Source organism: Pseudomonas sp. B6002 (assembly GCF_013385985.1).
GTDB lineage: Bacteria > Pseudomonadota > Gammaproteobacteria > Pseudomonadales > Pseudomonadaceae > Aquipseudomonas.
Window position 1 is genome coordinate 228138 of sequence record NZ_JACAOY010000010.1, and the last position, 56241, is coordinate 284378.

General features: G+C 62.3%; 54 protein-coding genes (1 of these 54 cut by a window edge). 30 read left to right on the forward strand and 24 right to left on the reverse strand.

Features of this window, described 5'->3' with window-relative positions; genetic code table 11:
- The 6 genes from HX792_RS14570 to pilG all read right to left on the reverse strand — a co-directional run.
- Positions 1 to 383 carry the 5' portion of a chemotaxis protein CheW gene (locus HX792_RS14570; protein ID WP_176996755.1) on the reverse strand. 73 nt of this gene lie to the left of the window's left edge, so the window shows 383 of its 456 coding nt (coding positions 1-383); the start codon lies at positions 381 to 383; the stop codon falls past the left edge of the window.
- On the reverse strand, positions 376 to 6195 hold the full coding sequence (locus HX792_RS14575; protein WP_176996756.1) for an Hpt domain-containing protein: 5820 nt from the start codon (positions 6193 to 6195) through the stop codon (positions 376 to 378). Before HX792_RS14575 ends, HX792_RS14570 begins: the two co-directional genes overlap by 8 nt.
- A gap of 185 nt (positions 6196 to 6380) precedes the next feature.
- Entirely contained in the window at positions 6381 to 8432 is a 2052-nt protein-coding gene (locus tag HX792_RS14580; protein WP_176996757.1) for a methyl-accepting chemotaxis protein, read from the reverse strand.
- A complete protein-coding gene (locus HX792_RS14585) occupies positions 8429 to 8953 on the reverse strand; it encodes a chemotaxis protein CheW (RefSeq protein ID WP_176996758.1) in 525 nt (174 codons plus the stop codon). Before HX792_RS14585 ends, HX792_RS14580 begins: the two co-directional genes overlap by 4 nt.
- Before the next feature lie 12 nt (positions 8954 to 8965).
- Positions 8966 to 9331, reverse strand: coding sequence for a twitching motility response regulator PilH (gene pilH, locus HX792_RS14590; protein WP_016976047.1), 366 nt, complete (start codon positions 9329 to 9331; stop codon positions 8966 to 8968).
- A 46-nt stretch (positions 9332 to 9377) separates the two neighbouring features.
- A complete protein-coding gene (gene pilG, locus HX792_RS14595; RefSeq protein WP_016972942.1) occupies positions 9378 to 9785 on the reverse strand; it encodes a twitching motility response regulator PilG in 408 nt (135 codons plus the stop codon).
- Between the two features lie 239 nt (positions 9786 to 10024).
- On the opposite strand from pilG, the gene gshB reads away from it, so the two are divergent.
- From gshB to HX792_RS14630, 7 genes are all read left to right on the forward strand, one after another.
- Complete coding sequence (gshB, locus tag HX792_RS14600; protein WP_159960633.1) at positions 10025 to 10978, forward strand: glutathione synthase; 954 nt, start codon at positions 10025 to 10027, stop codon at positions 10976 to 10978.
- Positions 10979 to 11055: 77 nt separating this feature from the next.
- On the forward strand, positions 11056 to 11961 hold the full coding sequence (locus tag HX792_RS14605; RefSeq protein ID WP_176996759.1) for an energy transducer TonB: 906 nt from the start codon (positions 11056 to 11058) through the stop codon (positions 11959 to 11961).
- 176 nt (positions 11962 to 12137) lie between these two features.
- Positions 12138 to 12707 carry a YqgE/AlgH family protein gene (locus tag HX792_RS14610; protein ID WP_176996760.1) on the forward strand — a complete coding sequence of 190 codons (570 nt, stop codon included), beginning with the start codon at positions 12138 to 12140 and terminating at the stop codon, positions 12705 to 12707.
- Positions 12707 to 13144 (forward strand): Holliday junction resolvase RuvX, encoded by a 438-nt coding sequence (gene ruvX, locus HX792_RS14615; RefSeq protein WP_003195067.1) that lies wholly within the window; start codon positions 12707 to 12709, stop codon positions 13142 to 13144. The genes HX792_RS14610 and ruvX overlap by 1 nt, the downstream gene beginning before the upstream one ends.
- A gap of 73 nt (positions 13145 to 13217) precedes the next feature.
- On the forward strand, positions 13218 to 13724 hold the full coding sequence (gene pyrR / locus HX792_RS14620; protein WP_176996761.1) for a bifunctional pyr operon transcriptional regulator/uracil phosphoribosyltransferase PyrR: 507 nt from the start codon (positions 13218 to 13220) through the stop codon (positions 13722 to 13724).
- A 24-nt stretch (positions 13725 to 13748) separates the two neighbouring features.
- On the forward strand, positions 13749 to 14753 hold the full coding sequence (locus HX792_RS14625; protein ID WP_176996762.1) for an aspartate carbamoyltransferase catalytic subunit: 1005 nt from the start codon (positions 13749 to 13751) through the stop codon (positions 14751 to 14753).
- Entirely contained in the window at positions 14750 to 16021 is a 1272-nt protein-coding gene (locus HX792_RS14630) for a dihydroorotase (protein WP_176996763.1), read from the forward strand. The genes HX792_RS14625 and HX792_RS14630 overlap by 4 nt, the downstream gene beginning before the upstream one ends.
- A gap of 148 nt (positions 16022 to 16169) precedes the next feature.
- Here the strand turns inward: HX792_RS14630 and HX792_RS14635 are convergent, their stop codons facing one another.
- Positions 16170 to 16598 (reverse strand): TM2 domain-containing protein, encoded by a 429-nt coding sequence (locus HX792_RS14635; protein ID WP_176996764.1) that lies wholly within the window; start codon positions 16596 to 16598, stop codon positions 16170 to 16172.
- Between the two features lie 250 nt (positions 16599 to 16848).
- Between HX792_RS14635 and HX792_RS14640 the strand changes: the two genes are divergently transcribed.
- Positions 16849 to 17487, forward strand: coding sequence for a C40 family peptidase (locus tag HX792_RS14640; RefSeq protein ID WP_176996765.1), 639 nt, complete (start codon positions 16849 to 16851; stop codon positions 17485 to 17487).
- A gap of 137 nt (positions 17488 to 17624) precedes the next feature.
- Here the strand turns inward: HX792_RS14640 and HX792_RS14645 are convergent, their stop codons facing one another.
- Entirely contained in the window at positions 17625 to 18659 is a 1035-nt protein-coding gene (locus HX792_RS14645) for a type IV pilus twitching motility protein PilT (RefSeq protein ID WP_176996766.1), read from the reverse strand.
- Between the two features lie 57 nt (positions 18660 to 18716).
- Between HX792_RS14645 and HX792_RS14650 the strand changes: the two genes are divergently transcribed.
- From HX792_RS14650 to HX792_RS14690, 9 genes are all read left to right on the forward strand, one after another.
- Positions 18717 to 19403, forward strand: a complete 687-nt coding sequence (locus HX792_RS14650; protein WP_176996767.1) for a YggS family pyridoxal phosphate-dependent enzyme — start codon at positions 18717 to 18719, stop codon at positions 19401 to 19403.
- 33 nt (positions 19404 to 19436) lie between these two features.
- Positions 19437 to 20255, forward strand: coding sequence for a pyrroline-5-carboxylate reductase (proC, locus tag HX792_RS14655; RefSeq protein WP_176996768.1), 819 nt, complete (start codon positions 19437 to 19439; stop codon positions 20253 to 20255).
- A 23-nt stretch (positions 20256 to 20278) separates the two neighbouring features.
- Positions 20279 to 20866, forward strand: coding sequence for a YggT family protein (locus HX792_RS14660; RefSeq protein WP_176996769.1), 588 nt, complete (start codon positions 20279 to 20281; stop codon positions 20864 to 20866).
- A gap of 160 nt (positions 20867 to 21026) precedes the next feature.
- The gene (locus HX792_RS14665) at positions 21027 to 22166 is read left to right on the forward strand and encodes a homoserine O-acetyltransferase (RefSeq protein WP_176996770.1); all 1140 of its coding nucleotides are present in this window, start codon (positions 21027 to 21029) and stop codon (positions 22164 to 22166) included.
- A gap of 7 nt (positions 22167 to 22173) precedes the next feature.
- Positions 22174 to 22794: a methionine biosynthesis protein MetW gene (metW, locus tag HX792_RS14670; RefSeq protein ID WP_016972957.1), complete on the forward strand. Its 621-nt coding sequence runs from the start codon at positions 22174 to 22176 to the stop codon at positions 22792 to 22794.
- 21 nt (positions 22795 to 22815) lie between these two features.
- On the forward strand, positions 22816 to 23250 hold the full coding sequence (locus tag HX792_RS14675; protein WP_159960660.1) for a DUF4426 domain-containing protein: 435 nt from the start codon (positions 22816 to 22818) through the stop codon (positions 23248 to 23250).
- Complete coding sequence (rdgB, locus tag HX792_RS14680; protein ID WP_176996771.1) at positions 23247 to 23843, forward strand: RdgB/HAM1 family non-canonical purine NTP pyrophosphatase; 597 nt, start codon at positions 23247 to 23249, stop codon at positions 23841 to 23843. Before HX792_RS14675 ends, rdgB begins: the two co-directional genes overlap by 4 nt.
- Positions 23840 to 25042 carry a radical SAM family heme chaperone HemW gene (gene hemW / locus HX792_RS14685; protein WP_256349845.1) on the forward strand — a complete coding sequence of 401 codons (1203 nt, stop codon included), beginning with the start codon at positions 23840 to 23842 and terminating at the stop codon, positions 25040 to 25042. Before rdgB ends, hemW begins: the two co-directional genes overlap by 4 nt.
- Before the next feature lie 18 nt (positions 25043 to 25060).
- Positions 25061 to 25384, forward strand: a complete 324-nt coding sequence (locus HX792_RS14690) for a DUF3392 domain-containing protein (protein WP_010207241.1) — start codon at positions 25061 to 25063, stop codon at positions 25382 to 25384.
- A gap of 187 nt (positions 25385 to 25571) precedes the next feature.
- Here the strand turns inward: HX792_RS14690 and HX792_RS14695 are convergent, their stop codons facing one another.
- The 5 genes from HX792_RS14695 to HX792_RS14715 form a co-directional block, all read right to left on the reverse strand.
- Positions 25572 to 26384, reverse strand: coding sequence for a hypothetical protein (locus HX792_RS14695; protein ID WP_176996772.1), 813 nt, complete (start codon positions 26382 to 26384; stop codon positions 25572 to 25574).
- Between the two features lie 78 nt (positions 26385 to 26462).
- On the reverse strand, positions 26463 to 27188 hold the full coding sequence (gene trmB / locus HX792_RS14700) for a tRNA (guanosine(46)-N7)-methyltransferase TrmB (RefSeq protein WP_176996773.1): 726 nt from the start codon (positions 27186 to 27188) through the stop codon (positions 26463 to 26465).
- 9 nt (positions 27189 to 27197) lie between these two features.
- Entirely contained in the window at positions 27198 to 27992 is a 795-nt protein-coding gene (locus tag HX792_RS14705) for a thiazole synthase (RefSeq protein WP_105521099.1), read from the reverse strand.
- Between the two features lie 52 nt (positions 27993 to 28044).
- Positions 28045 to 28245, reverse strand: coding sequence for a sulfur carrier protein ThiS (thiS, locus tag HX792_RS14710; protein WP_025859525.1), 201 nt, complete (start codon positions 28243 to 28245; stop codon positions 28045 to 28047).
- Positions 28246 to 28316: 71 nt separating this feature from the next.
- Positions 28317 to 28694, reverse strand: a complete 378-nt coding sequence (locus tag HX792_RS14715; protein ID WP_176996774.1) for a DUF423 domain-containing protein — start codon at positions 28692 to 28694, stop codon at positions 28317 to 28319.
- A 74-nt stretch (positions 28695 to 28768) separates the two neighbouring features.
- Between HX792_RS14715 and mtgA the strand changes: the two genes are divergently transcribed.
- The gene (gene mtgA, locus HX792_RS14720) at positions 28769 to 29491 is read left to right on the forward strand and encodes a monofunctional biosynthetic peptidoglycan transglycosylase (RefSeq protein WP_176996775.1); all 723 of its coding nucleotides are present in this window, start codon (positions 28769 to 28771) and stop codon (positions 29489 to 29491) included.
- 188 nt (positions 29492 to 29679) lie between these two features.
- On the opposite strand, the gene rpoH is transcribed toward mtgA, so the two are convergent.
- The 4 genes from rpoH to ftsY all read right to left on the reverse strand — a co-directional run bounded on the left by rpoH (position 29680) and on the right by ftsY (position 33709).
- Entirely contained in the window at positions 29680 to 30534 is an 855-nt protein-coding gene (gene rpoH / locus HX792_RS14725) for an RNA polymerase sigma factor RpoH (RefSeq protein ID WP_016972967.1), read from the reverse strand.
- A gap of 129 nt (positions 30535 to 30663) precedes the next feature.
- Positions 30664 to 31689: a permease-like cell division protein FtsX gene (gene ftsX / locus HX792_RS14730; RefSeq protein ID WP_176996776.1), complete on the reverse strand. Its 1026-nt coding sequence runs from the start codon at positions 31687 to 31689 to the stop codon at positions 30664 to 30666.
- Complete coding sequence (ftsE, locus tag HX792_RS14735) at positions 31686 to 32357, reverse strand: cell division ATP-binding protein FtsE (RefSeq protein ID WP_003234627.1); 672 nt, start codon at positions 32355 to 32357, stop codon at positions 31686 to 31688. Before ftsE ends, ftsX begins: the two co-directional genes overlap by 4 nt.
- Positions 32354 to 33709 carry a signal recognition particle-docking protein FtsY gene (gene ftsY / locus HX792_RS14740; protein ID WP_176996777.1) on the reverse strand — a complete coding sequence of 452 codons (1356 nt, stop codon included), beginning with the start codon at positions 33707 to 33709 and terminating at the stop codon, positions 32354 to 32356. The genes ftsE and ftsY overlap by 4 nt, the downstream gene beginning before the upstream one ends.
- Positions 33710 to 33941: 232 nt before the next feature.
- Here ftsY and HX792_RS14745 point away from each other — a divergent pair, with 232 nt between their 5' ends.
- The 4 genes from HX792_RS14745 to HX792_RS14760 all read left to right on the forward strand — a co-directional run bounded on the left by HX792_RS14745 (position 33942) and on the right by HX792_RS14760 (position 38529).
- Entirely contained in the window at positions 33942 to 35297 is a 1356-nt protein-coding gene (locus HX792_RS14745) for a pitrilysin family protein (protein WP_176996778.1), read from the forward strand.
- Positions 35290 to 36780, forward strand: a complete 1491-nt coding sequence (locus tag HX792_RS14750) for a pitrilysin family protein (protein WP_176996779.1) — start codon at positions 35290 to 35292, stop codon at positions 36778 to 36780. Before HX792_RS14745 ends, HX792_RS14750 begins: the two co-directional genes overlap by 8 nt.
- On the forward strand, positions 36780 to 37388 hold the full coding sequence (gene rsmD, locus HX792_RS14755; RefSeq protein WP_176996780.1) for a 16S rRNA (guanine(966)-N(2))-methyltransferase RsmD: 609 nt from the start codon (positions 36780 to 36782) through the stop codon (positions 37386 to 37388). Before HX792_RS14750 ends, rsmD begins: the two co-directional genes overlap by 1 nt.
- A gap of 136 nt (positions 37389 to 37524) precedes the next feature.
- Positions 37525 to 38529 carry a hydrolase gene (locus HX792_RS14760; RefSeq protein WP_176996781.1) on the forward strand — a complete coding sequence of 335 codons (1005 nt, stop codon included), beginning with the start codon at positions 37525 to 37527 and terminating at the stop codon, positions 38527 to 38529.
- A gap of 72 nt (positions 38530 to 38601) precedes the next feature.
- Here HX792_RS14760 and HX792_RS14765 read toward each other — a convergent pair whose 3' ends face one another.
- Positions 38602 to 39456, reverse strand: a complete 855-nt coding sequence (locus HX792_RS14765) for a sulfurtransferase (RefSeq protein ID WP_176996782.1) — start codon at positions 39454 to 39456, stop codon at positions 38602 to 38604.
- 33 nt (positions 39457 to 39489) lie between these two features.
- Positions 39490 to 40161: a TetR/AcrR family transcriptional regulator gene (locus HX792_RS14770; RefSeq protein ID WP_176996783.1), complete on the reverse strand. Its 672-nt coding sequence runs from the start codon at positions 40159 to 40161 to the stop codon at positions 39490 to 39492.
- Positions 40162 to 40307: 146 nt separating this feature from the next.
- Between HX792_RS14770 and HX792_RS14775 the strand changes: the two genes are divergently transcribed.
- From HX792_RS14775 to HX792_RS14795, 5 genes are all read left to right on the forward strand, one after another.
- Entirely contained in the window at positions 40308 to 41735 is a 1428-nt protein-coding gene (locus HX792_RS14775; RefSeq protein ID WP_176996784.1) for a coniferyl aldehyde dehydrogenase, read from the forward strand.
- 28 nt (positions 41736 to 41763) lie between these two features.
- A complete protein-coding gene (locus HX792_RS14780) occupies positions 41764 to 42309 on the forward strand; it encodes a twin-arginine translocation pathway signal protein (RefSeq protein ID WP_176996785.1) in 546 nt (181 codons plus the stop codon).
- Positions 42310 to 42456: 147 nt separating this feature from the next.
- Positions 42457 to 44052: a GMC family oxidoreductase gene (locus HX792_RS14785; protein WP_176996786.1), complete on the forward strand. Its 1596-nt coding sequence runs from the start codon at positions 42457 to 42459 to the stop codon at positions 44050 to 44052.
- Between the two features lie 103 nt (positions 44053 to 44155).
- Positions 44156 to 44635: a pantetheine-phosphate adenylyltransferase gene (coaD, locus tag HX792_RS14790; RefSeq protein WP_003176711.1), complete on the forward strand. Its 480-nt coding sequence runs from the start codon at positions 44156 to 44158 to the stop codon at positions 44633 to 44635.
- 103 nt (positions 44636 to 44738) lie between these two features.
- Positions 44739 to 44990 carry a YfhL family 4Fe-4S dicluster ferredoxin gene (locus HX792_RS14795; protein ID WP_003195146.1) on the forward strand — a complete coding sequence of 84 codons (252 nt, stop codon included), beginning with the start codon at positions 44739 to 44741 and terminating at the stop codon, positions 44988 to 44990.
- A 113-nt stretch (positions 44991 to 45103) separates the two neighbouring features.
- On the opposite strand, the gene mutM is transcribed toward HX792_RS14795, so the two are convergent.
- Complete coding sequence (mutM, locus tag HX792_RS14800) at positions 45104 to 45916, reverse strand: bifunctional DNA-formamidopyrimidine glycosylase/DNA-(apurinic or apyrimidinic site) lyase (protein ID WP_176996787.1); 813 nt, start codon at positions 45914 to 45916, stop codon at positions 45104 to 45106.
- Between the two features lie 21 nt (positions 45917 to 45937).
- Positions 45938 to 46750 carry an HDOD domain-containing protein gene (locus HX792_RS14805; RefSeq protein ID WP_176996901.1) on the reverse strand — a complete coding sequence of 271 codons (813 nt, stop codon included), beginning with the start codon at positions 46748 to 46750 and terminating at the stop codon, positions 45938 to 45940.
- A gap of 279 nt (positions 46751 to 47029) precedes the next feature.
- Here HX792_RS14805 and HX792_RS14810 point away from each other — a divergent pair, with 279 nt between their 5' ends.
- From HX792_RS14810 to ilvD, 3 genes are all read left to right on the forward strand, one after another.
- Positions 47030 to 48226 (forward strand): class I SAM-dependent rRNA methyltransferase, encoded by a 1197-nt coding sequence (locus HX792_RS14810; RefSeq protein WP_168233497.1) that lies wholly within the window; start codon positions 47030 to 47032, stop codon positions 48224 to 48226.
- Between the two features lie 209 nt (positions 48227 to 48435).
- Positions 48436 to 49623: a Bcr/CflA family efflux MFS transporter gene (locus HX792_RS14815; RefSeq protein ID WP_176996788.1), complete on the forward strand. Its 1188-nt coding sequence runs from the start codon at positions 48436 to 48438 to the stop codon at positions 49621 to 49623.
- A 226-nt stretch (positions 49624 to 49849) separates the two neighbouring features.
- Positions 49850 to 51691: a dihydroxy-acid dehydratase gene (gene ilvD, locus HX792_RS14820; protein ID WP_176996789.1), complete on the forward strand. Its 1842-nt coding sequence runs from the start codon at positions 49850 to 49852 to the stop codon at positions 51689 to 51691.
- Positions 51692 to 51864: 173 nt separating this feature from the next.
- Here the strand turns inward: ilvD and HX792_RS14825 are convergent, their stop codons facing one another.
- From HX792_RS14825 to HX792_RS14835, 3 genes are all read right to left on the reverse strand, one after another.
- On the reverse strand, positions 51865 to 54324 hold the full coding sequence (locus HX792_RS14825) for a TonB-dependent siderophore receptor (RefSeq protein ID WP_176996790.1): 2460 nt from the start codon (positions 54322 to 54324) through the stop codon (positions 51865 to 51867).
- A 131-nt stretch (positions 54325 to 54455) separates the two neighbouring features.
- The gene (locus HX792_RS14830) at positions 54456 to 55403 is read right to left on the reverse strand and encodes a FecR family protein (RefSeq protein WP_176996791.1); all 948 of its coding nucleotides are present in this window, start codon (positions 55401 to 55403) and stop codon (positions 54456 to 54458) included.
- Positions 55400 to 55933, reverse strand: a complete 534-nt coding sequence (locus HX792_RS14835; RefSeq protein ID WP_176996792.1) for an RNA polymerase sigma factor — start codon at positions 55931 to 55933, stop codon at positions 55400 to 55402. Before HX792_RS14835 ends, HX792_RS14830 begins: the two co-directional genes overlap by 4 nt.
- Between the last annotated feature and the right edge of the window lie 308 nt (positions 55934 to 56241).

Consider the following 56241-nt stretch of genomic DNA (forward strand, 5'->3'; position numbering starts at 1 on the left):
ACCTGCACTGCCGCCCGTTCCAACGGGCACAGCGGCACGTCCACGTAGCTGAGTTGGCTGTCGAGCTTGTACGAGCGGGGGATCCCCTGGATCACCAGCGCAATGAATTTCAACGTCGGCCGCCCGCCCAGGGCGTTGAGCACCACGATGCGTGAGCGTTCGCCGGCGACGATGGCTTCGCCGCACGCGGCTTCAAAGCTGATCAGCGGCAGTTGCTGATCGCGCCACGTCACTTGCCGCAGGTACCACGGCGGCGCGTCGCTGGCGGGTTCGCCGCGCTGGAAGTCGATCAGCTCGGCAACCGCGACGTTGGGCAACACCAGGTGGCGGTCGGCCAGGGGCAGCAGCAGGCCGGTGAGTTGGCTGGTGCGGTGGTCAAGCATGGGACTTGCTCCAGTAGGCGATGCTTTCCAGCAGCACCGACTCTTGGTACGGCTTGCCGAGGTAGTCATTCACGCCAATGGCCATGGCGCGGTCGCGGTGTTTCTGGCCGGTGCGGGAGGTGATCATGATGATCGGCAGGCGCATCAGCCGAGGATCGTTGCGCACTTGGGTGGCCACTTCGAAGCCGTCCATGCGCGGCATTTCGATGTCCAGCAGCATCAGGTCCGGCGTGTGTTCTTCCAGCACCGCGATGGCGTCGATGCCGTCCTTGGCGGTGAGCACGTTCATGCCGTTGCGTTCCAGCAGGCGGCTGGTGACTTTGCGCACGGTGACCGAGTCGTCCACCACCAGCACCAGCAATGGGCGCTTTTTCAGCGGGTCATTGAGGACCAGCGGCGCGTCGAATGTCTGGGCCGGCAAGACCGGCTGCCGAGCGCGGATATGCGCGAGCAAGTCGATGATCAGCACCACACGGCCGTCGCCCAGGATGGTCGCGCCGGACAAGCCCTGCACCCCCGCAAACTGCGGCCCCAGCCCCTTGACCACGATCTCCCGCGTACCCGCCATGGCGTCCACTTGCACCGCCACGCGCCGCTCGTTGCACTGCACCAGCAGCACCGGCACGGGCTGGTACTGGCCCAGCAGTTTCGGACGGCTGACGGTGTGCAACAGGTCGCCAAGGTAGAACAGTTCGTAGCGCTGGCCGGCGTATTCATAACGTGGCGGGTCCTGCTGATAATGCCCCGCCAGCTCATGGGGCAGCACGCTCACCAGGCCTTCGATGGTGTTGAGCGGGATTGCGTATTGGTCGTCCGCGCACTGCACCATCAACGCCCGGTTGACCGACACCGTAAACGGCAAGCGAATACGAAAGTGCACGCCCACCCCAGGCGTCGACTCAATGAACATCGAGCCGCCCAGCTGGCGCACCTCTTCGTGCACCACGTCCATGCCCACGCCACGCCCCGAGATCTGCGTGATTTTCTCGGCCGTGGAAAAACCCGGCTGCAGGATGAACTGCAACACGTCGCGGTCGCTGATCTCCTGATTCGGGTCGAGCAAGCCGCGCTTGATCGCCTTACGCCGCACGGCCTCCAGCGGTACGCCGGCGCCATCGTCACGCATATCGAAAACGATATCGCCGCCTTCGTGAGTCAGGTCCAGGGTGATCCGACCCTTCTCCGGCTTGCCGGCCAGCAGCCGCGCATCGCGGGATTCCAGGCCATGGTCCACTGCATTGCGCAACATGTGTTCCAGGGGCGCCGCCATGCGCTCAAGCACGTTGCGGTCCATCTCGCCCTCGGCGTTGCCGACCACAAACTCCACGTCCTTGCCCAACTCGCCCGCCACTTGCCGCACGATGCGCTTGAGGCGCGGCAGCATGCGCTCGAACGGCACCATACGCGTGCGCATCAGGCCTTCCTGCAATTCGGTGTTGATGCGCGCCTGTTGCTGCAACAGGTCATGGGCGTCCTGATTGCGACGGTCGAGCGTGTCCTTGAGGTCGAGCAGGTCGGAGGCAGATTCGGACAACGCGCGCGACAGTTGCTGCAACTGGGAGTGGCGGTCCATTTCCAGCGGATCGAATTCTTCATAACCCAGGCGTTCGGCCTCGGCCTGCTGGCGACTGAGGATGCGGCCCTGGGTCTCAGTGTCGAGCCGGCGCAGTTGGTCGCGCATGCGCTCAATCGTCGTTTCTACCTCGGTCAGGGCGATGCGTGCGTCGTTGACTTGTTGCTCGATGCGGCCACGGAAGATCGAGGTTTCACCGGCCAGGTTAACCAGGTCGTCCAGCAGCTCGGCGGAGATCTTCACCATGTCGGCCGTCGGGTCGACCGCCGCCTCGGCCTTGCCAGTCGGCAATGCTACCGGTACTACCGGCTCATCGCTGGGGTGTACCAGGCTTTTGATACGCTGGATCAGCTTGTCCACCGAACCCACCGGCAAGCCATCGGCCACCGCGTCGATCATCTGGGCCAGGCGGTCATGGCAGCCTTGCAGCAGCGCAAACAGTTCTGCCGACGGCGCCAGCAACCCGGCCGAGAGCCCTTCGTAGAGGGTCTCCAGTTCATGGGCCAGATCGCCAATCGGCCCGATCTCGACCATGCGCGCACCGCCCTTGAGGGTGTGCAGGTCGCGCAGCAGGGTTTCCACTTCCTGGCGATTGCCCGGCTCGGCTTGCCAGCGCACCAGGGCGCTGCTGGAGCTGTCGAGAATATCCGCGGCTTCTTCGAGGAAGATATCCAGCAATTCAGGGTCGGCGCCCGACGCTGGCGCCACCACCGCGGGTGCCGTCGGTGGGTTGCCCTGGCGCACCGCGCGCAGCTTGTCGACCAGCTCACGGCTGTCGCTCAAAGGTTGATGGCCTTGCAGCTCTTCCAACTGCAAGGCCAGGTGTTCATGGCTGGCCATCAGCACCTGGGACAGCTCGGCGCTGTAGCTGTAACGACGATCTACCAGGCCTTCGTACAGGCATTCCAGCTCATGGGCCAGGTCGCCGATCGGGCCGATTTCGGCCATGCGTGCGCCGCCCTTGAGGGTGTGCAGGTCACGTTGCAACGACGACAACGGCGCGGCGTTTTCAGGCTCCAGGAGCCAACGCTTGAGCGACTGCCCGGCACTGTCGAGGATGTCCACGGCCTCTTCGAGGAATATCTCGACGATCTCGTCGTCCATGGCCGTTTCATGCTCCAACTGCTGGGTCGCGGCACCCAGCTCGGCAATGCTCAGCGCTCGGCTGCCATCGCTTTTGATCAGGCCAGTGGCAGATGGATCCAACGCCTCATCCAGCAGCTCACGCAGCGCCTCGACCCGTGCAGGGGCCGGGCTGATTTCCTGGCCGGCCGCCAGTTGGTCGAGCATGTTGATCAGCGCTTCATGGGCCTGTTCGGCCTCATGGAAAAACCGCTCGCTCACCGCCAGGCTGCTCTCTTCCACGGCGCCGTACAGGTCGAGCAACGCTTCGCACAGGGCGTCGATGGCATGCAGGTCGGCGATGTGCGCGCCCTCCCCCAGTGTGGTCAGCTCATCCAGCAGCGCTGTCAGTTCCTGGCGCTCGCCCGGGTGCTGTTGCCAGCGGCGCAGCAGGTTTTCGGCGTCGAGCAGGATGTCCATGCCCTGGGCCAGGAAGTTGGCGATCAACTGCGGGTCGCGCTTGATGCGCAGGCCCGTGTGCGGGGCGTCGAGCAGCGCGGTCAGTTGGCTGTCGAGCAGGCTTTGGGTGCGACTGATCAAGTCTTCGGCGCCCTTGATCGGCGCCAGCGGGTCACGATCCAGCTGGCGCACCCCACGCTGGAACAGGCCTTCGGCCTCCAGCAGCAACTCCACTTCGTCCAGGTCCAGCGGCAGGCGGTGAGCCTTGTACTCGCGGGTCAGGTGATCGAGCGGGCGGGCCAGTTCGGCAATGGGCAACACACCGGCCATATAGGCACTGCCCTTGAGGGTGTGCAGGGCGCGTTGCAGTTCATCGCTGACTTGCAGCGGCACATGTTCAGCGGCCTGTTGCAGGAAGTGGTTGAGGCTGTCCAGATGGCTCTGGGCTTCGTTGCGGAAGATCTCCAGCAGCATCGGGTCATGGGCTTCAGCCGCTGGCTCGGGCGTGCCGCTGGCCAAGGCATGGGCGCGGGCGGCCAGGGCGTCGACTTCATCACGCTGGTGTTGATCGTCGGTGGCGAAATCGGCGATCAGCTCCGGCAGCAAAGCCACCGTTTCATCCAACACTTCTTGTACTTCGGGGCCCAGGGCCACGCTGCGTTCCAGCACGCGGTTGAGCAGGTTTTCCACGGCCCAGGCCAGCTCGGCCAGCACCAGGGCGCGCACCATGCGGCCGCTGCCTTTCAAGGTGTGGAAGGCGCGGCGCATTTCGCCCTGGGCGGTTTTGTCGGCACTGTTGGGCAGGTAGCGGTGCAGCACCTCGAGGACTTCGTCGGTTTCCTCGAGGAAGACTTCGCGCAGTTCGTCATCGATGGGTTCTTCATCGTCCGGGGGTGGCAACAGGCTGCCCGGGCGTTGCAGGGCCGGCGGGTTCAGGCGCGACGTCGGGCTGGCCAGCGCATCGAACTGGGACTGGCTGGGGGTGGCCTCGGTGGTCAGCGCGCCCTCCGGCGCAACCAGCGCCTGGCGCCACGGTTTTTCAGCCGGCAGGTAACCGAGTGCCGCAAGGCCTTCGGTGGCCAACTCCAGCACCCGCTCGCCTGCGGCATCCGGGTCCTGAAGCATGCGTTCCAGGTAGTACTCAAGGCTGCTGATCACATCGGCAAAATGCCCCAGTTGCACCTCGGACGGCGTCGTGTCGCCGCTCATCAGCTGCTCATCGACGTAATCGGTGCAGCCGCGCATCAGGCTCGCTGCGCGAGGCAGGGGAATCATCGCCAGGGCGCCGCGCACCTGGCTCAGCAACTCCGGCAGAGACTCCAGGCGCTGGCGGTCCCAATGGGCCTCGATGCAGTCGATCACCAGTTCCTTGGCTTGCTTGAGGCACTGGCAGGATTCGCGGATCACCAACTGGTGGATCTGAGTCAGGTCGGTGGTGGGCAGGCGGCTTTCTTCGCGGCTTTCCGGTTCGACGGTGCCGACCATGCCCGCCAGCGTGGCTTCGACATAAAGCAAGGCGCCCGCAACGTCCATCAACACGGCGTCGTTGGGTTCGCGTTGGCCCTGGACCAGGCTCAGTACCACGGCCAACTGGTCGATGATCACTTTGCGCGGCTGGCCAAAGCCCAGCACCGCCAGGGTGTCAGCGATCTGCCGCAGCGGCGCGAGCAAGGCCTCAAGGTCGCTGGTGTGCTGGCGATCGCTGCGCACGAACAGGTCGAGACGCTCCTTGACCCGCACCAGTTCTTCGCACAACGCGCCAAGCACCGAGCCCATGGCATTGCGGTCCGGCCCGGCCAGGCGCGCACGCTCGGCATCGACCACGGCACTGTCGGGCAAGGCTTCGTCCAGCCCGTAGCGTTCTTTCAGGCTTTGCATGCGCGGCGTCGGCCGGGTCACCTTGGCGACGTAGAACAACAGGCTTTTGAGCAGTTCATCCGGCGCTGGTTGGTTGATGCCGCCGATGCCTTGGGCCAGCAGACGCTTGAGCTGCTTGTCACTGGCCTTGAGCAGGCTGCGCAGGGCCGGGCTGTTGGCGATCACGCCGGTGAGCATGCCTTCGACCAGCGCCGAGGTGACTTGCCACAACGGCAGCAGCGGCGCGCCTTGGCACAGCGCTTCGAGGCGCGCAAAGACCCGCGCCATGTCTTCCAGGTTGCTGGGGCCGTGGTCTTCTCGCAGCAGGCCGGCGAGGGCCTGTTGCAAGAGTTGGTGCCACTGGCGCAGTTGTTCGTGCAGGTCGGGCAACGCACGCTGGGCAAGGGCTTCGTCGGGCAGCGGCGCAATCGATAGCAGTTGCGGGCTGAACAGGCTGGTCTCCGACAACAGGCTTTCGCCGCGCGCACTGCGCAGGTCGTTGAGCAGCGGCAAGACCACCAGCGGTAAGTCGCGGCGGGCGCTGTGCACGCGGTCCAGGTACAGCGGCAGCTGGTTGAGGGCCTGTTGCAGCAGGCGGATGCTTTCGTCGCGCTGGCTGACGTGCCCGGCCTGGAGTGCCAGGGCGAGTTCTTCAAGCTCTTCGGCCAGCAGTGCCGCGCCGTAGAACTCGACCATCTGCAACGCGCCATGCACCTGATGAATGCCGGCCAGGCACTCGCTGATGGCCTCGGCGTCAGTGGTCTCGACGAAGGCGTCCAGCGCCGAACGCGCCTGTTTCAGGGTTTCGGCAATGTCGCCCTTGACCCATTCGAGGGCCACGTAGTCGTGCCGATCAACCATAACTGCTCCGCTTAGAATTCGTGGGTTGCTGGTGTTGCTAGGATCTCCAGACGGGTGGAGATCAACTGTGGGAGCTGGCTTGCCTGCGATAGCGGTGGGTCAGCTATACATGGGCCAGTTGATAGATCGCTATCGCAGGCAAGCCAGCTCCCACAGTTGGACAGTGGTGTTCTTTAAAATGCATTTCAATTGTCGACCTGCTTGGGCGGCGGCAAGGTGAACCCCGACACCGACCGGCGCAACTGGCTGGCCATCTTCGCCAGGTTGCCGATGCTTTCGGCGGTGGCCGTGGAGCCCGACGAGGTCTGGGTGGTGATCTGCTGGATCACGTTCATGGTCAGGGAAATCTGCCCTGCCGACGAAGTCTGCTGCTGCGCCGCGTTGGAAATGCTCTGGATCAACGCCGCCAGGGTTTTCGAGACGCCTTCGATTTCTTCCAGCGCCACGCCCGCGTCCTGGGCGAGCCGTGCACCGCGCACCACTTCGGTAGTGGTCTGCTCCATGGAAATCACGGCTTCGTTGGTGTCGGCCTGGATCGCGCGCACCAGGGTTTCGATTTGTCGGGTGGCCGCCGACGAGCGCTCGGCCAGCCGCTGCACTTCATCGGCGACCACGGCAAAACCGCGCCCGGCATCGCCGGCCATGCTCGCCTGGATCGCGGCGTTGAGGGCCAGGATGTTGGTCTGGTCGGCAATGTCGTCGATCAGGCTGACGATGTCGCCAATCTCCTGGGACGACTCGCCCAGGCGCTTGATGCGCTTGGCGGTGTCCTGGATCTGCTCGCGAATGTTGTCCATGCCGTGGATGGTGTTGTGCACCACCTCATTGCCCTTGTTGGCGATCTCTACCGAGCGCTCCGCCACCGCCGAGGACTCAGCGGCGTTGGCCGAGACCTGGTCGATGGACTGGGCCATCTCGTTGATCGCGGTGGACGCCTCGGCAATCTGCTGGGCCTGGTGCTCCGAAGCCTGGGCCAGGTGCATGGCGGTGGCCTGGGTGTCCTGCACCGCGCCGGCGACTTGGCCGGCGGTGAGGTTGATGGTGGCGACCAGGTCGCGCAGTTGGTCCACGGAATAGTTGATCGAGTCGGCGATGGTGCCGGTGAAGTCTTCGGTTACCGAAGCGGTCACGGTCAGGTCGCCGTCGGCCAGGTCTTCGATTTCATCGAGCAGGCGCATGATCGCGTTCTGGTTGCGCTCGTTCTTCTCGGCGGTTTCATGCAGCTGGCGGTTGGTTTCGCGCACCATTACCAGGCCGATCAGGATGATCGACGTCAGCGCCAGCAAACCCAGCACATAGCCGCCAATGGTGTCGAAACTGCGCCCGCTGGCGAGGTTTTCAAACCCGGTGGCCAGGTGCGAGGCTTCATCGAGCAGGGTTTGCGACAGGTTGAAGATGTTGCTCGCCGACGCCCGCACCTGGAACAACTGCGGCGAGGTTTCGAGGATTTCATCCACAGAGCCCGAGACGAATTCGAACAACTCGGCGATTTCCGCCAGCCGCGCCCGGGCGTCGTGGTCTTCGACCTGGCTGATGCGCAACCCGGCGTTGCCCTGGAGCATGCCGTTGAGCACCTGGCCGAAGCGGTTGGCGTCGCGACCAAAGGCGTCGGCGGCCTGGGCGGCGGTTTCGTCGCCGGCGAGCACAGTGTTCACGGCGCCCAGGATTCGCTCGGCCAACAACGACTGGCGTTGGGCCAGGGCTACTTGGCTGGCCGGGGCACCACGCTGCAGAAGGATGTCGACGACTTTTTCCGACTCCATCTGCAACTGCGGCACCGTTTCGGCCAGGGTCGCGGCCACTTGGTGCAATGACAGCACCGTCTGCTCGCTGGCGAGAATCGCGTCGGTGTTTTTCAGCAGCGCTTCCCAATCGGTCTGCACCGCACGCATCTCGGCACGCACGGCATTGGGTGCGGCGGGCAGGCCGGTCTCGATGTCGCCTTTTTTCAGGTAACCCCAACGCTGAGCAAAGTCGTTGCGCGCGTCAGACAGCAGCTTGAACGCCGCCGCCTTGCCGGCCGCGGCTTCGGTGGCGTTCTTGGCGATACGCTGGGACAGCACGCGCAGCTCGCCGGCGTGGCCGATGTACTGTTTGTCGTAGGTGGACTGGGTGTTGAGGTACGCGAAGTTGGCGAACAGCAACATGATGAACACGATCAGCGCGATGAACAGCACGATGATCTGCGAGCGACTGCGCGAGGCGGCTTGGGGTTTGGGCGTGGTAGCGGTGGTCATGCGGCAACATCCATGAAGCCTGGGGCCTGGGCCAGAGCGAAGGGGCTGAAGACCTGCCACAGCTGCTCGCCGTCGAACTGGCCCTGGATAAACGGCGCGCTGGAGAGCGTGCCCGTCAACAATGCGTCTTGCTCGAAATGCTGCATGCCCACCACCTCGTCTACCAGCAGTCCGACAAACAGGTCGTTGTATTCCACTACCAGTACCCGCCGCTGCTTGCGCACCCGGGACAGCTCCAGGCCGAGAAAACCGCCAAGGTCCATCACCGGCAGCAAGCGCCCGCGCAGGTTGGCCACGCCCTTGACCCAGGGTTTTACGCCCGGCATCACGGTGCAGCGCGGTTCATGCAGGACTTCGGCGACTTCGCCCATGGGCGCCACATACCAGTGCGGCCCCAGGCGAAAGCCGATCCCGCTCCAGCGTTGCAGGCGGGTTTCCTGGGACGGCAGGTCGGCGGCCAGCAGGCGGCAGCGGCGGTCGATGTCCAGCAGCAGCTCGAAGGCGGTTTGCGACTCGGTCATGGTGGCGAACCGTCAGCCGGCCAGCACCTTGTTCAGGGTGGCGATCAAGGTTTCTTCGTCCACCGGCTTGGTCAGGTAGTCCTTGGCCCCTTGGCGGGCGCCCCAGATCTTGTCGGTCTCCTGGTCCTTGGTGGTGATGATGATGATCGGGATACCGTTGGTTTCCGGCTCCTTGGACAGCTGGCGGGTGGCCTGGAAGCCGTTGAGGCCCGGCATCACGATGTCCATCAGCACGGCGTCGGGCAGTTCCTGGCGGGCCAGGGCCACGCCGTCCGCACCGTTTTCGGCTTTCAGGACCTGGTGGCCATGCTTTTCCAGCATGCCGGTCAGTTTGTACATTTCGGTCGGCGAATCGTCGACGATCAGAACACGTGCCATGGTTTTCCCCACTACATTGGTTGGCGCCAGCCCTTGTGAGGCGACGTCAGTGTGCTTGTTCTACTGCGGCGAAGGCAGGCACGTAGGCCTTGATCGCACCCAGCAGTTCTTCCTTGCTGAAAGGCTTGGTCAAAAACTGATCGACACCCACGATGCGCCCCTTGGCCTTGTCGAACAGGCCGTCCTTGGAGGACAGCATGATCACCGGGATCGACTTGAACGCCGGGTTGTTCTTCACCAGCGCGCAGGTCTGGTAGCCATCCAGGCGCGGCATCATGATGTCGACAAAAATAATGTGCGGGTGATGATCAACAATCCGGGCCAGGGCATCGAAACCGTCGATGGCCGTGATGACGTCGCACCCTGCGTTCTTCAACAGTGTTTCGGCGGTGCGGCGGATCGTTTTCGAATCGTCGATCACCATCACTCTCAAGGCGTTGGAATGCTGTTCCATATCTGCTCTACCATCGCCACAGCGAATCGGTTTTCGGTGTGTACTGCCTGATGTCTCACAGGATGAGCGCCGCAAGCCTTGGAATCCAAGGGCTGCTGCACCGTGGCAGTCTTTTTAGCACAGTCTTGGGGTGCAATCTATCGAGCGGCCTGCCCGGTGGTTTTTCCTTGACCCACAACAGCCGCAGCGCCACTCTGACGCCACTTTTATGCGCCCTAATTTGCTAGAGGAAATCCCCCATGAGCGTTCGCGTCGGCATTGTCATGGACCCTATCGCCAGCATTTCCTATAAAAAGGACAGCTCGCTGGCCATGCTCCTGGCCGCTCAGGCCCGCGGCTGGACCCTGTTCTACATGGAGCAGCGCGACCTTTACCAGGGCGACGGCGAGGCCCGTGCACGCATGCGCCCGCTGCAGGTATTCGCCAACCCGGAGAAGTGGTTCGAGCTGGCCGACGAAATCGACAGCCCGCTGAGCGATCTGGACGTGATCCTGATGCGCAAGGACCCGCCGTTCGACATGGAGTTTGTCTACTCCACCTACCTGCTGGAGCAGGCCGAGCGCGCCGGCGTGTTGATCGTCAACAAGCCGCAGAGCCTGCGCGACTGCAATGAAAAGCTGTTCGCCACCCTGTTCCCGCAGTGCACGCCGCCGACCGTGGTCAGCCGCCGCGCCGACGTGCTGCGTGAATTCGCGGCCAAGCACGGTGATGTAATCCTCAAGCCGCTGGACGGCATGGGCGGTACCTCGATCTTCCGTCACCGCGCCGGCGACCCGAACCTGTCGGTGATCCTCGAAACCCTGACCGCGCTGGGCACCCAGCAAATCATGGGCCAGGCGTACCTGCCGGCGATCAAGGACGGCGACAAGCGCATCCTGATGATCGACGGCGAGCCCGTGGATTACTGCCTGGCGCGCATCCCGGCAGCCGGCGAGACCCGTGGCAACCTGGCGGCCGGTGGCCGTGGCGAAGCACGCCCGTTGTCGGACAAGGATCGCTGGATCGCCTCCCAAGTCGGCCCGACCCTGCGCGAAAAAGGCCTGCTGTTTGTAGGCCTGGACGTGATTGGTGAAAACCTCACCGAAATCAACGTGACCAGCCCGACCTGCATCCGTGAAATCGACAACGCCTTTGGTACCAACATCGGCGAAATGTTGATGGCGGCCATCGAGCGCAAGCTACAAGCCAAGTGACATAGAACAGCCGGACACACACCAACATTGCGTTATCATGCGCCACCTGTGAAACGCGCGATGTTGGTTTTTTTGTCATGACACTCCCGTCCGATCTGCCCCCCGAACTCTCCCACACCGGCGTGCGCCCGGCTGATCGGCTCGGATTTACCCTGTTCCTGGCAGCATTGATTCACCTGGCCCTGATCCTCGGCGTGGGTTTCACCATGGTCGAGCCCAAGCAGATCACCAAAACCCTGGAAATCACCCTCGCCACGTTCAAAAGCGAGAAAAAGCCGGAAAAAGCCGACTTTCTCGCCCAGGAGAACCAGCAAGGCAGTGGCACCCTCGACAAGAAAGCCGTGCCCAAGACCACCGAAGTGGCGCCGTTCCAGGACAACAAGGTCAATAAAGTCACCCCGCCTCCGGCCCCCAAGCCCGAGGTCAAGCAGGCCGCCCCCAAGGCCGCCGTGACCACCGTCGCGCCCAAGCCGCAAAGAGCGCCAACCCAGCGCGAAAAAACCAAGACTGAACCAACCCCTGAACCGGTGAAACCGGCGCCAACCTTCGACAGTTCGCAGCTTTCCGACCAGATCTCCAGCCTGGAAGCCGAACTGGCCAACGAACAGCAGCTGTACGCCAAGCGCCCGCGCATCTACCGGCTGAACGCGGCCTCGACCATGCGCGACAAAGGCGCCTGGTATAAGGACGAATGGCGCAAGAAGGTCGAGCGCATCGGCAACCTGAACTACCCGGATGAGGCACGTCGCCAGCAGATATATGGCAATTTGCGCTTGCTGGTGTCGATCAACCGCGACGGCACGCTCTATGAAGTGCAGGTGCTGGAATCGTCCGGCCAGCCGCTGCTGGACCAGGCCGCCCAGCGCATCGTGCGCCTGGCCGCGCCCTTTGCCCCGTTTACCGGGGACCTGAACGACGTCGACCGCCTGGAAATCATCCGCACCTGGAAGTTCGCCAAGGGCGACCGCCTGTCCAGCAACTGACGCAGCCCCCTGTAGGAGCCGGCTTGCCGGCGATGCGGCATGTGTGTTTTGCGGTGTCTGAACGGACGCGATCGCCGGCAAGCCGGCTCCTACAGGGTTGGTGTTTGACATGAAAGGTGGGCCTGCCGTGCATCCCCGGCTTGTCAGTTCGCCCCTCCACCGCCACACTAGCGGACATGAAAAATGTCAGCCCGACCTACCTCAAGCACCAATTCCTGATCGCCATGCCCCACATGGCCGACCCGAACTTTGCGCAAACCTTGACCTACATCGTCGAGCACACGGCCAATGGTGCCATGGGGTTGGTGATCAACCGCCCACAAGAGCTGAACCTGGCGGACATCCTTGAGCAACTGCGCCCGGAAATCGATCCGCCAGCCCGTTGCCAGCATGTACCGATCTACGTCGGCGGGCCGGTGCAGACCGATCGCGGTTTCGTGCTGCACCCCACCGGGCCGAAGTTCCAGGCCACGGTCGACCTTGAAGGGGTTTCGCTGTCCACGTCCCAGGACGTGCTGTTCGCCATCGCCGACGGCATAGGCCCCGAACAAAGCGTGATCACCCTGGGTTACGCCGGTTGGGAAGCAGGCCAGTTGGAGGCCGAACTGGCCAGCAATGCCTGGCTGACCTGCCCGTTCGATGCCGAAATCCTGTTCAACACCCCCAGCGAACTGCGCCTGGAAGCGGCGGCGGCCAAGCTGCGGGTCAACCTCAGCCTGCTGACCAGCCAGGCGGGGCACGCCTGATGGCTTTGCGTCTGATTCTGGGGTTTGACTACGGCACCAAACAGATCGGCGTGGCGGTTGGCCAGGTCATTACCGGCCAGGCCCGCGAGCTGTGCACCTTGAAAGCCCAGAACGGCGTGCCGGACTGGAACCAGGTCGAAGCCCTCATTAAAGAGTGGAAGCCCGACGCCGTGGTGGTCGGCCTGCCCTTGAACATGGACGGCACCCCCAGCGACATGTGCCTGCGCGCCGAGAAATTCGCCCGCCGCCTCAACGGCCGCTACAACCTGCCCTTCTATACCCACGACGAACGCCTGACCACCTTTGAAGCCAAGGGTGAGCGCCGTGACCGTGGCGGGCAGAAAGGCAGCTACCGCGACAACCCCGTGGACGCCATCGCCGCCGCCTTGTTGTTGCAGGGCTGGTTGGATGAAAACACCGCTTTATTTGAGTCCTGACTGACGCGGCTTGCCGCGTCTTTTTACGTTTGAGCCCGGACCCTGCCTGCGGCAAGGTCCTGAAGGAGCCTGCATGAGCCTGCCGAACCCCGCCGAACTGATCAGCCAGATGGCCACAAGCCTCACGGCCCATCTGCAACACCGCAACATCAGCGAGCCGCGCTTCATCGGCATTCGCACCGGCGGTGTGTGGGTGGCCCAGGCGCTGCTGGAAGCGCTGGGCAGCGATTCGCCATTGGGTACCCTCGACGTGTCCTTCTACCGCGATGACTTCAGCCAGAACGGCCTGCACCCGCAAGTGCGCCCTTCTGCCCTGCCGTTCGAGATCGAAGGCCAGCACCTGGTGCTGATCGACGACGTGCTGATGAGCGGCCGTACCATCCGCGCCGCCATGAACGAACTGTTCGACTACGGCCGCCCGGCCAGTGTGACCCTGGTGTGCCTGCTGGACCTGGACGCCGGCGAATTGCCGATCAGCCCGGATGTGGTCGGTGCCACACTGTCGCTTGCACCCCACCAGCGGGTAAAATTGACCGGTCCTACGCCGCTCGAACTCGAACTGCAAGACCTCGCCCTTTAAACCGCCTTGTAAAGAGTCCCCGCGATGACGCCTCTAGATGCCAAGCGCCCGCTGCAGCTCAATGCTCAGGGCCAGTTGCAACACTTCTTGTCCCTCGACGGTTTGCCCCGCGAACTGCTCACCGAGATCCTCGACACCGCCGACTCGTTCCTCGAAGTCGGTGGCCGGGCGGTGAAGAAGGTCCCGCTGCTACGCGGCAAGACCATCTGCAACGTGTTCTTCGAGAACTCGACCCGCACCCGCACCACCTTTGAACTGGCTGCCCAGCGGTTGTCAGCCGACGTGATCACGCTGAACGTGTCCACCTCGTCGGCGAGCAAGGGCGAAACCCTGCTCGACACCCTGCGCAACCTGGAAGCCATGGCCGCCGACATGTTCGTGGTGCGCCACGGCGACTCCGGCGCCGCGCACTTCATCGCCGAACACGTGTGCCCGCAGGTGGCGATCATCAACGGCGGCGATGGCCGCCACGCCCACCCGACCCAGGGCATGCTCGACATGCTCACCATCCGTCGGCACAAGGGCAGCTTTGAAAACCTCTCGGTGGCCATCGTCGGCGACATCCTGCACTCGCGGGTAGCACGCTCGAACATGCTGGCCCTGAAGACCTTGGGTTGCCCGGATATCCGCGTGATCGCACCGAAAACCCTGCTGCCGATCGGCATCGAGCAATACGGCGTGAAGGTCTACACCGACATGGCCGAAGGCCTCAAGGATGTGGACGTGGTGATCATGCTACGCCTGCAGCGCGAGCGCATGGCTGGCGGCCTGCTGCCGAGCGAGGGCGAGTTCTACCGCCTGTTCGGCCTGACCACTGCGCGCCTGGCCGGCGCCAAGCCGGATGCCATCGTGATGCACCCGGGCCCGATCAACCGGGGGGTGGAGATTGAGTCGGCGGTGGCCGACGGCCCACAGTCGGTGATCCTCAACCAGGTCACCTACGGCATCGCCGTGCGCATGGCCGTACTGTCCATGGCCATGAGCGGGCAAACCGCGCAACGTCAATTCGAGCAGGAGAACGCCCAGTGAAGCTCAGCATTCTCGGCGCCCGAGTCATCGATCCGGCCAGTGGCCTGGATCACGTTACCGATCTGCACATGGAAGCCGGCAAGCTCATCGCTATCGGCGCTGCGCCTGCGGGTTTCAGCGCGATTGAAACCATCGATGCCAAAGGCCTGGTGGCTGCACCCGGCCTGGTCGACCTGAACGTCGCCCTGCGCGAGCCGGGCTACAGCCGCAAAGGCAACATCACCAGCGAAACCCGCGCCGCCGCTGCCGGTGGCGTGACCAGCCTGTGCTGCCCGCCGCACACCAAGCCGATCCTCGACACCTCGGCCGTGACCGAGCTGATCCTCGACCGCGCCCGCGAAGCCGGCAATTGCAAGGTGTTCCCTATCGGCGCCCTGAGCAAAGGCCTGGAAGGCGAACAGCTCGCCGAGCTGATCGCCTTGCGTGACGCCGGTTGCGTGGCCTTCGGCAATGGCCTGGAGAGCTTTCGCAGCACCCGCACGCTGTTGCGCGCCCTGGAATACGCAGCCACCTTCGACCTGACGGTGATCTTCCATTCCCAGGACCGCGACCTGGCCGAAGGCGGCCTGGCCCATGAAGGCGCCGTGGCCAGCTTCCTCGGCTTGCCGGGCATTCCGGAAACCGCCGAGACCGTGGCCCTGGCCCGCGACCTGCTGCTGGTGGAACAAAGCGGCGTGCGCGCGCACTTCAGCCAATTGACCAGCGCACGCGGTGTCGCCCTGATCGCCCAGGCCCAGGCCCGTGGCCTGCCGGTCACGGCGGACGTGGCGCTGTATCAGCTGATTCTGACGGATGAGGCGCTGATCGATTTCTCCAGCCTTTACCACGTGCAGCCGCCGCTGCGCACCCACGCCGACCGCGAAGGTTTGCGCGCGGCGGTGAAGTCGGGGGTGGTTTCGGCGATCTCCAGCCATCACCAGCCGCACGAGCGGGATGCCAAGCTGGCACCGTTTGGTGCAACTGAGCCGGGCATCAGCAGTGTCGAACTGTTGCTGCCGCTGGCCATGACGCTGGTGGAAGACGGTTTGCTGGACTTGCCGACACTGCTGGCACGCCTGAGCGCAGGCCCGGCCCAGGCTCTGCGCCTGCCGGCGGGCAAGCTGGCGGTGGGTTCGGCAGCCGACCTGGTGCTGTTCGACCTGGGCAGCTCAACGGTTGCCGGGGAGCAGTGGCTGTCCAAGGGTGAAAACTGCCCGTTCATCGGCCATAGCCTGCCGGCGACGGTGCGTTACACGCTGGTAGACGGACGCATCAGCTACCAGGCCTGATAGAACACATCTAATGTGGGTTCGGTCCCTGTGGGAGCTGGCTTGCCTGCGATAGCGTCACCTCGGTTGAACTGAAAGACCGAGGTGCCTGCATCGCAGGCAAGCCAGCTCCCACACAAGCCGGCGCCACATTTAAGGGTGTGCAGATTCAGCGGCCGTTATTGCGCTCGGCATTGCGGATCGAAATCTGCGTATTCAGCGTCCAGAAGTCGTACAGCACCCCCACCAGGAACAAGCCGCCGGTCAGCAGGTAGATCAGGCCGGTGATCCATTTGCCCTGGTACATGCGGTGCACACCGAACACGCCAAGGAACGCCAATAGAATCCAGGCCACGTTGTATTCGATCGGTCCGGCGGTAAAACGCAGGTCCGCTTCACGGTCCATGGCCGGGATGAGGAACAGGTCGATCAGCCAGCCGATGCCCAACAGGCCGAAGGTAAAAAACCAGATCGTCCCGGTGACCGGTTTGCCGTAATAGAAGCGATGGGCACCGGTAAAACCGAAAATCCACAGCAGGTAGCCAATCACCTTGCTATGAGTGTCTGTCTGGGAATAATCCTGTCGATAGGTGTTCATGAAGGACCTCTTTTGCCTCGATAGATAAATTTTTTCATTTTCTTTGTGACTTTTTTACGGGCGCCCGACGTACGGCAAATGGTATCTTCCCTCCCCTCAAAGCCTTATGCCACCTGACTTGTGTAGGACAATTGCGGCGATTCGTCGCGTATTTCCTGATTTTGACGTCAACATTCAGTCGACAAACGGCCTGAGAACGACACAAAAAGCTGTTATAAAGTTGCGCGCAAACCTAAAAGAGCCACGCCTAATGCGACCATTTTTCAAGACATGGCTAACCATCTGCCTATTAATGCCACTGGCCGCCCACGCCACCAATCGTGAGCAACGACTTCCGAACGTTAATGGTTTCACCCCTAAAGTCCACAGCACACCGAGCACCGCCAAGTCGGTAAAGCTGACCGTCAACCGCCCGACTCAAGTGAGCAAGGTTCACGGTAAAGCAATCCACACCGCACTGGCTGCCAGCAACACCAAGCAAAGCAGCAACGTCCTCAGCCGCGCCGTCAACGTGCTCGGTACTCCTTATCGTTGGGGCGGCAGCAGCCCAAGTAAAGGGTTCGACTGCAGTGGTTTGGTGAAATATGCGTTTAACGACGTAAAAGCCGTGGATTTGCCGCGTACTTCCAACGCCATGGCCGCTGGCCACGGGCTGAAGGTTGATCGCAAGGACCTGAAACCCGGTGACCTGTTGTTCTTCAAATTGAAGAGCCGCCAGGTCAACCACGTTGCCATCTACCTGGGCAATGACCGCTTTATCCACGCACCGCGTCGCGGCAAGGCCGTCAGCATCGACACGCTGAAAAAGCCGTTCTGGGACAAGAACTACGTGATTGCCAAGCGGGTTCTGCCTAAAGAGCAGAACAACCTGCGCGTCGTTCAGCGCTGATACCTAGCTCCCCATTTGAAATGCAATCAACTGTGGGAGCTGGCTTGCCTGCGAAAGCGGACTGTCAGGCAATATCTGTGCAAGCTGCCAGACAGCTATCGCAGGCAAGCCAGCTCCCACAGTGATTTTTGTGTCCTTTAGATATCTGCAGGCACCCTCGCCTTTTCCCGCGCGTGCTCCCGGCTGATCACCCCCTCGCTCACCAGCGCCTTCAAGCTCATATCCAGGGTCTTCATCCCCATCGCCCCGCCTGTCTGGATTGCCGAGACCATCTGCGCCACCCTGTCCTCACGGATCAAATTCCGAATTGCCGGCGTGCCCAGCATGATTTCATGGGCCGCCACGCGCCCGCCGCCGATCTTCTTCACCAGCACCTGAGACACCACCGCCTGCAGCGACTCGGACAGCATCGAGCGCACCATGGTCTTTTCCCCTGCCGGGAACACATCCACCAGCCTGTCCACGGTCTTGGCCGCCGACGTGGTGTGCAGGGTGCCAAACACCAGGTGCCCGGTCTCGGCCGCCGTCAGGGCCAGGCGGATGGTTTCCAGGTCGCGCAGTTCGCCCACCAGGATCACGTCCGGGTCTTCGCGCAACGCCGAGCGCAAGGCCGTCGAGAAGCTGTGGGTGTCCCGGTGCACCTGGCGCTGATTGATCAGTGCCGTTTTCGGCTGGTGGATAAATTCGATGGGGTCTTCCAGAGTCAGGATGTGCTGGCGCCGATGCTGATTGAGGTAATCGATCATCGCCGCCAGTGTCGTGGACTTGCCGGACCCGGTAGGCCCAGTGACCAGCACCAGCCCACGTGGCAACTGCGCGATACGCTGGAACACCTCGCCCAGTCCCAGGCTTTCCAGGCTCTGGACCTCAGCGGGAATCGTACGAAATACGGCCCCCATGCCACGGTCCTGCTGGAACACGTTCGCGCGGAACCGCCCCACGCCCGGCAGCGCAAAGGCAAAATCCGTTTCAAGAGATGTTTCGAAATCCTTTTGTTGGTATTGGTTGAGCAAAGGGCGCAATAAATCCGCAACGTGCGAGGCTGAAAGCACCGGCCCGTCCAAAGGCCATACCTCCCCATCCACACGCAGCATCGGCGCCAGGCCGGCCGACAAATGCAGGTCGGAGGCGCCTCGGCGCACGCTGACCGTCAGCAATTCAGTGATATCCATAGGGCTTTCCATTTCCAGTAGAATGCCGCGGACTCCATATCCACGGGCGCATCTTGAATGTCGACGATAGCAGACAACATTGGCCTGGTTAGCCAGCGCATCCGCGCCGCAGCCGACGCCGTGCAACGTGACGCAAGCAGCATCCACCTGCTGGCCGTGAGCAAGACCAAACCCGCGCAAGCCGTGCGTGAAGCCTACGCCGCCGGGATGCGCGACTTTGGCGAGAACTACTTGCAGGAAGCCTTGGGCAAACAGGCCGAATTAACCGACCTGCCCTTGAGTTGGCACTTCATCGGCCCCATTCAATCGAACAAGACGCGCGCTATCGCCGAGAACTTCGCTTGGGTGCATTCCGTGGACCGCCTAAAAATCGCACAACGCCTGTCCGAACAACGCCCGGCCGACCTGCCGCCGCTGAACATCTGCATCCAGGTCAACGTCAGTGGCGAAGCCAGCAAGTCCGGCTGTACGCCCGCCGACCTGCCGGCGCTGGCCCAGGCGATCAGCGCACTGCCGCGCTTGCAACTGCGGGGCTTGATGGCAATCCCTGAGCCGACGGAAGATCGTGCCGCGCAAGATGCAGCCTTCGCCACGGTGCGCGAACTGCAAGCCAGTTTGAACCTGCCGCTGGACACACTTTCCATGGGCATGAGCCACGACCTTGAGTCGGCCATCGCCCAAGGCGCCACCTGGGTGCGGATCGGTACCGCCCTGTTTGGCGCCCGCGACTACGGCCAGCCTTGAAATGGCTGACTTCCCTCTGAGTAAGGACCTGTCATGAGTAACACGCGTATTGCCTTTATCGGCGCCGGTAACATGGCGGCCAGCCTGATCGGTGGCCTGCGGGCCAAGGGCCTGCAAGCCCAGCAGATCCGCGCCAGCGACCCGGGCGCCGAAACCCGCGCCCGCGTCAGCGCCGAGCACGGCATTGAAACCTTTGCCGACAACGCCGAGGCCATTCAAGGCGTCGACGTGATCGTGCTGGCGGTCAAGCCGCAAGCCATGAAGGCCGTGTGCGAAAGCCTGCGCCCAAGCCTGCTGCCCCATCAACTGGTGGTCTCGATTGCCGCTGGCATCACCTGTGCCAGCATGACGAACTGGCTTGGCGCGCAGCCGATCGTACGTTGCATGCCCAACACCCCGTCGCTGCTGCGCCAGGGCGTGAGCGGCCTGTATGCCACCTCCGAAGTCAGCGCCGAGCAGCGTGGCCAGGCTCAGGAACTGCTGTCTGCCGTGGGCATCGCCCTGTGGCTGGAACAGGAGCAGCAGCTGGACGCGGTCACCGCCGTGTCCGGCAGCGGCCCGGCGTATTTCTTCCTGCTGATCGAAGCCATGACCGCCGCCGGCGTGAAACTGGGCCTGCCGCAGGAAATCGCCAAGCAACTGGCCGAACAGACGGCCCTGGGCGCCGCGAAGATGGCGGTGACCAGCGACGTGGACGCCGCCGAACTGCGCCGCCGCGTGACCTCCCCGGGCGGGACCACGCAGGCTGCCATCGAATCGTTCCAGGCCGGGGGCTTTGAAGCCCTGGTGGAAAAAGCACTGGGTGCCGCAGCACATCGTTCGGCCGAGATGGCCGAGCAGCTGGGCAAATAGTCGTCCCCTACAAGGAATCAAACATGCTTGGAATCAATGACGCTGCCGTTTTCATCATCCAGACCCTGGGCAGCCTGTACCTGCTGATCGTACTGATGCGCTTTATCCTGCAACTGGTGCGGGCGAACTTCTACAACCCGCTGTGCCAGTTCGTGGTGAAGGCCACCCAGCCGCTGCTCAAGCCACTGCGCCGGGTTGTGCCGAGCATGTTCGGCCTGGACATGTCGTCGCTGGTGCTGGCGCTGCTGCTGCAGATCCTGCTGTTTGCGGTAATCCTGCTGCTCAACGGCTACCAGGCCAACACCGTGCTGCTGTTGCCGTGGGGCCTGATCGGCATTTTCTCGCTGTTTTTGAAGATCATCTTCTGGTCGATGATCATCAGCGTGATCCTCTCGTGGGTCGCTCCCGGCAGCCGCAGCCCGGGCGCCGAGCTGGTGTACCAGATCACCGAGCCGGTGCTGGCGCCGTTCCGTCGCTTGATCCCCAACCTGGGCGGCCTGGATATCTCGCCGATCTTCGCGTTTATCGCGATCCAGCTGCTGCAAAGCTGGGTGATCCCGCGTCTGGCCTACTACGCGTTCATGCCTAAGGAATTGTTCGGCCTGATCTGACGCGCCTCCTGTGGGAGCTGGCTTGTGTGAAAGCCAGCTCCCACACAACCAGCTCCCACATTTTGTATCTGTGCCCTGATTTGAATCCGTGCAGGCCTTTGCTTGCCGCTGGCCCCCCCGCTCTTTAGACTTACGCCTCATTTAAACGAGAGCAGGGTCGATGCCAGCTGCCTTCCCCCCCGATTCTGTTGGACTGGTCGTGCCCCAAGTGGCGCACTTCAGCGAACCGCTGGCCCTGGCCTGCGGCCGGTCGCTGCCAGCCTACGACCTGATCTACGAAACCTACGGCCAATTGAACGCTACAGCGAGCAATGCCGTGCTGATCTGCCACGCCCTGTCCGGCCATCATCACGCCGCAGGCTATCACTCGGCCGACGAGCGCAAGCCCGGCTGGTGGGACAGCTGCATCGGCCCCGGCAAGCCCATCGACACCAACAAGTTCTTTGTGGTCAGCCTGAACAACCTCGGCGGCTGCAACGGCTCCACCGGCCCGAGCAGCCTCAACCCGGAAACCGGCAAGCCATTCGGCGCGGACTTCCCGGTGCTCACCGTGGAAGACTGGGTGCACAGCCAGGCGCGCCTGGCCGACCTGCTGGGCATCAGCCAGTGGGCCGCCGTGATCGGTGGCAGCCTGGGCGGCATGCAGGCCCTGCAATGGACCATCACCTACCCGGACCGCGTGCGTCATTGCCTGGCTATCGCCTCGGCACCTAAGTTGTCGGCACAGAACATCGCCTTCAACGAAGTGGCGCGCCAGGCCATCCTCACCGACCCCGAGTTCCACGGCGGTTCGTTCCAGGAAGCCGGTGTGATCCCCAAGCGCGGCCTGATGCTGGCGCGGATGGTCGGGCATATCACCTACCTGTCCGATGACTCCATGGGCGAGAAATTCGGCCGTGGCCTCAAGAGCGAAAAGCTCAACTACGACTTCCACAGCGTCGAGTTCCAGGTGGAAAGCTACCTGCGTTATCAGGGCGAGGAGTTCTCCGGGCGTTTCGACGCCAACACCTACCTGTTGATGACCAAGGCCCTGGACTACTTCGACCCTGCGGCCAACCACGACGATGACCTGGCGAAAACCTTCGAAGGCGCCACGGCCAAGTTCTGCGTGATGTCGTTCACCACCGACTGGCGCTTCTCGCCGGCGCGCTCCCGCGAGCTGGTGGATGCCTTGATGGCGGCGCGCAAAGACGTCTGCTACCTGGAGATCGACGCACCGCAGGGCCACGACGCCTTCCTGATTCCGATCCCGCGTTACTTGCAGGCGTTCGGCAACTACATGAACCGGATTACTGTGTGAGAACGCCATGAGAGCCGACCTGGAAATCATCCAAGACTGGATCCCCGCCGGCAGCCGCGTGCTCGACCTGGGCTGCGGCGATGGCGAACTGCTGAGCTGGCTGCGCGACAACAAGCAAGTCACCGGCTACGGCCTGGAAAACGACCCGGACAACATCGCCCAATGCGTGGCCAAGGGCATCAACGTGATCGAGCAGGACCTGGACAAGGGCCTGGGCAACTTTGCCAGCAACAGCTTCGACATCGTGGTGATGACCCAGGCCCTGCAGGCGGTGCACTACCCGGACCGCATCCTCGACGAGATGCTGCGCGTCGGCCGCCAGTGCATCATCACCTTCCCCAACTTCGGCCACTGGCGCTGCCGCTGGTACCTGGCCACCAAGGGCCGCATGCCGGTGTCGGATTTCCTGCCGTACACGTGGTACAACACGCCGAACATCCACTTCTGCACCTTCGAAGACTTCGAAGCCTTGTGTGGCGAGCGTGAAGCCAAGGTGATCAACCGCCTTGCCGTCGATCAACAGCACCGCCATGGCTGGGCGAGTAAGCTGTGGCCTAATCTGTTGGGAGAAATCGGGATTTACCGGGTCAGCAGCCCAGGCCTGACCGACCACAAGATTGCCGTCTAATCATTTTCAAGAGGGACGCTCATGAGTCGTTTGGCTGTTTTTCTATTGACCGCACTGCTTGGCGCCAACGCCATGGCCGCCGACGTTATCGACCCTAACCGCACGAAGGAATTCGGCGATATCACCGTGCGTTACAACACCTTCACCTCCAGCTTCCTGCAGCCGGAAACCGCCCAGGCCGTTGGCGTGGTGCGCAGCAAGAACAAGGGCCTGATCAACGTATCCGTGTTCAAGGGCGTGACCCCGGTGGTGGCGCAAGTGACCGGCACCATCAAGGACTCGCTCGGCAAAAGCGAAGTGCTGACCTTCAAGCAGATCACCGAAAAAGGCGTGACCAACTACCTCGCGCCCTACTCGGTGCCGCAGCAGGAATTCAAGACTTTCACCATCAATGTTGAAACCGGCGGCAAAGCCCACGGCTTCAGTTTTGTCCAAGAACTCTTCCCGGCCGAATGATGAAACTCACCCAACTCGTACTGGCCAGCCATAACGCCGGCAAACTCAAAGAACTGCAAGCCATGCTCGGTGAGTCCGTGCAGCTGCGCTCGATTGGCGAGTTCAGCCAGGTGGAACCGGAAGAGACCGGCCTGTCGTTCGTCGAAAACGCCATCCTCAAGGCACGCAACGCCGCACGCATCTCCGGCCTGCCCGCATTGGCCGACGACTCGGGCCTGGCGGTGGATTTCCTCGGCGGCGCCCCGGGCATCTATTCGGCGCGTTATGCCGACGGCAAAGGTGATGCGGCCAACAACGCCAAACTGCTGGACGCCCTCAAGGACGTGCCGGACGCCGAGCGCGGCGCGCAGTTCGTCTGCGTGCTGGCCCTGGTGCGCCACGCCGACGACCCGTTGCCGATCCTGTGTGAAGGCCTGTGGCATGGGCGCATCCTGCATGCGGCCAGCGGTGAGCATGGCTTTGGCTACGACCCGCTGTTCTGGGTGCCGGAGCGCAATGTCTCCAGCGCCGAACTGAGCCCCGCCGACAAGAACCAGATCAGCCACCGTGCTCGCGCAATGGATTTGCTGCGCCAACGCCTGAGCCTGAAATGACCCAGAACACCTCCGCGCAGCCGCTGATCCACGGCGGCGCGCAAACTCCTCGGGCGGCGCTGCCGGTGCTGCCGCCCCTGGCGCTGTATATCCACATCCCGTGGTGCGTGCGCAAATGCCCCTATTGCGACTTCAACTCCCACACCGCCAGCAAGGTGCTGCCGGAAGAAGAGTATGTGGACGCACTGCTGGCCGACCTCGACCAGGACCTGCACGCGGTTTACGGCCGCGAGCTGAGTTCGATCTTCTTTGGTGGCGGCACCCCGAGCCTGTTCAGCGCTGCAGCGCTGGGCCGTTTGCTCAAGGGCGTGGAAGCACGCATCCCGTTTGCCAGCGATATCGAGATCACCCTGGAAGCCAACCCCGGCACCTTCGAGCAAGAGAAGTTCGTGGCGTACCGCAAACTGGGGATCAATCGGCTGTCCATTGGCATCCAGAGTTTCCAGCAGCAGAAGCTTGAGGCCCTGGGGCGCATCCACAACGGCGACGAAGCCGTGCGTGCGGCCGGCATGGCGCGCGAGGCCGGCTTCGATAACTTCAACCTGGACTTGATGCATGGTTTGCCCGATCAGTCCCTGGACGACGCCCTGAGCGACCTGCGCCAGGCGATCGCGCTCAAGCCGACGCACTTGTCGTGGTACCAGCTGACCCTGGAGCCCAACACGGTGTTCTGGAACCAGCCACCGGCGCTGCCGGAAGACGACACCTTGTGGGATATCCAGGAAGCGGGTCAGGCGCTGCTCGCCGAGCACGGCTATGCGCAATACGAAGTGTCGGCCTACGCCCAACCGGGTCGCCCGGCACGGCATAACCTGAACTACTGGAGTTTTGGCGACTTCATCGGCATCGGCGCGGGCGCCCATGGCAAGCTCAGCCACCCGGACGGGCGCATCGTGCGCACCTGGAAGACACGCGCACCGAAGGACTACCTCAACCCGGCCAAAAGCTTTCAGGCCGGTGCGAAAGAGCTGACGAACGAGGAGCTGCCGTTCGAGTTCCTGATGAACGCCTTGCGCCTCACCGAAGGTGTGGACGCCAAGCTATACGCCGAGCGCACCGGGCTGGACCTGGCGAGCCTGGATGAAGGCCGCCGCGAGGCCGAACAAAGTGGCTTGATGCAGGTCGAACCGTCACGCTTGGCGGCGACCGACCGCGGGCAACTCTTTCTCAATGACCTGCTGCAGAAGTTTTTGAGCTGACGCTCTTAAGGAAATCACATGGATTTGGTACTCGACCTGCTCGCCACCGTATCCCGCTGGAGCCGTAGCAACCTGTCGGAAATCTCCCTGGCCCTTGTGGGCTGCCTGCTGGTGCTGTTCGGCGCCGACATCAAGGGCTGGGTGGAAGCCCGCCTGGGCAGCGTCGCCGGCGCCTTGCGCGTGCCGCTGATGGCGCTGCTGTGCATGATCGGCAGCGGCGCGGCGCTGATCTACGCCACGCCGTGGATTGTGCGGGGCTTGAGCCAGTTCAATAACTACAGCCTGGCACCGGTGTTAGTCGTGGTGCTGGTATTGATTGGCGTAGTCGCCGACCGCCGCTGACTTAAGGCCCGACACAAATCAACTGTAGGAGCCGGCTTGCCGGCGATGGCGGTGTGTCAGGCAGTTCATTGGCCGCCTATAGACCGCTATCGCTGGCACGCCAGCGCCTACAGGGGTGCGTTTTGGGCTGGCCGATTTTTTGAATTTCAGCGACACAGGTCGCTGACCAGCGTTAAACGAAGCATCCCTATTTGGACGCCGGCCCTCCAAACGCTTTCTCGTAATACTCTTTAAGCGTCATCGGGTCTTTGCAGCCCAACGCCAGTGCTTGGTTCAGATAGGTCAGGTTGAGGCTGTCGGGCATGCCTTTTTCGTTCATTCGAGTTGCGGCCAGTATGTAGTAGGCGTCGGCTCGGTACTGGTCATAGGTCAGCATTCGCGCACTGGCCTGCGCCTGCTGGTTGGCTACGGTCCACTCCTCCTTGATCTCAGCCAGACGATCTTTCTCGAAACAGAGCGAGCGCTGTGTGTACAAAGGGTAATAGCCCTGAAACCCATCAGCGCGCAGGAGCATCTGCTTAAGATCCTCCAGATACTTCACATGGCCTAGGTCAAGAAAATTAAGGCGCATGTAAGTCTGGTCGCATTGGTAGTAATAACCTACCGCGGCTGCCAACAGGCCTTGATCCATTGCCCTGTGCATCGGTTCGCAGACCTGTTTGCGCTCGGCGTCCGACATCCCGAACCGACTTTGCATATTGGCCAGCATGTAAGTCGCTACCGTATGCCCACCGTCGGAAGCCATCTTCAGGTCGCTTTGCAACGCAGCTATCTTATCCTTACCTTCTTTGGCCAACTCAGCCGAGACCTTGGGATCCAGTTTGCCACTGGCTTCCAGAGGCAGGTTTTCCTCAATCAACACGCGCAGTTGTTCCGCTTTCTTTTGAGCACGCTCAAAGTAGTCGTCCGGAGAAATCACTGGAAGGGAGGCGGTCGTGGTGGCGAATACTGCCGCAGACAGCAGACTCAGCAGCAACAAGCAGGGGAACGTAAATTTCAAACCCTTGTATTCCTTTACAAGTAGAAACGAAAACGGCGGTGAAGCAAACCTGCTTCACCGCCGCTGATGCGTAGCCGTTTAAGCCAGCTTCTCGAACTTCAAATCCCACACCCCATGCCCGAGTCGCTCGCCGCGGCGTTCGAACTTGGTGATCGGGCGCTCGGCCGGGCGCGGCACGCACTTGCCGTCTTCGGCGATGTTGCGGTAGCCAGGGGCGACGTTCATCACTTCCAGCATGTACTCGGCATACGGTTCCCAGTCGGTGGCCATGTGCAGGATGCCGCCCACTTTCAGCTTGCTGCGTACCAGTTCCGCGAAGGAAGCCTGGACGATGCGGCGCTTGTGGTGACGGGCCTTGTGCCATGGGTCGGGGAAGAACAGCATCAGGCGGTCGAGGCTGTTGTCGGCGATGCAGCGGTTGAGCACTTCGATCGCGTCGCAGTCATACACCCGCAGGTTGGTCAGGCCTTGAGTCAGCACGCCATTGAGCAGCGCGCCGACACCCGGGCGGTGAACTTCCACACCGATGAAATCCTGATCCGGCGAGGCGGCCGCCATTTCCAGCAGGGAGTGGCCCATGCCGAAGCCGATTTCCAGGGAACGCGGGGCCGAACGGCCGAACACCTGGTCGTAGTCCACTGGCGCATCCGCCAATGGCAGCACGAACAGCGGCGTACCTTGCTCCAGGCCCTTTTGCTGGCCTTCGGTCATGCGACCGGCGCGCATCACAAAACTCTTGATGCGGCGGTGCTTGGACTCGTCGCCTTCTTCCACGGTGTTCGGCGTTTCGTTTGATTCAGTCATCAATGGCTCTTACTTGATCAGACCATCCAGCGGCGAAGAGGCGCTGGCGTAGAGTTTTTTCGGCATGCGCCCGGCGAGGTACGCCAGGCGGCCTGCGACGATTGCGTGTTGCATGGCTTGGGCCATCATGACCGGTTGCTGGGCATGGGCGATGGCCGAGTTCATCAGCACCGCGTCGCAGCCCAGTTCCATGGCGATGGTCGCGTCGGAGGCCGTGCCTACGCCCGCATCCACCAGCACCGGGATCTTGGCTTCCTCGAGGATGATCTGCAGGTTGTACGGGTTGCAGATCCCCAGGCCGGAACCGATCAGGCCGGCCAGCGGCATCACCGCAATACAGCCGATTTCCGCCAGTTGGCGCGCGATGATCGGGTCATCGCTGGTGTAGACCATCACGTCGAAGCCTTCCTTGACCAGGGTTTCGGCGGCCTTGAGGGTTTCGATCACGTTGGGGAACAGGGTTTTCTGGTCAGCCAGCACTTCCAGCTTCACCAGGTTGTGGCCGTCGAGCAGCTCACGGGCCAGGCGGCAGGTGCGCACGGCTTCGATGGCGTCGTAGCAGCCAGCGGTGTTCGGCAGGAAGGTGTAGCGGTCTGGCGACAGCACTTCGAGCAGGTTCGGCTCGCCTTCGATCTGGCCCAGGTTGGTGCGGCGCACGGCGAAGGTGACGATCTCGGCGCCGGAGGCCTCGATGGCCAGGCGGGTTTCTTCCATGTCGCGGTACTTGCCGGTGCCGACCAGCAAACGGGACTGGTAGGTACGACCGGCCAGGACGAAGGGCTTGTCGCTACGAACGATGCTCATGGGAAATCCTCGAAATGGGGTGAGGTTCTGCAGAATTCAGAAAGCTGCGCGACTAACCGCCGCCGATGGCGTGGACTACTTCCACCTGGTCACCGTCGGTGAGCGCGGTCTCGGCGTGCTGGCTACGCGGGACGATATCCAGGTTGAGTTCCACTGCGACGCGACGCCCGGTCAGGTCCAGACGGGTCAGCAGGGCCGCAACGGTTTCACCGTCGGGCAGTTCAAAGGATTCGCCGTTCAACTGAATGCGCATGCCACGGGCCGCCATCGTTTTTAGGGGCCCGCATTCTAGCCCGATTGGGGTTGCGGGCCCAAGTCCCTTGGTCAGGCCGCTTGCAGGCGCCACGCCGCCAAACCGAGGAAGAACCAGCCCAGCAGGAACGCCAAGCCACCCAACGGCGTGATGATGCCCAGCTTGCTGAAACCTGTCAGCGTCAGCACATACAGGCTACCGGAGAACAGCAGGATGCCGACGGTAAACGAGATACCCGCCCAGCTGACCAACCGGCCAGGAATATGCGCCGCCAGCAACGCCACGCCGAACAACGCCAAGGTGTGTATCAACTGATAGGTCACGCCGGTGTGGAAGATCGCCAGGTACTCGGCGCTCAGGCGGTTTTTCAGGCCGTGGGCGGCGAAGGCGCCAAGGGCGACACCGGTAAAGCCGAAAAAGGCAGCCAACATCAGAAAGCCACGCAACATGAGGAACTCCAGTCAGACGCAAAGGGCCGGGTCTGTATAATGGCCCGCTCAACGGGTTCGGCCAAGCCATCTCTATGCTGCGTCTCCTCTTCAAACGTTTTCTCAAAGTCGTGAAATGGTTTGCCATCGGCAGTGTGCTGCTGGTGCTGCTGTTCCGTGTCGTCCCGCCGCCCGGCACTGCGCTGATGGTGGAGCGCAAGGTGGAGTCCTGGGTCGACGGCGAGCCGATTGACCTGCAGCGCACCTGGGTGCCGTGGGACGAGATCTCCGATGACCTCAAAGTGGCGGTGATGGCCGGTGAAGACCAGCGCTTTCCGCAGCACTGGGGTTTCGACTTTGGCGCGATCCAGGCAGCGATCCTGCACAACGAGCGCGGTGGCTCGATCCGTGGCGCCAGCACCTTGAGCCAGCAGGTGTCGAAAAACCTATTCCTGTGGGCCGGCCGCAGTTATTTGCGCAAGGGCCTGGAAGCGTGGTTTACCGGGCTGATCGAGGTGTTGTGGCCCAAGCAGCGGATTCTTGAGGTGTACCTCAACAGCGTGGAATGGGATGAAGGGGTGTTTGGCGCAGAAGCGGCCGCCCGGCATCACTTTGGGGTGAGTGCCAAGGCGCTTTCGCGGCAGCAGGCCAGTTACCTGGCGGCGGTGTTGCCTAATCCGAGGGTGTGGAGTGCCAGCCATCCGACGGCGTATGTGGCACGGCGGGCGGCGTGGATTCGGCAGCAGATGAGTCAGTTGGGTGGGGATGGCTATCTGGTGGAGTTGAACAACTCGCGCAAAGCGCCCTGGTCCGACTGACACAACACAAAACTGGCTGACACCCTGTAGGAGCCGGCTTGCCGGCGATGGCGGTGTGTCAGGCAGTTCATTTTCCACCGGTAGACCGCTATCGCTGGCAAGCCAGCTCCTACACGGGGTGCGTGAGGCCGGAAACAAAAATGCCCTGATCTTTCGATCGGGGCATTTTTCTGTCTTATCGCTGCGTGTTATGCGGCGATCGACAACTTCAGCTTGTTCATCGCGCTCTTCTCAAGCTGACGAATTCGCTCGGCCGACACGTTGTACTTCTGCGCCAGGTCGTGCAGCGTGGCTTTGTCTTCTGCCAGCCAGCGCTGGTAGAGGATGTCACGGCTGCGGTCGTCCAGCACTTCCAGCGCTTCGTGCAGGTTGTGGTTGGAGTTGTCGCTCCAGTCCGCATCCTCCAGTTGACGCGCCGGGTCGTACCGGTGGTCTTCCAGGTAGTTGGCCGGCGATTGGAAGGCGCTGTCGTCGTCTGCTTCAGCAGCAGGGTCGAAGGCCATGTCATGGCCGGTCAGGCGACTTTCCATCTCGCGCACTTCACGAGGCTCCACGCCGAGGCTTTCGGCCACGCGGTGGACTTCCTCGTTGTTCAGCCACGCCAGGCGTTTCTTCTGGCTGCGCAGGTTGAAGAACAGCTTGCGCTGGGCCTTGGTGGTCGCGACTTTCACGATGCGCCAGTTGCGCAGGATGAATTCGTGAATTTCCGCCTTGATCCAGTGCACGGCAAACGACACCAAACGCACGCCCATTTCCGGGTTGAAGCGTTTCACAGCCTTCATCAGGCCGACGTTGCCTTCCTGGATCAGGTCAGCCTGGGCCAGGCCGTAGCCGCTGTAGCTACGGGCGATATGTACGACAAAACGCAGGTGGGCGAGCACCATCTGCCGAGCCGCCCCCAAATCCTGCTCATAGTAGAGACTCTCGGCCAGTTCACGCTCCTGCTCGGGCGTCAGCAATGGAATGCTGTTGACCGTGTGCACATAGGCTTCCAGGTTCGCACCCGGGACCAAGGCATAAGCAGGTTGCAAAGAAGTGGTCATACGAAAAAACCTCCGACTCACATAACTCGTGCAGTGAAGCACTGCGAAAATTGACCGGGAACCGTAGGACAAGTTCCCTAAACCACCAATACGGTCAATACAAACGAAACCACATTAATCTGACATTAACTACTTCGGTGCCAACTCACGTAAGTGACGGGCGACCGCAATCCAAGCACCGATATACCCCAACAAGACTGCGCCAAGCAAGAGACTCAGACCATCGGCTACCGGCACGCCCGCCAGGGCGAAATCGCTGCCGTACAAGCCAGCCAGCCCGATCACCGCGTCGTTCAGCCAGTCAAGGCCAAACGCCAGCACTCCCCAGGACAAAATCCCGGCACCAAAGCCATAAAGCGCGCCCATGTACAGAAAAGGACGACGCACATAGCTGTCTGTGCCGCCGACCAGTTTAATCACTTCTATCTCGGTGCGACGGTTTTCAATATGAAGACGAATGGTATTACCTATCACCAAAAGTAATGCAGACACCAACAACACCGTCAGGCCGAACACAAAGCGGTCGCCCAGCTTGAGAATCGCCGCCAGGCGCTCCACCCAGACTAGATCAAGCTGCGCCTGCTGCACCTTGGGCATCTCTGCGAGTTTTTGTCGCAGGGCTTCCAGCGCGGGCTTGTCCACTTCATTTGGCGTAACCAGCACCACGCCCGGCAGCGGGTTCTGCGGCAGCTCTTTCAGCGCTTCGCCCAGGCCGGACTGTTGCTGGAACTCTTCCAGGGCCTGGTCGCGGCTGATGTACTCGGCGTCTGCTACGCCGGGCAGGTTCTTGATGTCATCGCGCAGGGCCTCGCCCTCTTTGGCGCTGGCATCGATGTTCAGGTACAGCGAAATCTGCGCCGCACGCTGCCAGGAGCCGCCCAGGCGCTCCACATTATTAAGCAGCAACGACAAGCCCATCGGCAGGCTCAAGGCCACAGCCATTACCAGGCAGGTAAAGAAGCTGCCGATCGGTTGCTTGCCCAGACGACGCAGGCTGTCCAGCAGGCTGGCGCGATGGCTTTCGATCCAGGCGCGCAGCAGCGTACCGAAGTCCGGGCCATCATCCTCGTCGTGTTTTTTCTTTTTCTGCGGTTGCGGGTCGGCGGCTTTGGGCGCCACGCGCTCGGAAACCTTGGGGCTGCGTGTTGCACTCATACTCCGGCCTCCCCGTCACCGATCAGGCGGCCGCGTTGCAGGGTCAGCATGCGGTGGCGCATGCGGGCGATCAGGGCCAGGTCGTGGCTGGCGATCAGCACGCTGGTGCCCAGGCGGTTGATGTCTTCGAACACGCCCATGATCTCGGCCGCCAGGCGCGGGTCGAGGTTACCGGTAGGTTCGTCCGCCAGCAGCAGGGCCGGGCGATGGACGATGGCGCGGGCGATGCCGACGCGCTGTTGCTGGCCGGTGGACAGGTCGCCCGGGTAGAGATCGGTCTTGTCCGACAGCGCCACGCGCTCCAGGGCCGAATCCACGCGCTTGACGATCTCGGCCTTGGACAGCCCGAGGATCTGCAGCGGCAGCGCCACGTTATTGAACACGGTGCGATCAAACAGCAACTGGTGGTTCTGGAACACCACGCCGATCTGGCGGCGCAGGAACGGAATCTGCGCATTGCTGATGGTTGCCAGATCCTGGCCGGCCAGCAGCAGCTTGCCGGTGGTCGGGCGTTCCATGGCCAGCAGCAAGCGCAACAAGGTACTTTTGCCGGCACCGGAGTGGCCGGTTACAAACAGAAACTCGCCACGACGCACTCGAAAGCTCAGCTCATGCAAGCCCACATGCCCGTTGGCATAGCGTTTACCGACCTGTTCGAATCGAATCATGAACGCTCCCGCTCGGCAAACAGTGCCTGTACAAAGGGTTCGGCTTCAAAGGTGCGCAGGTCATCGATGCCTTCACCGACGCCGATATAACGAATCGGCAACCCGAACTGTTTGGCCAGGGCAAAGATCACGCCGCCCTTGGCCGTGCCGTCGAGCTTAGTCAATGCCAGGCCGGTCAGTTGCACCGTCTGGTTAAATTGCTTGGCCTGGCTGATGGCGTTCTGGCCAGTGCCGGCGTCAAGCACCAGCAACACTTCGTGGGGAGCGTCTGCGTCGAGCTTGCCGATCACGCGGCGTACTTTCTTCAGCTCTTCCATCAAATTGTCTTTGGTGTGCAGGCGGCCTGCGGTGTCGGCGATCAGCACATCGATGTTACGGGCCTTGGCGGCCTGCACGGCATCGAAGATCACGGAGGCGGAATCGGCGCCGGTGTGCTGGGCAATCACCGGGATCTTGTTGCGCTCACCCCAGACTTGCAGCTGTTCTACGGCAGCGGCACGGAAGGTATCACCGGCCGCCAGCATGACTTTTTTGCCTTCGGACTGCAGCTTCTTGGCCAACTTGCCGATGGTGGTGGTCTTGCCCGCACCGTTCACGCCCACAACGAGGATCACGAACGGCTTGTTCGGCTTGATCACCAGCGGAGCTTCCACGGGCTTGAGCATCGCGGCCAGCTCGGCCTGCAGGGATTTGTAGAGGGCGTCGGCGTCGGTCAACTGCTTGCGCGCGACCTTCTGGGTCAGGCTCTGGATGATCACGGCGGTGGCTTCGACACCCACGTCGGCGGTGAGCAGGCGGGTCTCGATGTCTTCGAGCAGCTCGTCATCAATGACTTTTTTGCCCAGGAACAGGCTGGCCATGCCTTCGCCAATGCTGGCGCTGGTCTTGCTCAGGCCTTGCTTGAGGCGGGCGAAGAAGCCGGTTTTGCTGGTTTCGGGCGCTGCAACGACGGGCGCAGGCTCGATGACCGCAGGCGCTGCGGCTTCGACGGCGACAACCACTGGCTCAACCACGGCTGGAATCGGCGGCGTGATGTGTTCGGCCTGCACGTCTTCAACCAGGGCCACCGGTTCTTCAGCGACCGGCAGCTCCAGCCACGGCTTGGGCTCTGGTTCGGGCTCTGGTGCAGCTTCAACCACGGGCTGCAACACCGGTTCAGCCATCGGCAATACCACTGGCGCCGGGGTTTCTACGACCGGTTGGGCTTCTACGATGGGCTCAGGGATAGGTTCAGGCTGAACCTGCGGCTGTTCGTCGACGGTTTCCTGCGGCTTTTTGCGCAGCCATCCGAACAGGCCTTTTTTCTCGCCAGCCGCAGCTGGGGTCTTCTTGTCGTCGTTGGAACCAAACATGGAGACGGCTATCTCAAGGTAGCGACGCGCCAGCAGGCGCGTCGGTAAATAAAATTCGATGCGTAACAGACTGTTTTTTAGCCAGCTCGTTCATGCGCAACATTTTGTAAGGCCTAAATAGAGCCTTAACAGGACAGCCGCAGTGGCCGTTCGTAAATCCGACCAGTATCCTAGCACCTCCTCGCCCGCCGACGCTAAGACCAAGCGGGCAGCCCAACAGGTTTAAAAACGAATGAATGCTCTAGCCCGCCACGCCGCAGGCCTGCTGTTCAGCACAGTTTGTCTGCCTCTTTCAGCCTTGGCTGCCGACCCACAACCCACCCACGAATTCACCCTGGATAACGGCCTCAAGGTGGTCGTGCGCGAAGACCATCGCGCGCCGGTTGTGGTTTCCCAGGTCTGGTACAAGGTCGGTTCGAGCTACGAAACCCCGGGCCAGACCGGTTTGTCCCACGCCCTGGAGCACATGATGTTCAAGGGCAGCGCCAAGATCGGCCCCGGCGAAGCCTCGCTGATCCTGCGCGACCTGGGCGCCGAAGAAAATGCCTTTACCAGCGACGACTACACCGCCTACTACCAAGTACTGGCCCGTGACCGCCTGGGTGTCGCCTTCGAACTGGAAGCCGACCGCATGGCCAGCCTGCGCCTGCCGGCCGACGAGTTCAGCCGCGAGATCGAGGTCATCAAGGAAGAACGCCGCCTGCGCACCGACGACAACCCCATGTCCAAGGCCTACGAGCGCTTCAAGGCCATGGCCTACCCCGCCAGCGGCTACCACACGCCGACCATCGGCTGGATGGCCGACCTGGAACGCATGAAAGTCGAAGAGCTGCGCCACTGGTACCAATCCTGGTACGTGCCGAACAACGCCACCTTGGTCGTCGTGGGCGATGTCACCCCGGATGAAGTAAAAAAACTGGCCCAGCGCTACTTTGGCCCGATCCCCAAACGTGACGTGCCACCCGCCAAGGTCCCGCTGGAACTGGCCGAGCCCGGCGAGCGCCTGCTGACCATGCATGTGCAGACCCAACTGCCGAGCGTCATTCTCGGCTTCAATGTGCCAGGCCTGGCCACCGCAGAGGACAAGCGCTCGGTGCAAGCCCTGCGCCTGCTCTCCGCCCTGTTGGATGGCGGTTACAGCGCGCGCATTTCGGAACAGCTGGAGCGTGGTGAAGAGCTGGTCTCGGCCGCCTCCACCAGCTACGACGCCTACACCCGTGGCGACAGCCTGTTCACCCTGACCGCCACGCCGAACCAGCAGAAGAAAAAGACCATCGCCCAAGCCGAAGCCGGCCTGTGGCGCCTGCTGGATGAGTTGAAAGCCAAGCCGCCGACCAACGAGGAGCTGGAGCGTATCCGCGCCCAGGTCATTGCCGGCGTGGTTTACCAGCGCGATTCCATCACCAGCCAGGCCACGGCCATCGGCTCCCTGGAAACCGTCGGCCTGTCCTGGAAGCTCATGGACACCGAACTGGCTGACCTGCAAAGCGTGACCCCGGAAGACATCCAGAAAGCCGCGCGCACTTATTTCACTCGCGAACGCCTCAGCGTCGCCCATGTCCTGCCTGAGGAGACCGCTCATGAGTGATCGCAAAAGCAGCCGCCTGATCTTCCCCGGCCTGGTCGTGGTCACCCTGATCGCGGCGAGCGCCGTGTATTTCCTGCGCCCGAGCGAATCCGTGGCCAGCCCGGCGCTGGAAAAAGCCCAATCGGCCAACAAGCTGCAATCCCTGGCAGAGCTGGACGGCAAGGCGCCGACCAACCGCAAGCTCGACGTGCAAACCTGGACCACTGCCGAGGGTGCCAAGGTGCTGTTCGTCGAGGCCCACGAACTGCCGATGTTCGACATGCGCATCCTGTTCGCGGCCGGCAGCAGCCAGGACGGCAACGTCCCGGGCCTGGCGCTGATGACCAACGCCATGCTCAACGAAGGCGTGCCGGGCAAGGATGTCAGCCAGATCGCCAGTGGCTTTGAAGGCCTGGGCGCCGATTTTGGCAATGGCGCCTACCGCGACATGGCGCTGGTGTCCCTGCGCAGCCTGAGCGACAGCAACAAGCGCGACGCCGCGCTGGCGCTGTTTGACCAGGTGATCGGCAAGCCGACGTTCCCGGCCGATTCCCTGGCGCGGATCAAGAACCAGATCCTGGCGGGCTTCGAGTACCAGAAACAGAACCCCGGCAAGCTGGCGAGCCTGGAGCTGTTCAAGCGCCTGTATGGCGACCACCCGTACGCTCATCCGAGCGAGGGCACGCCCCAGAGCGTTCCCGCGATTACCCTGGCGCAGTTGCAGGCGTTCCACGCCAAGGCCTATGCCGCCGGCAACGCCGTGATCGCCGTGGTCGGCGACCTTACCCGCGCCGAGGCCGAAGCCATGACCGCCAAGGTCTCGGCCTCGCTGCCCAAAGGCCCGGCCCTGGCGAAGATTGCCCAGCCTGCCGAGCCCAAGGCCGGCCTAAGCCATATCGAGTTCCCGTCCAAGCAGACCCACCTGCTGTTCGCCCAACTGGGCATCGACCGCGCCGACCCGGATTACGCCGCGTTGTCCCTGGGCAACCAGATCCTCGGCGGCGGCGGCTTCGGCACCCGCTTGATGAGCGAAGTGCGCGAGAAACGCGGCCTGACCTACGGCGTGTACTCCGGCTTCTCGCCGATGCAGGTGCGCGGCCCGTTCATGATCCAGCTGCAGACCCGCGCCGAAATGAGCGGCGGCACCCTGCGCCTGGTGGAGGATGTGCTGGCCGATTACCTCAAGAACGGCCCGACCCAGAAGGAACTGGACGACGCCAAGCGCGAGCTGGCGGGCAGCTTCCCGCTGTCCACCGCCAGCAACGCCGACATCGTCGGGCAGTTGGGCGCCATGGGTTTCTATAACCTGCCGCTGAGCTATCTTGAGGATTTCATGAAACAATCCCAGGCCCTGACCGTAGAGCAGGTCAAGGCTGCAATGAATAAACACTTGAGCGCCGACAAGATGGTCATCGTGACCGCCGGCCCGACGATTGCGCAAAAGCCACTACCGCCCCCCACTGATAAACCCGCCGAGCAGCCGCTCGGGGTTCCGGAGCATTAATGGCCAGTTCATCTCGCCCGAAAAAACCTGTCCACAACGTGCATAACGGTGTGGGCCAGCTGCGCATCATTGGCGGCGAATGGCGCAGCCGCAAGCTGAGCTTCCCCGACGTGGTGGGCCTGCGCCCCACGCCGGACCGCGTGCGCGAAACCCTATTCAACTGGCTCGCGCCGTACATTGCGGACGCCAAGGTGCTGGACCCGTTCGCGGGCAGCGGTGCGCTGTTCCTGGAAGCACTGTCCCGTGGCGCCGCCCTGGGCCAGGCGCTGGACGCCAGCAATGTGGCGGTTTCCAGCCTCAAGGAACACCTGGGCACCCTGCGCTGCACCACCGGCCAGGTACAGACCGCCGACGCCCTGCGCTACCTGGAAACCCAGCCGGCCAGCGAGTTCGACGTGGTGTTCCTCGACCCGCCGTTCAACCAGAACCTGCTGCCGACCGTCTGCGCGCTGCTGGAAGAACGCCAATGGCTGGCGCCGGATTCGTGGATCTACACTGAAAGCGAAACCGCGCCCTCGACCCTGGGCTTGCCCGGCACCTGGCGCTTGCACCGCGAGCAAAAGTCCGGCCGCGTCTACTACGCGCTGTGGCAACGCAGCATCGCTTGACTGTAGTGAGCGGGCTTGCCCCGCGCCAGGGGAACCGCGGTGCTTCAGAAAATCCGAGGTGCCTGGGTTTAGGGAGCGGCGCCCCCGGCGCGGGGCAAGCCCGCTCACTACAAGTGTGTTCGCCATAGAGACATTGATGAAACCTTCCGCCGACCTGTTTAAACCCGCCTTCGGCCTCGGCAACCCTCACCTGCAAACCTTGTGGGGACCGTTGTGGCGCCCCACCACCCACATTGAACGCCAGCGCGAACGCCTTTGGCTGGACGACGGTGACTTCCTCGACCTCGACTGGCACGGCCCTCACGATGCGCAAGCGCCGTTGGTGCTGGTGTTGCACGGTCTGACCGGCTCGTCCAATTCGCCCTACGTGGCCGGGCTGCAAAAAGCCTTGGCCACTCAAGGTTGGGCCAGCGCCGCGTTGAACTGGCGTGGGTGTTCGGGAGAGCCCAACCTGTTGGCGCGCAGCTATCACTCGGGCGCCAGCGAAGACCTGGCCGCCGCAATTGCCCATCTGCGCACCAAGCGGCCGCTGGCGCCGTTGTATGCCGTCGGGTATTCGCTGGGCGGCAACGTGCTGCTCAAGCATTTGGGCGAGACGGGCGAGGCGTCGGGGTTGCAAGGAGCGGCGGCAGTGTCGGTACCGTTTCGCCTGGACCAGTGCGCCGATCGCATCGGGCTGGGCTTTTCGCGGGTGTACCAGAAGCACTTCATGCGCGAGATGCTGGCGTACATACGCGTCAAGCAGAGCCGCTTTGAGCAGGATGGCCGGGCGGACGGGCTCAAGACCCTGGAAGACCTTGGCTCATTGGAGAAGATGCGCACGTTTTGGGATTTCGATGGCCGGGTCACCGCGCCGCTGCACGGCTTCCTGAGTGCCGAGGACTATTACCGCCGCGCGTCGAGCCGTTATTACCTGGGGGCAATTCGTACGCCGACCCTGATTATCCAGGCAGCGGATGACCCGTTTGTGTTTGCCCACAGCTTGCCCGAGGCGAGTGAACTGTCGGCGTGCACCGAGTTTGAGCTGCTGGCCAAGGGTGGGCATGTGGGGTTTGTCGACGGTTCGCTCAAACGCCCCGGTTATTATCTGGAGCGCCGTATTCCTGCCTGGCTACTGACACAATACAAACCACCCCTGTAGGAGCCCGGCTTGCCGGCGATGGCGCCCGTGAGACCGCCATCGCCGGCAAGCCGGGCTCCTACAGGGGTGTGTTTAGTCGCCGGTTGCGATGGTTCTGTTTGGATCGGTAATCCACTCACTCCACGACCCTGCATACAACTTGCCCAACGGGTAACCCGCCAGGCTCAGGGCGAACAGGTTGTGGCACGCCGTGACGCCCGAACCGCAATACGCCACCAGCTCATCCGGCGAGCGCCCCTGTAGTTGCGCGGCGAAGCGCTGCTTGAGTTGTTCGGCCGGCAGGAAGCGCCCATCACTGCCCAGGTTTTCAGTGAACGCCGCACATTGCGCGCCCGGAATATGGCCGGCGACCGGGTCGATAGGCTCCACGTCGCCACGAAACCGCGCCTGGGCCCGGGCATCGAGCAAGGTCAGGCCCGGTTGGCCCAGGCGTTTTTGCAGGTGTTCGGCGTCCAGCACCAGGTGGTTGTCCGGCGTGCCGGCAAACGTACCGGGCTCGATCACCGGTGCGTCCAGGCTCAGCGGGAACCCTGCGCTGTGCCAGGCCTTGAGGCCACCGTCCAGCACAAACACGCCCTCGCGCTTGCCCAGCCAGGCCAGCAACCACCAGGCGCGGGCGGCATAGGCGCCGGGGCCGTCGTCATACAGCACGATGTCGGTGTCGTCGGTGATGCCCCAGGCGCGCAATTGTCGAACCAGAGCATCGGCAGCAGGCAGCGGGTGACGACCGGTCACACCCTTGGTCACCGGGCCACTGAGGTGGCGCTCCAAATCAGCATACTGCGCGCCGTCGATATGCCCTTCGGCATAGCTGCACAGCCCGTAGTCCGGGTCTTCCAGGGCAAAGCGGCAGTCGAGGATCACCCATCCACCGGCCTTCTGGCGCTCGGCCAGTTGCTGGGGGCTGATCAATTGGGCAAGCGGCATGACGGACTCCTGTGAACAGATTCGGGAAAGGTCCTACTTCACTTCTTCCAGTGCCTGGTTCAACGGCACGTAAAACTCTTTGAACAGGGCATCCACCGCCTCTTTCGCCTGGGGCGTGACGAAACCTGCTTCCAGTACCAACACCTGATACACCCCACGCTTGATCGCCTCAGCGCTCAAATGGGTGGAATTTTCGTTGGTGGTGCACAAAAAACGCACCCAGGAGGTGAGGATGATCCAGGCATTGAGGGTTAGGGCCTCGGTTTGCACCGGGTCCATATTGAGGATCCCCGCGTCGACAAACCCTTGATAGATAGCACCGCCCTGGGTCAGGCAGCGCTGGGAAAAACGCCGGTAACCGGTGGCCAGCTCCGGGTCGCTTTCCAGCAGGTGTTCGAGGTCACGGTGCAGGAAACGGTAGCGCCACATGCCGGCCAGCACGGCTTGCAGGTAGAAGCGTTTGTCTTCGACGGTGACGGCGCGGCCCTGGGGCGGGCGCAGGAAACTGTCCACCAGGGCTTCGTATTCACGAAACAGCACGGCGATGATCGCCTGCTTGTTGGGGAAGTGGTAGTACAGGTTGCCCGGGGAGATTTCCATATGGGCAGCAATATGGTTGGTGCTGACACTGCGCTCGCCCTGCTGGTTAAAAAGCTCCAGGCTGGTTTGCACAATGCGCTCGCTGGTCTTTACTCGTGGTGCCATAGGGAATCAGCTTCTGTACACGTGAAGGGGCATCTTACGGCCTATCCTTGCCGGGATAAATCCACATGTTGCTGCAATGTTATTTGACAATTTAGAGCAATGACTCTAATAAATGAACCATTCAAATAACAATTGGGAACTGCACCATGTCTGCCAACGTTGCTTACCTGCAAGATTCCCAGGCGCTGGATCAACTCCAGGACCTGTTCGACGCCCAACGTCGTGCCTACGCGGCCACCCCGATGCCGCCTGCCGCGCAACGCCAGCAATGGCTCAAGGCCCTGCGCGATTTGCTCAGTGACGAGCGGCAAGCATTGATCAACGCGATCAGCCAGGACTTCAGCCATCGCAGCGCCGACGAAACCCTGTTCGCCGAACTGATGCCCAGCCTGCATGGCATTCACTACGCCAGCAAACACCTCAAACGCTGGATGAAACCTTCTCGCCGCGCCGTAGGCATTGCCTTCCAGCCCGCATCAGCCAAAGTCATTTATCAACCGCTGGGGGTGGTCGGGGTGATCGTGCCCTGGAACTACCCGCTGTACCTGGCCATTGGGCCACTGGTCGGCGCGTTGGCGGCCGGCAACCGGGTGATGCTCAAGCTCAGTGAATCCACCCCCGCCACCGGCGAATTGCTCAAGGCCTTGCTGGCGAAAATATTCCCTGAGGATCTGGTGTGCGTGGTGTTGGGTGAGGCCGAAGTCGGCATGGCGTTTTCCAAGCTGCCCTTCGATCACCTGTTGTTCACCGGCGCCACCAGCATCGGCAAACACGTGATGCGGGCGGCGGCCGAACACCTGACCCCGGTCACCCTGGAGCTGGGTGGCAAGTCCCCGGCGATCGTCTCGGCCGACGTGCCACTCAAAGACGCCGCCGAACGTATCGCCTTCGGCAAAGCCCTGAACGCCGGGCAAACCTGTGTGGCCCCCGACTACGTGCTGGTTCCAGAGGATCGGGTAGACGGTTTCGTCGAGGCCTACACCCAGGCCGTTCGCGGGTTCTATCCGACTCTGGCCGACAACCCGGACTACACCGCGATTATCAACGAGCGGCAATTGGCCCGGCTCAATGCCTACGTCAAGGACGCCACCGACAAGGGCGCGACCTTGATTTCGCTGTACGACCAGGGCCAGGCCCGGCGCATGGCCCACAGCCTGCTACTGAATGTCAGCGACGACATGACGGTGATGCAGGATGAAATCTTCGGCCCGGTGCTGCCCATCGTGCCCTATCGCGGCCTTGACCAAGCGTTTGCCTACATCAACGGGCGCCCTCGCCCACTGGCCCTGTATTACTTCGGCTACAACAAGGCCGAGCAAAACCGCGTGCTCCACGAGACCCATTCCGGTGGCGTGTGCCTGAACGACACCCTGCTGCATGTGGCCCAGGACGACATGCCGTTTGGCGGTATCGGCCCTTCCGGCATGGGCCACTACCACGGCCACGAAGGCTTCCTCACGTTCAGCAAGGCCAAGGGTGTGCTGGTGAAACAGCGCCTGAACGCGGCGAAGCTGATCTACCCGCCGTATGGCAAATCGATCCAGAAGTTGATCCAGAAACTGTTCGTGCGCTGAAACCACCACCCTCGGGATAACAATAACAATGAACCCAAGCCTGACTGAAACACCCGCGCTGTCGCGGCGCGGCGTCCTCAAGATCGGCCTGTGTGCCAGTGCCTTCCTGGCCACGGCCGGGCTGGGCGCCAGCCTCAGTGGTTGCTCCAGCAGCACCCCGGCCAGCGGCTTTGCCATGTTGCGCAGCAGTGACCTGCCGTTTCTGCGGGCGGTCATTCCGGTGCTGCTGGAAGGCGCCGCCAGCGCCGAGGAGGTGGTCGCCGGTATAGAGGACACTCTGAAAAAACTCGACTACAGCCTGCAGCACCTGTCGCCGGAGATGTTCAAGCTCACCCAGCAACTGTTCGACGTGCTGGGCATGGGCATCACCCGTGGCCCGCTGACCGGCGTCTGGGGCAGTTGGGAAAACGCCAGCGCCGAGCAGATCCGCAACTTCCTGCACCGCTGGGAAAACAGCTACCTGAACCTGCTGCGCATGGGCCAGGGCTCGCTGCTCAAGCTGGTGATCATGGCCTGGTATTTCCGACCGGCGTCCTGGGCCCATTGCGGCTACCCCGGCCCGCCGAAGATCTAGCCCTGACACCCCAAATCAATTGTGGGAGCTGGCTTGCCTGCGATAGCGGTGGATCAGCAATAAATGCACTGGCCGGCAGACCGCTATCGCAGGCAAGCCAGCTCCCACAGTGACTGCAACGTCGTACAAAAATAAGAGTGCATGTTTATGCCCGTACCCGATCTGTTCCGCGAGGGCCTGGCCCGTGGCTGGAAAACCCACAATGGCGCCGCCCTTGAAAACGACCTGACCCTGGAAGCCGACGTGGCCATCATCGGCAGCGGCGCCGGTGGCGGCACCACCGCCGAGATCCTCAGCGCTGCCGGCTACAAAGTGTTGCTGATCGAAGAAGGCCCGCTCAAGACCAGCAGCGACTTCAAGCTGCTTGAGGACGAGGCCTACGCCAGCCTGTACCAGGAGGGCATTGGCCGCATGAGCAAGGATGGCGCGATCACCATCCTGCAGGGCCGGGCCGTCGGTGGCACCACACTGATCAACTGGACCTCGAGCTTTCGCACCCCGGACGCCACCCTCGCCCACTGGGCCAGTGAATACGCGGTCAAGGGCCATAGCAGCGCCGAGATGGCGCCATGGTTCGAAAAAATGGAGCAGCGCCTGGGCATTGCGCCCTGGGCCATCCCGCCAAATGCAAACAACGACGTGATCCGCAAAGGCTGCGAAAAGCTCGGCTACAGCTGGCACGTGATCCCGCGCAATGTGCGCGGCTGCTTCAACCTGGGGTATTGCGGCATGGGCTGCCCGGTCAACGCCAAGCAATCGATGTTGGTGACCACCATCCCGTCCACCCTGGAAAAAGGCGGTGAGCTGCTGTACCTCGCGCGGGCCGAACGCCTCAAATACAGCGGCGACAGCATCAGCAGCCTGGAATGCGTTGCCATGGATGAACGCTGCGTGGCGCCCACAGGGCGCAAGATCACGGTGAATGCCAAGCATTACGTGCTGTCCGGTGGTGGCATCAACAGCCCGGCACTGCTGATGCGCTCGGACGCGCCCGACCCGCATTCGCGGCTCGGCAAGCGCACTTTCCTGCACCTGGTGAATTTCTCTGCGGGGCTGTTCGACGAAGTGATCAACCCGTTCTACGGCGCACCTCAGTCCATTTACTCCGACCATTTCCAATGGCAGGACGGCACCACCGGCAAAATGTCCTACAAGCTGGAAGCTCCACCCTTGCACCCAGGATTGGCCAGCACCTTGTTCGGCGGCTATGGCGGGCAGAATGCCCTGGAGATGAGCCAACTGCCCCACACCCACGCGATGCTGGCGCTGCTGCGCGACGGTTTCCACCCTGACAGCCAGGGCGGCACGGTGGATTTGCGCGGCGACGGCACGCCGGTGCTCGACTACCAGGTCTCACCTTACGCCTGGGATGGCCTGCGCCGGGCTTTCCACAGCATGGCCGAGATCCAGTTCGCGGCCGGTGCCAAGTCGGTCAAGCCGCTGCACCACGATGCGCGTTACGTGACCACTCTGGCCGGGGCGCGCAGTGTGATTGACGGGTTGAACCTTGAATTGCACCGCACAACCCTGGGCAGCGCCCACGTGATGGGCGGCTGTGCGATGGGCGAAGACCCGAAAAATGCCGTGGCCGACAGCCTGGGTCGGCATCACCAACTGCGCAACCTGTCGATCCATGATGGCTCGCTGTTCCCCACCAGCATTGGGGCCAACCCCCAATTGTCGGTGTATGGATTGACCGCGCAACTGGCGACAGCATTGGCCGAACGTCTGAAAACGGCGTGAAAAAACACGGTCTATCGGGCTTTCTTCTACATAAGTTGACTTGGCCGACCGGGATGGCTGCGATACCATCCGGTTCCCCAACGGACTCCGCCAGGACGACGCGATGAACCGAGTGTTGTACCCAGGTACCTTCGACCCGATTACCAAAGGCCATGGCGATCTGGTCGAACGTGCCTCTCGCCTGTTCGACCATGTAATCATCGCGGTCGCGGCCAGCCCCAAGAAAAACCCGCTGTTTCCCCTGGAACAGCGCGTGGAGTTGGCGCGTGAGGTCACCAAGCACCTGCCCAACGTGGAAGTGGTGGGCTTTTCGACCTTGCTGGCGCATTTCGCCAAAGAGCAGAACGCCAATGTGTTCCTGCGTGGCCTGCGTGCGGTGTCGGACTTCGAATACGAATTCCAGCTGGCCAACATGAACCGCCAACTGGCGCCAGACGTGGAAAGTCTGTTCCTCACGCCGTCGGAACGTTATTCGTTCATTTCCTCGACATTGGTGCGTGAAATCGCCGCTTTAGGCGGAGATATCACCAAGTTCGTCCACCCCGCCGTGGCCGATGCGCTGACCCTGCGCTTCAAGAAGTAAGACCGCTCAATCGGCGCCTGCTCGCACTCCGGGCGCCAATGCGGCACAATTGCGCGCATTAGTTTTTCAGATGCCTTGGCTGACGGCCCTGGCAGGAGTTTCCATGTCCCTGATCATCACCGACGATTGCATCAATTGCGACGTCTGCGAACCCGAGTGCCCGAACGCTGCGATTTCCCAAGGCGAAGAGATCTACGTGATCGACCCGAACCTGTGCACCCAGTGCGTCGGCCACTACGACGAACCCCAGTGCCAGCAGGTGTGCCCGGTGGATTGCATTCCATTGGATGAAGCCCATCCGGAGACGGAAGAACAGTTGATGGAGAAATACCGGAAGATTACCGGTAAGGCTTGAGGGCCTCATCGCAGGCAAGCCAGCTCCCACAGTTGACCGAGTTCCAACATGAGAATGCGATCGAATGTGGGAGCGGGCTTGCCCGCGATGGCGATATCAGCCATCACACAGAATCAGCGCTGACACTTAGGGCAAAACACACTCGCCCGCTGCCCCAGCACCACATTGCGCAATTCAGTCCCGCACACCTTGCACGCCTCGCCGCCCCGGCCGTAGACGAACAGTTCCTGCTGGAAATACCCCGGCTGCCCGTCCCCGCCGATAAAATCGCGCAACGTCGTGCCGCCGCGCTCGATGGCAGCCGCCAGCACGCGCTTGATCTCGATCGCCAGCTTCAAATAACGCCCCCGCGAAATGCCGCCGGCCTCGCGACGCGGATCGATCCCCGCCGCGAACAGCGCTTCCGTCGCATAGATATTGCCCACCCCCACCACCACCGCGTTGTCCATGATGAACGGCTTCACCGCCATCGAACGCCCGCGGGACAGCTGGAACAGGCGATCGCCGTCAAACAGGTCGGTCAGCGGCTCCGGCCCCAGGCGAATCAGCAGCTCATGGTTGTGCGGGTCCTGGCTCCACAGCATCGCGCCGAAACGCCGAGGGTCGGTGTACCGCAGGGCCAGGCCCGACTCCAACTCGATGTCCACATGCTCATGCTTGGCGGCGGGCATCCCGACTTCCACCAGTCGCAGGTTGCCCGACATGCCCAAATGGCTGATCAAAGTGCCCACTTCGGCGTTGATCAGCAGGTACTTGGCCCGCCGTTCCACCAGCACGATGCGCTGCCCCGACAGGCGCACATCGAGGTCTTCCGGAATCGGCCAGCGCAGCCGGCGCTCACGCACCACCACGCGGCTGACGCGCTGGCCTTCCAGGTGCGGTGCGATCCCGCGTCGGGTGGTTTCGACTTCTGGTAACTCGGGCATGTGTACCTCGTGAAGAACGGTTTAGTGGGCGCCCAGCTCGCGGATCGACAGCTTCATGCTTTCGAAGTCGTAGTCCGACAGGCCCACGTAGTCCAGCACCAGGTGGCCAATGGCATTCCATTCGTGGTCCACCGACTGGTTGCCCAGTACGCGGTAGGACGAGCAGATGTGCTCTGCCATCTTGAGGATCGCCAGCAGGTTTTTCAGTTGGGAATTGCGCGACGACTCATCGCTGAAGATCGCCAGGGCATTGTGGTGGTTGGCGATGGCGTCGGTCACATGTTGCGGCAGGCGCCAGGATTTGGCGGTGTAGTAGCCCACCACCGCATGGTTAGTGTTGAACGCGTTGTTTTCGGTGTCGACCACGCGACAATCCGGGCCGGCGTTGGCGTAGGCCTCTTCCAGCACGGCCATGTAATTGGGGAAGCGCTTGAGCATCAACGGCACGCCACAATCGTGGAACAGGCCCAAAGCATAGGCTTCGTCCACCGCCTGGGCGCCGGTGCGTTTGGCCAGGGTGAGGCAGGTCATGGCCACATCCTGGGCGGTGTCCCAGAAACGGTTGAGGGTGACGATGGTGTCGTCGCTCATCTCGCCTCTGATCGACAGCGCGTTGATCAGGTTGATGATCGAGCGGCTGCCCAGCAGGTTCACTGCACGCTGGATCGAGGCGATCTTGTTGCTCAGGCCGAAATACGACGAGTTGACGATTTTCAGCAGTGCGCCGGACAAGCCCGGGTCCTGGGAGATCAACCGTGCGATCACTTCCAGGTCCGGGTCGGGCATGTACTGCTCCATCTGCAAATCCACCATGATTTGCGGTTGGGGCGGCACGCTGATGCCTTGCAGGGCCTGTTGGATCTGTTCGGCGGAAAGCTCTTGGGACATAAGTACTTACTCTGGGCTAGGCGGGGATTCTAACCTCTATGGGAACCTGACTGACACCTCAAAAACCTGAATGCAAACCCAATCAAATGTGGGAGCTGGCTTGCCTGCGAAAGCATCACCGCCGTACGTCAGATACACCGCGCCGTCCGCATCGCAGGCAAGCCAGCTCCCACATGAACAGCGCCGCAACAGGTATACTCCCGCTCTTTTTTCCGGAGCGACGTCATGTCCCTGCCAAGCCTGCGTCTCAAAGCCAACGCCGATCGTCGTTTGCGCAACGGCCACCTGTGGGTCTACAGCAACGAAATCGATGTGGCTGCCACCCCACTTCACGGCTTCCAGGCAGGCGACCAGGCTATCCTGGAAGCAGCCGGCGGCAAGACCCTCGGCATCGTGGCCATGAGCCCGAACAACCTGATCTGCGCCCGCCTGCTGTCGCGCGACATCAAGTTGCCTTTGGACAAGTCGCTGCTGGTACACCGCCTGAACGTCGCCCTGTCCCTGCGTGAGCGCCTGTTCGACAAGCCGTTCTACCGCCTGGTCTACGGCGATTCCGACCTGTTGCCAGGCCTGGTGGTTGATCGTTTCGGCGACATCCTGGTGGTGCAGATCGCCTCGGCGACCATGGAAGCCCACAAAGAAGACGTGATCGCGGCCCTGACCCAAGTGCTCAAGCCAAGCGGCATCCTGTTCAAGAACGACTCCGCCGCACGCGACGCTGAAGGCCTCAACCGCTACGTCGAAACCGTGTTCGGCCTGGTACCGGAGTGGGTGGCGCTGGAAGAAAACGGTGTGAAATTCGAAGCCCCGGTGATCCAGGGCCAGAAGACCGGTTGGTTCTACGACCACCGCATGAACCGTGCGCGCCTGGCCCCGTATGCCAAAGGCAAACGCGTGCTCGACCTGTACAGCTACATCGGCGGCTGGGGCGTGCAAGCTGCCGCGTTCGGCGCCAGTGAAGTGTTCTGCGTCGACGCTTCGGCCTTCGCCCTCGACGGCGTGGAGCGCAACGCCGCGCTGAACGGCTTTGCCGAGAAGATGACCTGCATCGAAGGCGATGTGTTTGAAGCCTTGAAAGAATTGAAGGCCAGCGAAGAACGCTTCGACGTGATCGTCGCCGACCCACCAGCCTTCATCAAGCGCAAGAAAGACATGAAGAACGGCGAAGGCGCCTACCGCCGCCTGAACGAGCAAGCCATGCGCCTGCTCAGCAAGGACGGCATCCTGGTCAGCGCCTCGTGCTCCATGCACTTGCCGGAAGACGACCTGCAAAACATCCTGCTGACCAGCGCCCGCCACCTGGACCGCAATATCCAGATGCTCGAACGCGGCGGCCAGGGCCCGGACCATCCGGTGCACCCGGCGATTGCCGAAACGCGCTACATCAAGAGCATTACGTGCCGCCTGCTGCCTAACAGCTGACTGACACCGCAACACCTGTAGGAGCCGGCTTGCCGGCGATGACGCCAGATCAGGCACTGCATCAGCGCCTGACCCACCGCTATCGCCGGCAAGCCGGCTCCTACATTTTTGTGCGTTGTGTCATGCCTGTTTCCAATGCCTCTGAGCATTGACTTTCCCCCTCATCAAATCAATTCTGCGTCCTCGCTCAAGGACTGAGTTTTGACCTGATGACCACCCTCGCCACCCCCGCCCGCAAGACTGCCGCCATCTTCCTGCTGATGACGATGACGGTCCTCGGCGTGTTCCCCCTCGATGTAATCCTCCCCTCATTCCCATCCATGGCGACACATTTCGGCACGTCGGTGGCCGACATCGCGCTCTCCGTCAGCCTGTTTTCCATCGGTCTTTCCTTGTCGCTGCTGCTGGTCGGCCCCCTGTCCGACAACCTGGGGCGTAAACGCCTGCTGATGATCGGCATGACCGTTGCCGTCATAGGCTCGGCAGGCTGCGCGATGGCAGACGACTTCACTACGTTTCTGTTGTTCAGGGTGGTGCAGGCAGTCGGGTGCGGCAGCTTTGTGCTGTCCCAGGCGCTGGTTCAGGACCTGTTTGTGGGCAAGGAGCAGGAGCGGCTGCGTATCGCGATCGTCACGGCGGGCGGGATCTGCATTTCGGTCTCGCCCTTGTTCGGCAGTTGGCTGCAAACCTGGCTGGACTGGCGCGGCAGTTTCCAGGTGTTTGGGGTCATTGGCCTGATATTGATCTTCAAGGCCTGGTGGCTGCTGGAAAGCCCAGGTTCCACGCCATCAGCCCGCGTTCCCATTCTGAAGGCCTATCGTCAGGTGTTGTCCGACCGGCGTTTTGTCAGCTACTGGCTGATCTCGGCGCTGGCCTTCACCTGTCACTTCGCCTTTATCGTGGTGTCGCCGATCATCCTGATGGAACAACTGGCCCTCACGCCTTACCAATTCTCCCTGGCGCTGCTGCTCTATGGCGCGGCCTATGTGCTGGGTGGCATGGGCGCGGGCTGGATGAACCGACGAATGGAAGGCCACACTCAAATCGTCACCGGCCAGCGGCTGATCGCGTTGGCGGGCGTGCTGATGCTGGTGCTTCATAACGTGTGGGGCTTGAGCGTGATAACGGTGATGCTGCCGATGATTCTGTGCACCGCCGGCACCACCATCACCCGGCCGATAGCCACGTCCCGTGCCATGGGGCTGTTTCCACACAGCGCCGGGACGTCAGCATCGGCCGGCAACGTGATCATTTTCGTCAGCGGCGGTTTGATCAGCGGGCTGGTCAGCCAGACCGGCACGCAAGTCATGACCGTACTGCCGATGACCTTCCTGATCCTGAGCGCGATCGGCATGGGCCTCAATGCCCGGGTGCAAAGGCCTGCGCACGTCTCGTAAGCGCTAACTTCACACTGGCGGCCATTCCCTCCCGCCGCCAGCGGTGTAGAATCGACGCTATTCATCGCCAGTCATCCCCCGGCGGGTTTATGAGCTCGAGGCCCAAGCAAGCGGCGATCCCGCGACGCGAGTGGCAACTTCCGGACACACGGCCATTTCTGAGTGTTCCAGACGTCAATAGAAGCTCACTCCCTTTTGATACCGATTAGCCGCCCGGAGTGCTCCAATGCCTGATTACCGCTCGAAAACATCCACCCACGGCCGCAACATGGCCGGCGCGCGCGCACTGTGGCGTGCCACGGGGATGAAAGATGACGACTTCAAAAAGCCGATCATCGCGATTGCCAACTCGTTCACCCAGTTCGTACCGGGCCACGTCCACCTCAAGGACCTGGGCCAACTGGTCGCCCGCGAGATCGAACGCGCTGGCGGCGTCGCCAAGGAATTCAACACCATCGCCGTGGATGACGGCATCGCCATGGGCCATGACGGCATGCTGTATTCCCTGCCGAGCCGCGAGATCATCGCCGACTCCGTGGAATACATGGTCAACGCCCACTGCGCCGACGCCATCGTGTGCATCTCCAACTGCGACAAGATCACCCCCGGCATGCTGATGGCCGCCCTGCGCCTGAACATCCCGGTGATCTTCGTCTCCGGCGGCCCGATGGAAGCCGGCAAGACCAAGCTCGCCTCCCACGGCCTGGACCTGGTCGACGCCATGGTCATCGCCGCCGATTCCAGCGCTTCTGACGAGAAGGTCGCGGAATACGAGCGCAGCGCCTGCCCGACCTGCGGTTCGTGCTCCGGCATGTTCACCGCCAACTCGATGAACTGCCTGACCGAGGCCCTGGGCCTGGCCTTGCCGGGCAACGGCTCCACCCTGGCCACCCACAGCGACCGCGAGCAGCTGTTCCTGCAGGCCGGCCGCACCATCGTCGAGCTGTGCAAACGCTACTACGGCGAGAACGATGAGTCGGTGTTGCCGCGCAACATCGCCAACTTCAAGGCGTTCGAAAACGCCATGACCCTGGACATCGCCATGGGCGGTTCCACCAACACGATCCTGCACCTGCTGGCCGCGGCCCAGGAAGCCGAGATCGATTTCGACTTGCGCGACATCGACCGCCTGTCCCGCCACGTGCCGCAACTGTGCAAAGTCGCGCCGAACATCCAGAAGTACCACATGGAAGACGTGCACCGCGCCGGCGGGATCTTCTCGATCCTCGGTTCGCTGGCCCGCGGCGGCCTGCTGCACACCGACCTGCCGACCGTGCACAGCAAGTCCCTCGCCGAAGGCATCGCCAAGTGGGACATCACCCAGACTGACGACGAAGCCGTGCACACCTTCTTCAAGGCAGGCCCGGCCGGCATCCCGACGCAAACCGCGTTCAGCCAGTCGACCCGTTGGGAGACCCTGGACGACGACCGTGAAAACGGCTGCATCCGCAGTGTCGAGCACGCCTACTCCAAAGAAGGTGGCCTGGCCGTGCTGTACGGCAACATCGCCCTGGACGGCTGCGTGGTGAAAACCGCCGGCGTGGATGAGTCCATCCATGTGTTCGAAGGCAACGCCAAGATCTTCGAAAGCCAGGACAGCGCCGTGCGCGGCATCCTCGCCGACGAAGTGAAAGAGGGCGACATTGTGATCATCCGCTACGAAGGCCCGAAAGGCGGCCCGGGTATGCAGGAGATGCTGTACCCGACGTCCTACCTGAAATCCAAGGGCCTGGGCAAAGCCTGTGCCTTGCTCACCGACGGCCGTTTCTCCGGCGGCACCTCGGGCCTGTCTATCGGCCACGCTTCGCCAGAAGCCGCAGCCGGTGGCGCGATTGGCCTGGTGCAGGACGGCGACAAGGTACTGATCGACATTCCAAACCGCTCGATCAACCTGTTGATCAGCGATGAAGCACTGGCCGCGCGCCGGGTCGAGCAGGACAAGAAAGGCTGGAAGCCGGTGGAGAAGCGTCCGCGCAAAGTCACCACCGCGTTGAAGGCTTACGCCCTGCTGGCCACCAGTGCCGACAAGGGTGCTGTGCGTAACAAGGCGATGCTCGACGGCCTGTAAGCCTCGCCCATAAAAAATGCCCCGCCAGGTGCGGGGCATTTTTTTGCCTGAAGAAAATCCCCGAGACGGGTGGAGATCAAATGTGGGAGCTGGCTTGCCTGCGATGGCGGCCAGTCAGGTTCATAGAGGCAGCTGACACACCGCCATCGCAGGCAAGCCAGCTCCCACAGCGTTTAGAACTGCGGTTTGTAGGTCACGCTGAACATCATGTTGCGCGGGTCGCCGAAGTAGTTGTTGCCCACAAGCTGGCTGTAGGACGGGATGTAGTAGTGCTTGTCGAGCAGGTTGTTGAAGTTCACCGCGAGGGTCACTTCATCGCTGGCTTCATACGCGACGCGTGAATTGAAGATAGCGAAGCCGGCCTGGCCGAATTTGCGGTCGAAGCTGGTGGTCGCCGTCTGTGCGTTAACCCCGGCACCCAGGCTGACGCGGCTGAAATCCCCCGGCAGCGTGTAATCGCCCCAGATCCGCAGCATGTGCTTGGGCACGGCCGTACTGAAGACTTTGCCTTTGAGTTCGGTGTCTTTCAAAAATACCGTGGTGTTGTAGGTGTAGCTGCTGCTGACCTGCAAGCCCGGCGCCAATTGACCGGTGACTTCTGCCTCCAGCCCCTGGCTGCGCACCTTGCCCGAGGCGGTGGAGCAGTACCAGCCACTGCAGGCATTCGGACCGTCAATATCGGTACTGAAGTCGGTGACGGCGCGGTTTTCGTGGATATAGCGGAACAGGGCGAGAGACGTGTTAAGCCGCCCATCCATCAACTCACCCTTGATACCCACCTCGTAGTTGCGCCCTTCGATCGGCGGCAGGCCGTTTTTTTGCTGGGTCAACTGGGTTTGCGGGATAAACACTTCGGCGTAGCTGCCATACACCGACCACTGGTCATCCAAGGCATACACCACGCCGGCGAACGGCGTGACCTTGCCATTGCTCTTGACCGAGTTTTTCTCACCACCTTCCTCATACTGGCGGGCGTAGTAGTTGTCTTGGTCGAACGCGAAGTCGTACCAACTGGTACGGGCGCCGAGGATCAACGTTAGGGGCTCGGTCAGGTTGACCCGCCACGTGCCATAAATGCCTTTCTGGGTGATGTCGTAGGTGCTCAGGGCCAGGTTGGCGCTGTCAGCAATGCTGTTGTAGGACGGCTGTGGGCGGTGATGGTCAATTGCACCGATATCCGCTCCCGGCGTGAAGGCGCGGGCATAACCATCATCGGTGTTGTACTTGGAGTAGTTGGCGCCCAACACCACACTTTGCTTGAATGACAGCGCCTCGAACTCACCGCTGACAAAGGCATCCAGGCCCCGGTTCTTGCCGGAGAAGTCCGTGGAATAGTCGGCGTAGTTACCGCTTTTGGTGCTGCCCGGCGGTACCGCTCCGACGATGAATTGATAGGTCGCCTCATTGGACTCATTCATCGCAATCGCCGAAGCCTTGAACTTCCACTGGTCGTTGAAGCGATGCTCAAGGTCCAGGTACACCGCCGTCTGATCATTGAACGAACGGTTCCAGGTTGCCCCGGTGTAGGTCGAGCGCGACACATCCAGCGGGCTGCCATCGGTGTGGCGCGGCAATGCGATCAGGTAAGGGCGCCCGTGGCTTTTCTTGTTGCTGAAACCGACGCCCAGGGTCGTGTCATCGTCCAGATCGAAGTCCAGCGCGCCATAGACGGTCTGCTCCCAGTTCCACACGTAGTCGGTGAAGGAGTGGCCCTTCTCATAGTTGACCACGGCGCGACCACGGACCGTCCCCGCCTCGTTCAAGGGGCCACCGACATCGGCCTGGGAGGCATACCGGTCCCAACTGCCGGCCTTGGCACTCAGGGTGACGGTGGGTGTCGCTTGCGGGCGCTTGCGCACCAGGTTCACCGCGCCGCCCGGGCTGTTGGCACCTTGCAGCAGGCCGGCAGCACCGCGCATGACTTCCATGCGGTCGTAGATCACCATGTTTTCGGTGATGTAGCTGCCCAACGCGTACACGTTACGCGGCACGGGTACGCCGTCGTATTGCAGCGATTCAATCTCGAAGCCACGCGCAAACATGAACATCCCCGGCCCCGGGGATTTGACCGACGCCATGCCCGGCACCGCTTCGATCGCCTGGGTCAGGGTGGTGATGTTCTGGTCATCCATGGCCTTGCGCGTCAGCACGCTGACCGATTGCGGGATGTCCTTGAGTTTTTGCGTGCTCTTGCCCAGGGTCACCGCGCCCGTGGTGTAGGAGCCGCTGCCTTCGGTGGTCGTGCCCAGATGCTCGGCGCTGACCATCGTGGCCCCCACTTCCAGCGCGGAACCCGAGGCCACGCGTTTTTCCAGAGTGACCGTATCGGCATTGATGAACGCCGCACTCAACCCCGTGCCACCCAGCAGCAAGCCCAGCGCCTCACGCTGGCCCAGGTTGCCACGCGCCCCCGGCGACACCACACCTTGCGTCAATTCCCCGGAAACCAGCACCTGCACCCGCGTCACCGCCGAAAACGCCGCCAGCGCGCCGTCCAGGCTTTGCCCCGGAATATCAAAACGATAGGTCTGGGCCTGGGTGGTCTCGGCGGCCTGCAAGGCCAGCGGCGCAGTGCCGCAGGCCATGGAAATAGCCAATGCCAGCAAAGGCCGTGCGACGTATCGGTGTGCCATGGATGATGCTCCCCGGTGCAAAAAGTCAGTGATCGGCGCTGCACTACTTGAGAGTGCTTACTATTTGCGCCTCAGTGATCAAGGACGATGCCTTGCGGAGAAACCCTGAAAGTTTTTGAAAAAAATGATGACTAGGACGCTTTGCCTTCACGCAGCACCAGCAAATAGGGGGTGTAGTGCTCGGCGTGCAGGTTGAGGGTGTATTCCAGCGCCTTGATCACCGCCTCGGGCTTGTCGATCTCAAACACCCCGGACACCACGCGGTTACGCAGCGCATCGCCCAGCACCAGGGTCTTGCCCGGCCAATAACGGTTCAGCTCGCTGACCACTTCCGACAGCGGCTGCTGGCGGAACACCAGTTGCCGTTGGCGCCAGGCAAAGCCGCTGGCCGGGTCGAAGCCATGGACATCCGTAAGCCGCTGACCTTGATATTCCACAGCCCGGCCGGGCTCCAAGTAGACCGGATCCCCACTGCCCGCACTGACCTGCACCTTGCCCTGGGCCACTTGCACCCGCGTCTGCGCCTCACGCCGGGCCACGCTGAACTGGGTACCCACCACCTTCACCCAGCCATCGCCCGACTGCACCACGAACGGCCGGGTCGGGTCTTTGGTCACGCTGAAAAATCCTTCACCGCGCAGCAAACGAATCTGACGCTCGCCGGCACTCATGCGCACTTGAATCGCGCTGTCGGTGTTGAGTTGCAACTGGGAGCCGTCCGCCAACTCGACGGTGCGCGATTCGCCAGTGCCGGTAGCGTAATCGGCCCGCAGGCGGTCGAGCCAAGGGGTGTTTTGAACGGTCAGCCCAACCGCCAGCAATACCGCGGCAGCATAGGCCCAGCGCCGCGCGGGCTTGCGCCAAGCGGCCTGTTCGGCACGGCGGATCACCCGCGCCGGCTCGCGCAAGCCGCCCAGCATCGCCTGCACTTCCTGCCAGGCATCGTCCTGGGCCTGGCCCTGTCCGAGCCAGGCGGCGAAGGCTTCCATTTCGGCCGAGGTCACGTCGTCGGCCTGCAGGCGGAAGTACCAACCGGTGGCTTCTTCGAACAGCCCATCGGCAGTGTGTGCAGCGGTCATGACCGACGTCCTTGTGTATCGCAGGCGAGCCGCGTCTTGATGTAGGCGCGGCATTCAATCAGGGCACGACGCAGTTGGTATTCCACGCTGCGCGGGGTGATCGACAGGCGTTCGCCAATCTCGCGGTAGGAAAGTTCGTCGACATGATAAAGCAGGAAGATCTGCCGAGTCGCTTCGGGCAACGCCAGGATCGCGTCCTGCATCAGTTGCTCCTGCTGGTAGGCGGCCAATTGCTCATCGGCGCCCGGGTTGCTGCACGGCAGTTCTTCACTGGGTTCGCCGGCGTCCAGGCGCTCACGGCGGATGGCCTGGCGCTGGTGATCGCGCACCAGGTTGCTGGCGATGGTGAAGAGGAAGGCAGGGAGGTTGTCGATCTTCTCGCCGCAGTCCATGCGTGCCAGGCGCAGGAACGATTCCTGGGTCAGGTCGGCGGCCACCTGGGCGCTGCCGGTGCGGCGGGTGACGAAGGCTTCGAGGGCTTTCTTCTGCTCCGCGAACAGGCGCGCGATCTGCGAATTCCAGGAGGGCACAGCACTACCTTGAGAAGAACGAGAGGTTCAGGAAGTGCGCACGCTAGCAGAGGATGAGATTGGTTCGCAATTGATATCTATTTTTGCCGTGAGGGTTGTGGTGTTCTTGGGGTCGCTATCGCAGGCAAGCCAGCTCCCACAGTTGACCGAGTTCTAAGATGAGAATGCGGTCCACATGTGGGAGCTGGCTTGCCTGCGATGCAGACGACTCGGTCTTACTGAATTTCGTCCGGCTTGACGATCACCCAGTTCTTGTCCTCCGTCACCGGCAGCCCTCCCACAAGTGACCGAGTTCCAACAGGAGAATG

Coding starts and splice junctions, on each gene's coding strand:
- HX792_RS14575 (WP_176996756.1), bottom strand. CDS start 6,195: ATGGTTGATCGGCACGACTACGTGGCCCTCGAATGGGTCAAGGGCGAC.
- HX792_RS14580 (WP_176996757.1), bottom strand. CDS start 8,432: ATGACCACCGCTACCACGCCCAAACCCCAAGCCGCCTCGCGCAGTCGC.
- HX792_RS14585 (WP_176996758.1), bottom strand. CDS start 8,953: ATGACCGAGTCGCAAACCGCCTTCGAGCTGCTGCTGGACATCGACCGC.
- pilH (WP_016976047.1), bottom strand. CDS start 9,331: ATGGCACGTGTTCTGATCGTCGACGATTCGCCGACCGAAATGTACAAA.
- pilG (WP_016972942.1), bottom strand. CDS start 9,785: ATGGAACAGCATTCCAACGCCTTGAGAGTGATGGTGATCGACGATTCG.
- gshB (WP_159960633.1), top strand. CDS start 10,025: ATGAGCGTTCGCGTCGGCATTGTCATGGACCCTATCGCCAGCATTTCC.
- HX792_RS14605 (WP_176996759.1), top strand. CDS start 11,056: ATGACACTCCCGTCCGATCTGCCCCCCGAACTCTCCCACACCGGCGTG.
- HX792_RS14610 (WP_176996760.1), top strand. CDS start 12,138: ATGAAAAATGTCAGCCCGACCTACCTCAAGCACCAATTCCTGATCGCC.
- ruvX (WP_003195067.1), top strand. CDS start 12,707: ATGGCTTTGCGTCTGATTCTGGGGTTTGACTACGGCACCAAACAGATC.
- pyrR (WP_176996761.1), top strand. CDS start 13,218: ATGAGCCTGCCGAACCCCGCCGAACTGATCAGCCAGATGGCCACAAGC.
- HX792_RS14625 (WP_176996762.1), top strand. CDS start 13,749: ATGACGCCTCTAGATGCCAAGCGCCCGCTGCAGCTCAATGCTCAGGGC.
- HX792_RS14635 (WP_176996764.1), bottom strand. CDS start 16,598: ATGAACACCTATCGACAGGATTATTCCCAGACAGACACTCATAGCAAG.
- HX792_RS14640 (WP_176996765.1), top strand. CDS start 16,849: ATGCGACCATTTTTCAAGACATGGCTAACCATCTGCCTATTAATGCCA.
- HX792_RS14645 (WP_176996766.1), bottom strand. CDS start 18,659: ATGGATATCACTGAATTGCTGACGGTCAGCGTGCGCCGAGGCGCCTCC.
- HX792_RS14650 (WP_176996767.1), top strand. CDS start 18,717: ATGTCGACGATAGCAGACAACATTGGCCTGGTTAGCCAGCGCATCCGC.
- proC (WP_176996768.1), top strand. CDS start 19,437: ATGAGTAACACGCGTATTGCCTTTATCGGCGCCGGTAACATGGCGGCC.
- HX792_RS14660 (WP_176996769.1), top strand. CDS start 20,279: ATGCTTGGAATCAATGACGCTGCCGTTTTCATCATCCAGACCCTGGGC.
- HX792_RS14665 (WP_176996770.1), top strand. CDS start 21,027: ATGCCAGCTGCCTTCCCCCCCGATTCTGTTGGACTGGTCGTGCCCCAA.
- metW (WP_016972957.1), top strand. CDS start 22,174: ATGAGAGCCGACCTGGAAATCATCCAAGACTGGATCCCCGCCGGCAGC.
- HX792_RS14675 (WP_159960660.1), top strand. CDS start 22,816: ATGAGTCGTTTGGCTGTTTTTCTATTGACCGCACTGCTTGGCGCCAAC.
- rdgB (WP_176996771.1), top strand. CDS start 23,247: ATGATGAAACTCACCCAACTCGTACTGGCCAGCCATAACGCCGGCAAA.
- hemW (WP_256349845.1), top strand. CDS start 23,840: ATGACCCAGAACACCTCCGCGCAGCCGCTGATCCACGGCGGCGCGCAA.
- HX792_RS14690 (WP_010207241.1), top strand. CDS start 25,061: ATGGATTTGGTACTCGACCTGCTCGCCACCGTATCCCGCTGGAGCCGT.
- trmB (WP_176996773.1), bottom strand. CDS start 27,188: ATGACTGAATCAAACGAAACGCCGAACACCGTGGAAGAAGGCGACGAG.
- HX792_RS14705 (WP_105521099.1), bottom strand. CDS start 27,992: ATGAGCATCGTTCGTAGCGACAAGCCCTTCGTCCTGGCCGGTCGTACC.
- thiS (WP_025859525.1), bottom strand. CDS start 28,245: ATGCGCATTCAGTTGAACGGCGAATCCTTTGAACTGCCCGACGGTGAA.
- HX792_RS14715 (WP_176996774.1), bottom strand. CDS start 28,694: ATGTTGCGTGGCTTTCTGATGTTGGCTGCCTTTTTCGGCTTTACCGGT.
- mtgA (WP_176996775.1), top strand. CDS start 28,769: ATGCTGCGTCTCCTCTTCAAACGTTTTCTCAAAGTCGTGAAATGGTTT.
- rpoH (WP_016972967.1), bottom strand. CDS start 30,534: ATGACCACTTCTTTGCAACCTGCTTATGCCTTGGTCCCGGGTGCGAAC.
- ftsX (WP_176996776.1), bottom strand. CDS start 31,689: ATGAGTGCAACACGCAGCCCCAAGGTTTCCGAGCGCGTGGCGCCCAAA.
- ftsE (WP_003234627.1), bottom strand. CDS start 32,357: ATGATTCGATTCGAACAGGTCGGTAAACGCTATGCCAACGGGCATGTG.
- ftsY (WP_176996777.1), bottom strand. CDS start 33,709: ATGTTTGGTTCCAACGACGACAAGAAGACCCCAGCTGCGGCTGGCGAG.
- HX792_RS14745 (WP_176996778.1), top strand. CDS start 33,942: ATGAATGCTCTAGCCCGCCACGCCGCAGGCCTGCTGTTCAGCACAGTT.
- HX792_RS14750 (WP_176996779.1), top strand. CDS start 35,290: ATGAGTGATCGCAAAAGCAGCCGCCTGATCTTCCCCGGCCTGGTCGTG.
- rsmD (WP_176996780.1), top strand. CDS start 36,780: ATGGCCAGTTCATCTCGCCCGAAAAAACCTGTCCACAACGTGCATAAC.
- HX792_RS14760 (WP_176996781.1), top strand. CDS start 37,525: ATGAAACCTTCCGCCGACCTGTTTAAACCCGCCTTCGGCCTCGGCAAC.
- HX792_RS14765 (WP_176996782.1), bottom strand. CDS start 39,456: ATGCCGCTTGCCCAATTGATCAGCCCCCAGCAACTGGCCGAGCGCCAG.
- HX792_RS14770 (WP_176996783.1), bottom strand. CDS start 40,161: ATGGCACCACGAGTAAAGACCAGCGAGCGCATTGTGCAAACCAGCCTG.
- HX792_RS14775 (WP_176996784.1), top strand. CDS start 40,308: ATGTCTGCCAACGTTGCTTACCTGCAAGATTCCCAGGCGCTGGATCAA.
- HX792_RS14780 (WP_176996785.1), top strand. CDS start 41,764: ATGAACCCAAGCCTGACTGAAACACCCGCGCTGTCGCGGCGCGGCGTC.
- HX792_RS14785 (WP_176996786.1), top strand. CDS start 42,457: ATGCCCGTACCCGATCTGTTCCGCGAGGGCCTGGCCCGTGGCTGGAAA.
- coaD (WP_003176711.1), top strand. CDS start 44,156: ATGAACCGAGTGTTGTACCCAGGTACCTTCGACCCGATTACCAAAGGC.
- HX792_RS14795 (WP_003195146.1), top strand. CDS start 44,739: ATGTCCCTGATCATCACCGACGATTGCATCAATTGCGACGTCTGCGAA.
- mutM (WP_176996787.1), bottom strand. CDS start 45,916: ATGCCCGAGTTACCAGAAGTCGAAACCACCCGACGCGGGATCGCACCG.
- HX792_RS14810 (WP_168233497.1), top strand. CDS start 47,030: ATGTCCCTGCCAAGCCTGCGTCTCAAAGCCAACGCCGATCGTCGTTTG.
- HX792_RS14815 (WP_176996788.1), top strand. CDS start 48,436: ATGACCACCCTCGCCACCCCCGCCCGCAAGACTGCCGCCATCTTCCTG.
- ilvD (WP_176996789.1), top strand. CDS start 49,850: ATGCCTGATTACCGCTCGAAAACATCCACCCACGGCCGCAACATGGCC.
- HX792_RS14825 (WP_176996790.1), bottom strand. CDS start 54,324: ATGGCACACCGATACGTCGCACGGCCTTTGCTGGCATTGGCTATTTCC.
- HX792_RS14830 (WP_176996791.1), bottom strand. CDS start 55,403: ATGACCGCTGCACACACTGCCGATGGGCTGTTCGAAGAAGCCACCGGT.